Raw genomic sequence first — 56,406 nt, 5'->3', positions numbered from 1 at the left:
CGGCTTTTGGCAGTGTGGCCGCGGTGGGTGAAGTGGGTCATAAACAATGACTCCCCCGTGATAAGCCGGGTGCCGGCCGAGAAAAGCTTGCCCATCAGGCCCTGGTCGGGTTCCGAGCCGTCGCCCATCTTGGTTTCGAAGGCAATGCCTTCTTCCATGTACACCATGGCCCCGGCCTCCGCCACCACGGTTTCGTTCTGGTCGAGCTCCACTTCCAGAACCTGAATGTCGGAGCCAATGATGCGGTAGTCGATGTCGTGGGAGTGCATACAGGAGGGGCGAAGAAGTGAAAACCGGCCCCAAGTATAGCAAAACGGCGGTTGTCGGGCACGGCGGCCCGGCCAAAAAAAGAAGCCCTCCATTGCTGGAAGGCTTTCTATGCCTGGGGCCAGAGTACGGGCAAGCCAGCTTACTCTTCCGGCAGCGGCGACTTCAGTTCATCCTCCGCGGCTGAGTCGGCTTCGCCCTTGGGGCCTTTCTTGCGGGCTTCCTTGCTGGTCCGGCGCATGAAGTCCTCGTCCGTCTCTTCCGGCTCCGGCGCGCCGTCTTCGAGCGCAAATTCCTCGTCGTCTTTCTCGCCAAACTGCCCGTCCCGGTTCACGAGCTTCTTGTCGCGCACGTGGCGGTTGAGAAAGTGGTTGATGTCCTCGATTGAATAATTAGAGGTGATTTCCCCCAGGGGATTCACCTTGATTTCAAAGCCCTCCAATTCCTTGTGCACGCGGGCCTTCTTGTCGGGGTCAGTCTTTTTGGTCTTATTCACGGGTTTCTTAGCCATACAAGCGTCCGGTTAGGTGGTCGAAGCAGCGTGGCGCTCCGCGTGAAGCAGCGGCGCCGTGAATAGCTTACGGGACAACTCGGCCCACGGATGCACAAGGTTGCCTGAGCCGGTCGCCGCTCACCCACCGTCCACAGAAAAGCCGGCCGGAATATTTTTCCGACCGGCTTTCTGTAAAAGCACCTAAAAAAGCGGCTCGGCGCTAGGCGGGCAGCTTTTCGACGGCGGCCTGGATGCGCTGGGCCGTTTCTGCGGCGCCCAGGATGCTCATAATGTGCATCAGGTCGGGGCCAGCGGCGGCCCCCGTGACGGCTACGCGCAGGGCCTGCAGCACCTGACCTAGCTTCAGGCCCTGGCCTTCTACCACCTGGGTCAGCAGAGCCTTGATGCCGTCGGCCGAGGTATCGGCGGCAGTGGTCAGCTCCTGGGCGAAAGCGCCGAGGGCACTGGCTACCGGCGCGTTCCACTTCTTGCTGATTACCTGCTCGTCGTAGCTGGTGGGGCGGTGGAAGAACAGCTGGGCTTCCTTGGCCAGGTCGGCGGGGAAGGTAGCGCGCTCCTTCACCAAAGCCGCAATCTGCTCGGCCTTGTCGGCGGGCACGTCCTGCCCCTGGGTTTGGAGCTCCGCCACGAGGTACTGAGCCAGCTCGGCGTCGGGCTTGGCGCGCAGGTACTGCTCGTTGTACCAGCGCACCTTGTTCTGGTCGAAGCGGGCCGGCGACTTGCTCACCCGCTCGATGCTGAAGGCGTCAATCAGCTCCTGCATGGTAAAGAGTTCCTGCTGAGTGCCGGGGTTCCAGCCCAAGAAGGCTAGGAAGTTGATGAAGGCTTCGGGCAGGTAGCCACTTTCGCGGTAGCCGCTGCTCACCGTGGGCTGGCCGTCGGCATCGGTACCGTGGAACTCCAGCGGGAATACCGGGAAGCCAAGCTTGTCGCCATCGCGCTTGCTGAGCTTGCCGGTGCCGTCGGGCTTGAGCAGCAAGGGCAGGTGGGCAAACTGCGGCATGGTGTCTTCCCAGCCCAAATAGCGGTAGAGCAGCACGTGCAGGGGGGCCGAGGGCAGCCACTCTTCCCCGCGAATCACGTGGGTGATTTCCATCAGGTGGTCGTCCACGATGTTGGCCAAGTGATACGTCGGCATCCCATCCGACTTCATCAGCACCTTGTCGTCGACGGCCGAGGAGTGCACGACCACCCAGCCGCGAATCAGGTCGTTGAAGCGGATTTCCTCCTTGCGGGGCACTTTCAGGCGAATCACGTAGGGGGCGCCACTGTCGAGCAGCTGCTTCACCTCGTCCTCGGGCAGGGTGAGGGAGTTGCGCATCTGGGCCCGGGTGATGCTGTTGTATTGCGGATTGGGCACCTTGGCGGCCGTCAGGCGGGCGCGCATGGCATCCAACTCCTCGGGCGTGTCGAAGGCGTAGTAGGCGTGGCCGCTGTCGAGGAGCTGCTGGGCGTACTGCCGGTACATGGGCTTCCGCTCACTCTGCCGATACGGCGCGTGGGGGCCGCCCTGCTCGATTCCCTCGTCGATTTCGATACCGCACCAGCGCAGCGAGTCCATGATGTACTGCTCGGCGCCGGGCACGAAGCGGTTCTGGTCGGTGTCCTCGATGCGCAGCAGCATCTTGCCGCCCAGCTTGCGGGCCAGCAGGTAGTTATACAGCGCCGTGCGCACGCCGCCGATGTGCAGCGGCCCCGTGGGGCTGGGCGCAAAGCGCACCCGTACTTCTCTTTCCATAAAACAGTCGGTTCGCAGCATCTTTCGGGATAGAAAAACGCCGCGCAAAGGTACGGAAGGTGAAATTGTGAAACGGTGAAATTGTGAATGGCCGTTCTAAGTGGCCAATAGCGCGCCGCCAGAACATCAAACCCACCACTTCACCATTTCACAAACTCACTATTTGACGGCAATGCAGGAAATTTCCACCTGCACGTCCTTGGGCAGGCGGCTTACCTCTACCGTTTCCCGGGCCGGAGCGTAGTCGGCGGGGAAGTAGCTGCCGTACACTTCGTTGATCAGGCCGAAGTTGCCCAGGTCTTTCACGAAGATGCTGCACTTCACCACGTCGAGCAGGGTGAGGCCGGCCGCGGCCAGCACGGCCTGCAGGTTGCGCATTACCTGGTGGGTTTCGGCCGCCACGTCGCCGCCGCCTACCAGCTGCCCGGCGGCATCCAGCGGAATCTGCCCCGACACGTACACGGTGTTGCCGGCCTGCACGGCCTGGCTGTACGGCCCGATGGGAGCGGGGGCGTCGGCGGAGTAAAGGATGGTATTGGCCATAAGGAGCAGTGAAAAGGGTGGCTAAGGTCGGTTAGGAAGCAAAAGTAAGCGAAAAATACACCCCGCCGCCCCAACTCCGGCCTACCCGGGCGGGCACAAAAAAAGGCCGCACCGGGGTTCCCAGCGCGGCCTTTCTTGTTTGGCTTGGTTATTCTACCGTCACCGACTTGGCCAGGTTGCGGGGCTGGTCCACGTTGCAGCCGCGCAACACGGCAATGTGGTAGCTCAGCAGCTGCAGCGGCACCACCGATACCAGCGGCATCAGCACGTCGCTCGTAGCGGGCACTTCAATGACAAACTCCGCCATGGCCGGAATCACATCGTCGCCTTCGGTCACGACGGCAATGATGCGACCCTTGCGGGCTTTCACTTCCTGAATGTTCGACACCACCTTTTCGTACGAGCTGTCTTTGGTGGCAATCACCACCACGGGCATGTTCTCGTCGATCAGGGCAATCGGGCCGTGCTTCATTTCGGCCGCAGGGTATCCTTCGGCGTGGATGTAGCTGATTTCCTTGAGTTTGAGGGCGCCTTCCAGAGCTACGGGGAAGTTATAACCGCGGCCCAGATAGAGGAAGTTGGTCGAATCCTTGAAGATTTCGGCAATTTCTTCAATCTCGTTGTTGAGCTGGAGCGCCTTTTCCACCTTCGCAGGAATGTTGCTGAGCTCCATCATCAGCTCGCGCAGCTTGGTGTCGGAGAGCGTGCCGCGCTGGTGACCCACAATCATGGCCAGCAGGGTCAGAACGGTTACCTGAGCCGTGAAAGCCTTGGTGGAGGCTACCCCGATTTCGGGACCGGCGTGAGTGTAAGCGCCGGCGTCGGTGGCGCGGGCAATGCTGCTACCCACCACGTTGCACACCCCGAAGATGGTTGCGCCCTTGCTCTTGGCCAGCTCGATGGCGGCCAGCGTATCGGCCGTTTCGCCCGACTGGGAAATGGCAATAACGATGTCGCGCTCCGTGATAATTGGGTTGCGGTAGCGGAATTCGGAAGCGTATTCAACTTCCACCGGAATGCGCGCCAGATCTTCAATCAGGTACTCGGCCACCAAGCCCGCGTGCCACGACGTACCGCAGGCCACAATCAGGATGCGCTCCGCGTTGACGAACTTCCGCTCGTAGGCGCGCACGCCACCCATGTTCAGGTGACCGGCTTCCAGCTCCAGACGGCCGCGCATGGAGTCGAGAATCGAGCGAGGCTGCTCGAAAATCTCCTTCAGCATGAAGTGCTCGTAGCCACCCTTTTCGATGCTGTCGAGCTCCATCTCCAGCTTCTGGATGTAGGGAGTCTGGTGCACGTCTTCCTTGCTGCGAATCTCGAGCTTCCCGTCGCGGATAACGGCAATTTCGTAGTCGTTTACATAGACTACCTCATTGGTGTACTCGATGATAGGCGTAGCGTCAGAGGCCAGGAAGAACTCGTCCTTGCCGATGCCGATTACCAGCGGGGAGCCTTTGCGGGCGGCAATGAGCTGGTTTGGGTCGTCCTTGCTCAGCACCACAATGGCGTAAGCGCCCACTACCTCGTGCAGGGCCAGCCGAACGGCCTCCTCCAGCGAGCAGCTGTTCTGCTTCTGGATTTCCTCAATCAGGTTAACGAACACCTCCGTGTCGGTATCGGAGTGAAATACGTGGCCTTGCTGCTGCAGGTGCGTTTTCAGGGCCGCGTAATTCTCGATGATGCCATTGTGGATGATGGCAATGCGCTCCGACGTGGAGTAGTGGGGGTGGGCATTGGAGTCGTTGGGCTCACCGTGGGTAGCCCAGCGGGTGTGGCCCATGCCGATGTGGGCGTGGGTATCCTTTTCGGCAATGAAGTTTTCAAGCTCCTGGACTTTGCCCTTCTTTTTGTAGACGTTCAGCGCGCCGTTAAGCAGCGCGACGCCGGCCGAGTCGTAGCCCCGGTACTCCAGACGGCGCAGACCTTTAATGATAATTGGGCAGGCTTCACGATACCCGATATAAGCGACAATTCCGCACATGATGTGTCAGAGAAAGAAGGGTTGAGGGAAAATCAAAAGGACACGGCCCTCAACAAAGGCCGTGCCGCAGTGATTATGAAAAGACAAATGATGACTAGCGCAATTTCGAAAAATACACGCGAAGCTTAATGTTTTGAGCGTCCAGGGCGGCCCGGTTCAACGACAAGTCGAGCGAGGTCGTGGAGTAGCGTACAACCGGGTAGAACATCAGCGCCGCCGGCCGTTCCCCACCCAGTAGGTCGTATACGTACGACTGCAGGTAGCTGGTCATGCTGATGCTGTAGTACTTATTCGTTGGGCTGATGTCGTAGAAAGCCGCGGTGGCATTCGTGCCGGCACCCTGCTGGTTGGCGCCGTCGGCTTGGACAAGCCGCTCGACGGGCGAAATGTTGACCGTGCGCTGCAGAATCTTATTGTCGGCCCCCAGTTCGTAAACTACCGCCTGCTTGGGCGCGGGAAACACCACGTTCGTGAACGGCTTGAGCGGTACAATCAGCTCGGCGCGGTTGATGGCCAGACCTTGGGAGTTGGCAAGCAGATCAGCTAGGCCGGGAATAACGAGCTTGGTGCCCAGGCCGAGGCCTTCCTGCATGTAGGCCACCTGATCCGGGGCGCTGGGCGCCACTGACTTGGTCGGGTCCGTGAGCTGGTCGAAGGGGGCTACGAAGGCCGTCTGCAGCTGAGTAAATACCCGTGCCGCGTTGGCTCCGGTCGAGTTGCCGAAGAAAATCTGGTAGGGCTCCGGCGTGACGTCGGCCCCGTTGATGTGGTAGTAGAACAGCACCCGGCTCTCCAGCGTCCGGTTGAAGCCCACGACAGCTCCCGTGAAGTTGTCGGAAGGCACAATGGCCATGCCTTTCCACAGGTTGTTGAGCGTCGTTTGGGTAAACGAAGTGTTCTTGTCCTTGAGGGCCGTGAAGATGCTCTGCATCAGCGCCGACGGCACCTCGGACAGCGAGCCGGCGGCTTTACGGTAGAGCGTCAGGCGGGCCGTACGGTCGGGCACGGTGACGGCCGTGGTGCTGTCCACGGAAACGCCGTTGACCAGAATCTTGGTTTTGAGGCCGTTGCTCTGCTGCTCAACCTTGGTACGGGTGAGGGAGCTTTTGCGCCCGGCCCCGATCAGGCTGCCCAGCGGTACATTAGAGGCCGAGTTGTAGGTAGCCCGCTCACTGAGGGGGCTGGTCAGGGCGTACACGTCAAACGAGACGGGGCTGGCCGAGCTGCCGTACACTTGGTCGAAGCCAGCCACCACGACCACCGAATCCAGAATCGGATCCGTGAACTGGCTGGGAAGGGTCGCGGCGGTGAGAACCTGCAGATTCAGGAAGGCTTTGGCCGTGGTGGTGCCCACCTTGGTGTCCTGCACCCGGCCCACTAAGAAGCGGGTGGAGTTCAGCGTTTCCACCGGCGACTGGCGCACGGTGGAGGCAGTAACCGGAAAGTCGCGGTATTCGGTGTTGATGGGAGTGGTGCCGGGCAGCTCTACTCCTAATTCGTTGGGATCCTCGCAGCCGGCCGTGGCAAACAGCAGAGCCGTGGAAAACAGGGAAACCGAGGCTACTCGGAAGGCGCTACTAGCTAGCCAATTCATTATAGAGCGTGTAGTAAGAGGAAAGCAGGTTTTCGTCGGAGCTAACCTGCCCCAACTGCTTTTTCTGCGAGTACTCGGTGAACATGGCGTTCAGGTTGTCGCTGAAGTCCTCGTCGGATTTTACCACCGAGTCGGCGTACTCCATGCCGACCTTGATGAAGCCACCGAAGTCAGCCGACTTGAGGGCCGCCAGCATTTCGTCATCAATGTCCAGCATCTTGGCCTTCTCGATGATGTCGCCTTCGAATTTGTGGCTGAACTCGTTGTTGTAGATGGTGAACACCGACTTGGCATCCTTGAAAATCGGGTCCTTCTTGTAGGTCGTTTTCAGGTACATCGGAATCAGGCCCGTCATCCAGTCGTTGCAGTGCACGATGTCCGGGGCCCAGCCCAGCTTCTTGACGGTTTCCAGCACACCTTTGCAGAAGAAAATAGCCCGCTCGTCGTTGTCGGCGTGAAATTTATCGTTCTTGTCGACCAGCACCGACTTGCGGTGGAAATAGTCTTCGTTGTCGATGAAATAAACCTGGAGCTTGGCGTTCGGGATGGAGGCCACCTTGATAATCAGCGGCTTTTCTTCCTCACCCACGGCGATGTTGATGCCCGACAGGCGAACTACTTCGTGCAAACGGTTCTTACGCTCGTTGATAATACCGAAGCGGGGCACGAAAATGCGGATTTCCATCCCCATCTCCTGCATGCCCTGGGGCAGCATCCGCAGAAACTCCGCTACCTTGGTCGTCTGCAAAAACGGGTTAATTTCCGTGGCAGCATAGAGTATTCTCAACTTGGACATAAAAGGTCAGTTGGTATGATTGGGAAAGGGCAACACTTTGGGATGCACAAAATTAAGCATTTTTGAGCGAATTATCAACCAACCACCCCTGCGGACCCTCTCCGCAGACTACTCATTTATGGAGATACTGCAAACGGCGGCCGAGTTGCAAGCCCGCACGGAAAAATGGCGTCAGGCCGGTCAACGCATTGGCTTAGTGCCCACCATGGGCGCCCTGCACGAAGGCCATCTGCAGCTGGTACGGGCCGCCGCCCAAGAGAATGACGTGGTCGTGGTAAGCATTTTTGTCAACCCGACCCAGTTCAACAACGCCGACGATTTCCGTCTGTACCCCCGCGTGCCCGATGCCGACGCGGCCCTGCTGGCCCCGGCCGGCTGCACGGTGCTGTTCCTGCCCTCAGTCGAGCAGATGTACCCGCGGCCCACGGTGCTGACCTTCGACTTTGGCCCCTTGGAGCGGGTGATGGAAGGCGCCCACCGCCCCGGCCACTTCAACGGCGTGGCCACGGTGGTCAGCAAGCTGTTTCACCTCAGCCGGCCCCACCGGGCGTATTTCGGCCAGAAGGATTTGCAGCAGGTCGCCATCATCCGGCAGCTGACCGCCGATTTGTCATTCGACCTGGATCTGGTGGCCTTTCCCACGGTACGGGAAGCTGACGGGCTGGCCATGTCGTCGCGCAACCGCCGGCTGAGCCCCGCCGACCGGGCCATGGCCCCGCAGCTGCACCAGGCCCTAGTGCTTGGCGCCGCCGCCCTGGCCCAGGGGCAGCCGGCCGAAGTGGCGCAAGCTGCCGCCGCGCAACACCTGGCGGCCTCACCCGGCATCAGTCTCGAGTACTTTGAGGTGGTAGATGCCCAGACCCTGCAGCCGGTAAGCGGGGCCGTGCAGGCGGGGCAAACGGTGGCGCTGTGCGTGGCGGCCCAGCTCGGCGGCGTGCGCCTAATCGACAACCTGGTAGTACCGGCGTAAACAAGGCGGCGGGCGGGCCGTTCGGGTGGATTTAGCTACCTTTGCGGCCCCAATTCAGCCCTTTTTACTTATGCATATCGAGGTCCTCAAATCGAAGATTCACCGCGCCAAAGTCACCCAGGCGGAGCTGCACTACGTGGGCAGCGTCACCATCGACGAAGACCTGCTGGACGCGGCCAACATGGTCGAAAACGAGAAGGTCACCATCGTCAACGTCAACAACGGGGAGCGGTTTGAAACCTACACCATCCGCGGGGAGCGGGGCACCGGCACGCTGTGCCTGAACGGGCCCGCCGCCCGCCGCGTGGCCGTCGGCGACATTGTCATCATCATCTCCTACGCCCTGATTGACTTTGCCGAAGCCCGGGCCCACAAGCCAACGGTTATCTTCCCGGACCAGCACAACCGGCTGGTCTAAGTCCGGCCCGGCGTTGGTTGCGTACTAAGCGTTTATTTTCGAATGCCGGCCGGTGGCCGGCGGCCCTGCTCCTCGTTGCTGCTGCATGAAGACCCTGTTTAATATTCTCAAGTACGCCCTGCTGCTGTCCGTGTCGGGGCTGCTGATGTGGTACGCCGTGCAGGGCCAGGACCTGAGCAGCATCGGCCGGCACGTGCGCGAAGCCAACTACACCTGGCTCATTGTGACGATGCTGCTGTCGGTGCTGGGCTACTTCAGCCGGGCCTACCGCTGGAAGATGCAGCTGGGGGCCGCTCAGCAGAAAACTGCGTACTGGGACGTGTACCACGCCATGATGGTGGGCTACCTGGCCAATCTGGTTCTGCCGCGCATGGGCGAGGTCATCCGCTGCTCGGTGCTGCAGCGCACCAGCAAGGTGCCGGTGCAGGTGGCGTTGGGTACGGTCGTCACCGAGCGGGTCATCGACGTGCTGGTGCTGCTGAGCTTGCTGGGCACCACCCTGTTGTTGGATTACAACACATTCTGGTCGTTTGTCACTGACAAAGTGCTGGCCGGCCGCTACGATGCGCTGGCCCGCAACCGCACACCCCTGCTGGTAGCGGCCGGCATTGCCCTGCTGCTGCTGCTGGGCCTAGCCTACGCGCTGTTTCGCAACCTGGAGCGCCTGCGCCAGAATGCGCTGTTCAACAAGATGGTCGTGTTCGTGAAAGGGCTGCTGGCGGGCATTTTCAGCGTACTGAAGATGGACAACAAGGCCCTGTTTCTGTTCCACACCTTCTTCACCTGGCTGGTCTACTACCTGATGGATTACCTGGCCTTCAAGTGCTTTCCGGCCACGTACTCGCTGGATATGCGCGCCGGCCTGGCAGTACTTACCTTCGGGGCCTTTGGCATGGCCGCGCCGGTGGCTGGCGGCATCGGTCCGTTTCACATTATGGTGCAGGGCATTCTGCTCGTCTACGGCATTTCCAAGGAAGCCGGCATTGCCTACGCCTTGGTTGTGCACGGCTCCCAGACCCTGCTGGTGGTGCTCATGGGCGGCATCAGCTTTGTGGCCAGCATGATTAAGTCGGGCCGCTCGGTGCGGCAGCTGGCTACCGAACCTTTAGCCGTTGTCACGGATGCTGTGGAGTAAAGACAAGATTTTCGACCGGCAGCAACTGCTGCCCACCCTGGCGCAATGGCGGGAGCAGGGCCGCAAAGTGGTGTTCACCAACGGCTGCTTCGATCTGCTGCACCTGGGCCACGTCGACTACCTGGAAAAGGCCCGCCACCTCGGCGACGCGCTGGTGGTGGGCCTGAACACTGACTCTTCGGTGAGCCGCCTCAAGCCCGGCCGGCCGTTGCAGGACGAAGTGTCACGGGCCCGGATTCTGGCGTCGCTTTTGTTTGTGGATGCCGTAGTGCTCTTCGATGAGCCGACGCCGCTGGAACTGATTACGCTGGTCAAACCCGACATCTTGGTGAAGGGCGACGACTACCCGATCAGTGGAATTGTGGGTCACGAGTTGGTGTTAGCCAACGGTGGACAGGTGCTCACCGTACCGCTCGTGGCTGGCTACAGCACGACCGGCATCGTGGAGCGCGTCCAGCGTCTCTTCACTTCCTAAGCCTTTTCCACCATGTACTATAACGCAAGCCCCATCTACTTCGTCGTCATCCTGGCGATGCTAGCAAGCTGGCTGATTCAGTGGCGCCTCAAAAGCAAGTTCCAGCAGTACTCCCAGCTGGGGCTGCAGTCGGGGCTGTCGGGTCGGCAGATTGCTGAGCTTATGCTGGCCGACCACGGTATCACCGACGTGCGCGTTATCTCGGTCGAGGGCCGCCTGACCGACCACTACAACCCGGCCGACAAGACCGTCAACCTCAGCGAAAACGTGTACGAGGCCCGCAATGCCGCCGCCGCCGCCGTGGCCGCTCACGAGTGCGGGCACGCCGTGCAGCACGCCACGGCCTACAGCATGCTCCAGTTTCGCTCGGCCATGGTGCCCATGCTCAGCAGCGTATCCACGTTTATGCCCTGGATTCTGATGGCCGGCGTATTCATGCTGCGCACCAGCCTGATTCCGCTCGGCGTAGGTATTGCCCTGTTTTCCATCACCACGCTGTTTAGCTTCGTCACGCTGCCCGTTGAGTTCGACGCCAGCCGCCGGGCCCTGGCCTGGATCGACAAGCGCGGCATTGTGACTCCCCAGGAGCATGCCATGGCCAAAGATGCCCTGTGGTGGGCCGCCATGACCTACGTGGTAGCCGCCATCAGCTCCCTGGCTACGCTGCTCTACTACGTGAGCATCTTCCTGGGCGGCCGCGACCGGCGCTAAACCTGGTTATTTAGCCAAGTACAACCGCCATTCCGGGCTGCCGGGGTGGCGGTTATCGTTTGGTCCGGCGGCGAGGCTCATAATTAGGGCATTGCCGAAAAAATCCGGGCCACCTGCTTATTCTGCGGGCTGCACGGCTTAATTTTGCGGCCAATCCCCGGCCGCGTCCCCGCGGCTCCCGTTCATTCCCACCCAAGCCTGTTTTATCATATGAATTTCCAACTCACCGAAGAACAACTCGCCGTGCAGGCGGCCGCCCGTGATTTTGCCCAGAGCGAACTATGGGCTGGCGTTATTGAGCGCGACGAGCACCAGAAGTTTCCCACCGAGCAAGTCAAAAAGATGGGCGAGCTGGGCTTTCTGGGCATGATGGTGAGCCCCGAGTACGGCGGCGGCGGCATGGATACCGTGTCGTACGTGCTGGCCATGGAGGAAATCAGCAAGGTGGATGCTTCCTGCTCCGTTATCATGTCGGTGAACAACTCGCTGGTGTGCTGGGGGCTGGAGAAATACGGCACCGAGGACCAGAAGCAGAAGTACCTGACCAAGCTCACCACCGGTGAGATGATTGGCGCCTTCGCCCTCTCGGAGCCCGAGGCCGGTTCGGATGCCACCATGCAGCGCACCACCGCCGAGGACAAGGGCGACCATTACCTGCTCAACGGCACCAAGAACTGGATTACCAACGGCAGCTCGGCTTCCGTGTACCTCGTTATTGCCCAAACCAACCCCGAGCTCAAGCACCGCGGCATCAACGCCCTGATTGTGGAGCGCGACACCCCCGGCTTCGTGGTGGGCCCGAAAGAAAACAAGCTCGGCATCCGCGGCTCCGATACGCACTCCCTGATGTTCACGGACGTGAAGGTGCCCAAGGAAAACCGCATCGGCGAGGACGGCTTCGGCTTTAAGTTCGCCATGCAGGTGCTGGCTGGTGGCCGCATCGGTATTGCCGCTCAAGCCCTCGGCATTGCCTCGGGCGCCCTGGAACTGAGTCTGAAGTACTCGAAGGAGCGCAAGGCATTCGGCGTTGAAATTGCCAAGCACCAAGCCATTCAGTTCAAGCTGGCCGACATGGCCACCAACATCGATGCCGCCCGTCTGCTGTGCCTGCAGGCCGCCAACGACAAGGATAACCACGCCGACTACGCCAAGTCCGGGGCCATGGCCAAACTGTTCGCTTCCAAGACGGCCATGGACACGGCCGTTGAAGCAGTACAGATCCACGGTGGATATGGTTTTGTGAAGGAATTCCACGTCGAGCGCATGATGCGGGACGCCAAAATCACCCAGATTTACGAGGGAACTTCGGAGATTCAGAAAATTGTAATCTCTCGGGAATTGTTGAAATAACGAGCGAATAGCCTAAAAGTCAGAATCATTGCATTTAACCCAGCCATTTTTTGGCTGGGTTTTTCTTTTTTGTGAATTTTTATATGTTATTTTGCATTGTCTAAGTCAGCCCTCCAATTTGACTGGCCACTACCCAGCACCCAAACCACCCCCGAATATGGAAGATTATAATAAAGTAATTGAGTCGCTTGGTGTCCGTTACATCAAGGCGAAGAATCTGGTTCTGCAGCAGCCTTTTACGGTTCGTAATTATTATGACGTAGGCAACAACCTCATTCTGTTGCACAAGGGCCGCATTGCCTTCGGCGACGAAGAGCAAGTTGTGGAAGAAGGCGAAATGCTGTTTATCCCCGGCGGCCGAGCGACCAAGGTCAGCTACGGCGAGTCGGCGGGCAAGAGCATCACCAACGATGATCTGATCAGCAACAAGGACAAGTTCTTTCACTCCAACGCCGACCTCGACCTGATCGGGGACGCCGAGGAAAGCCACAGCCACGTGAGCTTCGAGGCCAAGGTGTTTGACTCGGTGAACTTCTTCGCTTCCCTCGACGTGCCCGCCTTCCTGATTACCGGCAACTCCAAGCTGGCCAATCTGGTGATTAAGGTGGTGGAGGAAAGTATGCAGGAACTGCCCGGCCGGGAGCGCCTCATCACGATTTACACCGAGAACATCGTGGTGGAAATCGTGCGCTACATCCTCAAGAACAAGATGTTTGTGGAGCAGCTGGCTACCAACAGCACCTACTTCAAGGATCCGCGCCTCATCGACCTGTTCAACTACATCAAGGAGAACATCGGCGGCGACCTGTCGAACAAAGTACTCTCGAGCGTGGCCAACGTATCGGAAGACTACGTGGGGCAGTACTTCAAGATGCTGACCGGCATCAATCCCCAGGACTACATCGAATACCAGCGCATGGAGCGCGCCGTGTTCCTGCTGCGCACGACCAAGAAGAGCATCCGTGACATCGGCAAAGAGGTGGGCTACAAAGACACGGCCTATTTCTGCCGCCGCTTCAAGATGATGTTTGGCATTCCGGCCGGCAAAATGCGCCGCCGCGAATCGGCCATGAACATCTAGGCTGCGCCAGCGCATTCCTCAACAAACAAAAGCGGTTCCTCATCTGAGGAGCCGCTTTTGTTTGTTCATGGCCGTCTACTGCCGGAAAAGCTTAGGCAATGTCGAGCACAGCGTTGAATGTGCGAACCACTTTAGAGGCTTCGCCGAGAAACTCGGGGGCTTTTTCAATCTGGTTACCCACCACAATCACGTCGGCGCCGGCGGCCAGGGTGGCGTGGGCTTTTTCGGCCGTGTTGATGCCGCCGCCCACAATTAATGGCGTATCTACAGCTTGGCGGACGGCCCGAATCATGGCCGGCGACACGGGGTACATGGCGCCGCTGCCGCCGTCGAGATACATCAGGCGCAGACCTAGTTGCTCCCCGGCCATGGCCGTGCAGGCCGCAATACCGGGTTTGTCGTAGGGCAGCGGAGTGGTGCCGCTCATGTAGCTGGCCGTGGTTTGGCGTCCGGTATCAACGAGCATGTAGCCGGTGGGCAGAATCTGCAGGTTGCTGGCGCGCAGCAGAGGGGCCGAAATAACGTGCTGTCCGATCAGAAAATCGGGGTTGCGGCCCGAAATCAGAGACAGCAACAGAATGCCGTCGGCCTGGGTGTCGAGGTGGAGGCTGTGGCTGGGAAAGAGCAGTACCGGAATGGCACTCAGACTCTTAATCAAACGAATGAGCGACGCCTGGCGAGAGTTCATCACCAGGCTGCCGCCCATAAAAAAGTAATCTACAGCGTGCGACTCGCTCAGGGCCAACAGGTGCCGGCAGCCCGCCTCGTCCAGATTGTCAGGGTCGAGCAGCACGGCCAGAGACTTCTGGCCGCGTGCGCGACGCTTACTTAGGGTTTCATAGAGGCTGGTGAGGCGCATCCGCTTCTTCGTGGTACGTAAAGTCGATATCCTTGGTCTCCGGCTCCGTGGTAGCGTAAGCGGGAGAAGTCGCAAGGTCGGGATTTTTGATCATAGGTAAATATTCCCCGACTTTTTTGGCCACGTAAGCCATCAGAACTGCCGAAACCTGGGCAATGAGCATTTTACCAGTGTCGGACTGCAGAAACGACTGCAAGGCCGAAGCCGCCAGGTTAGCCGCTTCCGACGACGGCTTCTCGTAGGCCGCCGCGGTGTAGGGTACCGGGGCGTGCCGGGTTGGCCGCGGGGCTGCATCGTAAGAGGCAAACTCCTCGGGCGCATCGGTATGGTACACGTCGGGTGCCAAGTGAGCCCGCTCGTGGGCAGCGTGCGTGGCGTGCGTGGAGGCGGTGCGGCCCCGGTCGTACTGGTGCTGGCCGGCCCCGAAGCCCAAGTCATCGGCCACGGCTGTATCAACTTCGGTGTGGACAGGGGCGAAGTGCGCGCCCTTATGCGTTTTTTTGCGCGGCCGACCCCGGTGACGGGCGTACTCCGCCTCGAAATCATCTTCGTCGTCGGCGTGTTTTTTCTTGCCGAAGGCTTTTGCAATCAGCCAGATGCTGCCGGCCAGGCCGGCGCCGATCAGGGCGTATTTACCCACCTGCTGGCCATTTTCTTTGATGTTATCAACGTCTCCCAGCAGGGCCCGCTCGTACTCGAGCTTCTGGCGCTCCAGGAACTCCTTTTCGTCTTCGAACAGCGGATTGTGCAGCTCAGCCATAGGTTAGGTTATGCTTGACGTTTGTCGGATTTGTAGATGGTGTTGTTCAGCAGCTTGTCGGCCACGCCCTGGAAGAGCTTCTTGTCGACACCCACCAAAAAGATGATGAGCAGCACCAAGTAGAAGCCGGCCACGATGCCGAAGCCCCAGTACGGGCTGTCGAGGGCGCTGTTGAGGGCCAGGCCGGCAAAAATGCTCACAAAAATCAGGAACATGAGCCCGATAAAGCCCATGGCCGCCCCGTGCACGGTGCCCACGAAGGCGTTCTTCACTTTTTCCTGAGCCTCGAGGCGCACCAGGTCGATGCGCGTGTCGAGGTAGCCCATCAGGTTGCCGACAATACTGTCGTTGCGGGGAGTTTTGGTAGCGTCGTCGTCGTAAGCCATACGGCGGGGGAGAAGAAAGGCGGAGAACAATGTTTAGAACGGACGGGCCGAAAATCGGCGGAGGCCGTAGTTTTTCGAACCGACCTTTCCATACGGGAAAGAAGGGTTCGTGTCTGAAAAAGGCGTTACTTTTACTATATACTGCCGCGCTTTGAGTCAAAATCATTATCAGGTACTGGGCGTTTCAGCCACGGCTCCGGCGGCGGAAATTAAGCTGGCGTACAAGCGTTTAGCCGTGCGTTTCCATCCCGACAAGCACGGCGGTAGCACCCAGTTTGAAGAGCAGTTCAAAGCCGTGACGGCCGCCTACCACGTGCTCGGGGATGCGGGCCGCCGGGCCACCTACGACTTTCAGCTCCAGCAGGAGCGGCGGCGGGCCGAGGAAGCCCGCCGCCAGCAGCAGTACCGGCCCCAGGGCCAGCACGTGTACGGGGTGCCGATGCCCCCGCCGGCCCCTTTGCGCACCCGGCGGCCAGCCGGCTCAGCCGAGCGGCACTACCAGCGCATGCCCAAAAAGCGCGCGAGCTTCACCCGCCGCGACTACCTGCTCACGGGCGGTCTGCTGCTGCTGCTGCTCTTTATTCTGTCGGTGAAGGTGACCATGGACCACGTGACAGCAGTCAGCAACTACGAAGATGGGGTGCAGGCCTACGCCCGCCGGGAGTGGAGCCGGGCCCACAGCTTCCTGACCGAAGCCATCCACTTCAAGCCCCGCTACAGCGAAGCCCGGCGGCGGCGGGGCGAGATTGAACAGCTGGTGTACCAGGATTTCCGCGCCGCCCGCTCCGACTACTACGCCGCCCTCAACGACAGCAAGTCGGTGGGCGAAACGGCGGGGCTGCTCTACCGGCTGGCCCAGTGCCAGACCAGCCTGCAGCAGCGCGACTCGGCCGAGCTCAACCTAACCCGGGCCCTGGCCCTGGATTCCACGCTCAGCGCGGCTTGGCTGGCCCGGGGGGAGCTGCGGCTGTTTGGCCTGCACGTCTTTCCGGACGCGGTGCAGGATTTTACCACTGGCCTGCGCCAACGCTTAACGGCCCAGCAACCCCTGTCGTTGAAGTACCTCACCTACCGGGGCTTGGCCTATTACAAGCAGCGCGACTACGGGGCCGCCCGCGCCGACTACCGGCGGGTGCTGGAAAACAATCCGCAGAATGGGCAGGTACACTTTCTGCTGGGCTGTCTGGCCGAGCAGGAGGGCAACCCCACCGCGGCCTGCGAGTTTTTTCGGCGGGCCCGGAGCCTGGGTTACTTGTTCAAGGTGGAAGATAAGCTGCGCAACTGCCGGTAGCGCCCGGGCTTAGGCTTCGGCGGGCTCGGTTTCGGGAGCGGCTACCAGCGGCAGGGTAAACAGAAACACGCTGCCCTTGCCCGCGGTGCTTTCCACCCAGAGCCGCCCGCCCTGGGCGGTAATGAACTCCCGGGAAATGCTCAGCCCCAGCCCCGAGCTGCCCTGGCGCTGGCCCGCGGCAGCCGGCAACTCGGCGAAGCGCTGGAAGATACGTTTATGGTATTCGGGGGCAATGCCGGGGCCGTGGTCGTGGATGCTCACGCGCACCATGTCGCCCCAGGGCACGGCGCGCAGCAGCAGCTTTTCGCCGTGGGGGGAGTAGCGGATGGCATTGGCCAGCAGGTTGATGAGCACCCAAGTGGTTTTTTCCACGTCGGCCTGGGCCGTGGGCAGCGTGTCGGGCAGCTGAGTTTCAAGCTCCAGCTGCTTGTCGCCGAGCTGGGGGCGTACGGTTTCGATGGCGTAGCGCACCACGTCGGTTAGCGTCACGGGCTGGACATTGAGCTTGATGTCGGCCCCGGCGTCGAGGCGGGATACGTCGATGAGCTGGCCCACCATCTGGAGCAGGCGCTGGGTTTCTTCCCGGATGCCGCCGGCAATACGCTGACGCTCCTCGGGCTCGGTCCGGTCGTCCTGGAGCAGCATCAGGCTGAGGTTGATGCTGGCCAGGGGCGTTTTGAGCTCGTGGGAAATAGTGGCCAGAAAGTTTGACTTCACCTGGTCCAGCTTTTTGAAGTCGGACACGTTGCGCAGGCACAGAATATGGCCGCCCGCGGCTGGCTTGCCCGGCGTGGGCACCACGGCTTCGATAGGGCTAATGCTGAGCTGGTAGTGCGGAGCCCGGCCCTGGTGGGGAAAGGTAAAGACCGGGTCGGGCACGTTGTCGCCGGCCAGGTTGTGGGCCGCCAGCGGCTCGAGCAGGGCCCGGATGGTTTCGTTGGTACGGGCCACTTCAGTCGCCGACCGGCCCAGCAGTTCCGCGGCCGGCACGCCCACCAGCACGCAGGCCACCGGGTTGGCCAGCACCACAACGCCTTTCTCGTCGAGCAGGAGCAGACCTTCGTCGAGGCTGCGCACGAGGGCTTCCATACGGTTGCGCTCCACGAACAGCTCGGCCAGCGTGAGGCGGCGTTCATCCTCGGCCTGGCTCAGCACCCGGTTGACGGCCGCCGCCACCGTGCCCACCTCGTCGCGCTTGCCCACGGCTACCCGAGTGGTGGTGCCCGGCCCGGCTACCCGCTCCATGTCCACGGTGAGGCGGCGCAGGGGACGCACCACGATGCGGGGCAGGCGCACCATCATGGTAACGCCCACAGCCGTGCCGGCCAGTAAAAAGGCCAGTACCGTACCCCGGGCCACGTTGAAATCAGCCTGCTCCAGGCCAGCAGCCCCGTGCTCGAGGTAGCTGATGGTAACGAAAGCGTAGCCGCCCAGTCCCAGCAGGAGCAGAAGCAGCAGAAACACACTGAGGCGGATTTTATTCTTTAAGCTCATGGCTTAGCAGGCGAGAAGGGTAATGCGTGAGGGACACCTAGCTCTCCAGCCCGTATTCCTGCAGCTTGCGGTAGAGCGTGGTCAGGCCGATGCCGAGCTTGCGGGCGGCTTCGGGCTTGTTGCCGGCCAGGGCCAGCATGATGCGCTGGATGTGGCGGGCTTCCACGGCGCGCAGGCTTTCGTCGTCGGGGTTGGCAGTGAGGCCCGCGGCCCGGGGGCGGGCGTGAAACTCGTCGGGCAGAAAGTCGGCGGACAGGGGCGCATCGGCGGGGGCCAGGATGGCGGCGCGCTCCAGCACGTTCTTGAGCTCCCGCACGTTGCCGGGCCAGTCGTAGCCCTGGAGCAGGCGCAGGCACTCGGCGTCGAGGCCGGGCAGGCGCTTTTGCAGCTTGGCGGCGAAATATTGCAAAAAGTACTCGGCCAGCGGAGCCACATCGGCGGGGCGGGCCTTGAGCGGGGGCACCGTGATGGTAAACACCGAGAGGCGGTAGTAGAGGTCGGGGCGGAAGCGGCCCTCGGCGGCCTCGGCCTTCAGGTTGCGGTTGGTGGCGGCCACGAGGCGCACGTGCACGGAGGTGGGCTTGGTGTCGCCGAGCTTGGTGAAGCTCTGGGTTTCGAGCACCCGCAGGAATTTGGCCTGCACGTTGAGTTCCAGCTCCCCGATTTCGTCGAGGAAGAGCGTGCCGCCGTTGGCTTCTTCGAGCAGGCCTTTTTTGTCAGTAAGGGCCCCGGTGAAGGCGCCCTTTTTGTAGCCAAACAGCTCCGACTCGAGCAAGTCCTTGGGGAAAGCCGAGCAGTTGACGGCCACGAAGGGCTTCAAGGCCCGGTCACTGGCCTGGTGGATGGCCTGGGCAAAGAGCTCCTTGCCCGAGCCCGTGGGTCCTTCCAGCAGCACGGTGCTGCCGGTAGGTGCCACCTGCCGGGCCAGCTGCTGGGTACGCTTCAGCTCCGCCGACTCGCCAACCATCGACTCGAACCGGTACTGCTGGCCCACGCGCCGCTCCAGCTCCAGCACCCGCCGGCGCAGGCGGGCCTTTTCCGCGGCCCGGTCCACCACCACAATGAGCTGCTGCTCGAAGTCACCCTTGGTCAGGTAGTCGAAGGCGCCGGCCTTCATGGCCTGCACCCCGTCGGGAATGGTGCCAAAGGCAGTGAGCAACACGATTTCGGCCTCGGGGGCTTTGGCTTTGAAGCGGGGAATCAGGTCTACGCCGTGGCCGTCGGGCAGCTTCACGTCGGAGACGAGCACCAGGATATCGTCGGCGTGCTGACCCAGCAGCTCCAGGCCGCGGGTGGCGTCGGGGGCCTGGAGCACCACGTAGCCCTCCAGCTCCAGCACTCGGGCCAGCAGCTGCCGCAGGCGGGCTTCGTCGTCGATGATGAGCAGGGTTCCGGTGGGCATGGATGGGGAATGTTGGGTTCAGAGCAAAAGTAGAGCTAAGAACTTTAGAGCGAAGGTGGCAGAACCACTCAGTTTAACTCCGCCGGATTTCCTCCTTGATGTGCTCCACAAACTGGCCGAATTCCGGCTCGGCTTCCACGTTTTCGTGCCAGGCTAAGCCCATTTCGGCCAGGTTGTACTGGTGCTCCTTGGCAATGGTGGCGCCGGGACTGAGCTGGCCGGCGGCGTCCCGCTCGTAGCCGAGTAGCCAGAGCCGGTCGGCCAGGGCGGTGGTAGTCTGGATGTCGTGGGAGATGATGATAACGGTGTTCAGCTCGTCCATCGTGGTGACTTCCACGATGATTTTCTTGAGCTCGTCAATCATGGCCACGTCAAGGCCGGAGAAGGGCTCGTCGAGCAGGATGAGGTGGTCGGAGCAGAGCAGCTGCTGGGCAATGGCGGCGCGCTGGCGCTGGCCGCCGGAGAGGTGAGCCGGGTACTTTTTGCGGTGCTGGGTCAGGCAGAAGCGCTCCAGGTAGGTTTCCACCTGCTCCCGGGCGGCTGCGGGGGCGTGCTTGCGCTGGGCGGCGACCAGCAGGTTGTCGTGCAGGGTGCGGTGGTCGAAGAGGGGGTAGCGCTGCTGCACGAAGCCCACGGTGCCGGGCACCACCGGCTGCTGCTCCACGCCCACGCGCACCGTGCCCTGGCTGGGCGTAATTAGCCCGGCCATGATGCGGCAGAGCACCGACTTACCGATGCCGGAGCGGCCGTAGAACCCCACGACCTGCCCCTGACTCATACCCGGCCGTACCACGTCGAGGACCTGGGCGTCGATGTCGCGCAGAATTACTTCGCCGTGGTAGCTCATCGAAACGCCTTCCAGGGTCAGAACGGGTTCTTTATAGGAGTAGGGAGACATGGCGGGGAAGTGATGAACTTGGAAAATGGTGAGTTGACGTTCGGCTGGAAGCCTTACTTGGCGGCCGTCAGCACGGAGTAGGGGAAGAACACCCGGCGCAGGAGCACGAACACGTAGTCCTGCAGGGCGCCGGTAGCCAGAATGACGAGCTGGATGGCCAGCACGCCGTCGAGGTGGAGGTAGCGGTTCTGCTTGTAGAGCAGCAGCCCGATGCCGCCCTCGGATTGGTACAAGGTCTCGACTAGGGTAATCATGGTCCAGATGATGGCAAAGTTCTGGCGGACCACTTCGAGCATCTCGTCGAGCTTGCCTAGCACTACCACTTCCAGAAAGCTGCGCCACTCGCTCATGCCCAGGGTGCGGGCGTGGTCCATTTCCTCCTGGGTGGTAGTCAGAATCACGCTGGTCATGCCCGTAACCAGATACACTGTGGCCCCGAAAATCAGCACCGAGAGTTTCACCTGGTGGCCCGAGCTGAGCATCAAGGCCATGAAAAAGGTGAGGCCCGTCAGCGTCAGGTAGCGCATCTTGGAGGCCGCGTAAGCAATGGGCCGGAAGAAGGGCAGGGCCGTGAGGTACGATATCAGCAGGGCCAGCATCGTCGCCACGCTCAGGGCCTGCAGGGCCGTAGTCATACTGGCCCACAACTCCTGAATCAGCCCCTGGGTCGTGACTAAGTCGCCGAGGGAGCGGAAGACTTCGCCCAGGGACGGAAACAGGCGGAGCGGGTAAAACAGCCATAGCAGCAGCAGCACCAGCCCCTGCCCGGCCACCATCAGTAGAAACGTGGCGCGGGGCGGCTGGGCGTTGGGGGTAAACAGGGTTTTCATATGGTGAGATGGTGAGATGGTGAACTGGTGAGTTTGATGTTCTGGCGGGACTATCGGCGCGGCTTGCGCCAGCGGAAGGACAACTCACTAGTTCACCAGTTCACCAGTTCACCATATCACTGTTAGTTGCCGAGCACGATTTCCACCCGGCGGTTCTGGGCTTTGCCGGCGGGGGTGCTGTTGCTGGCTACCGGCTCGGTGGCGCCGTGGGCGTACACCTGCACCCGGCCGGCGGGGAAGGCGCTGGCGCTCTTGGCTTCGAGCCAGTGCTCCACGGCCAGGGCCCGGTCTTCGGAGAGCTGCTGGTTGCGCTGCGGGTCGCCGGCGTTGTCGGTGTGGCCGTGCACGGCTACTTTCAGACGGCCGGCCACCACCAGGTCGTCGAAGAGCTGGCTGAGCTGCCGCTCGGCGGCGGGGGTGAAGGAGCTCTGGCCGGTGTTGAACTCGATGTTCCAGGCCCGCTTACTCACGCTGCGGCGGATTTCGTCGTCGTCGGCAAACTGCTGGGTTTCGGCCGGGGCAATGGTTTTGCCCTTATACTGACTTTGCAGCTTTTTCAGGATGGTCAGGTCCAGCATCTGCTCCAGGGGCACGTAGGTGGGCAGCTCCTTGGGGTAGAGCTTGCTCTGCACGTCGCCGAAGGTTTTGTAGACGGCCGCGTAGATGTTGGTGCCGCCATTGTCCAGGCCGAACAAGGTCAGGTTATCCGCGAAGTTGAAGGCCTTGCTGCCGCCCAGCTCCACCACGTTGCCGTTGCGGTCGGCCTCGCTCACGCCCTTGTAGTACTTCAGCCAGTAGGCCCCGGGCTTGTCCTGGTCGCCGTAGACGGCGGCGGAGATGTCGGCAGCGCGCTCCAGCGCCTCGGGGTGGCTTTTCACCTGGTCGCCGGCTACGGCCAGGGCCGTCATAATGCCCTGCACCTCGGTGGGATGGGCGTCGTACCAGCGCTTGGTGGTCACCATGATGTTGGGCATCTGGTTGGAGTAGTCCTTGGTGCTCACAATGTTGACGAGCCCACCTTTCTGCTTGGCGATGTTCACGTCGCCGGGCGTCCAGGTGGCCACGCCGTCGGCTACCACGTCTACTTTCACGCCGGTGTTTTTGCCTTTCACAATCTTGGTGCGGCTTTCGGGCTTGCCCAAAATGTATTTCTCGGCGGCCACCAGGAAGTCGGAGGCGGCCATGAAGTTCACGGCCTCGGGGTCGTAGGTGGTTTCGTCGGGGTTCACTTTCAGGCCGTTATCGGCGCACCATTTTAAAGCAATGTTGTGGTCGCCGTCGCGCAGGTAGCAGGCAATGGTTTTGCCCAGAGCCGCCTTGGGGTTGTCGAGCCACTCCTGGGGACCCATCAGCTTGTCCTCGCCGAAGCTCTTGCCGCAGCTGTAGGGCAGAATCTGCAACCCCGTGCCGGTCTTGGCCAGCTGACTCTGCACCGCCGAGAAGGCCGGCAGGCCGTCGCCCATGATGCTGACGATAAGGCCGGGCGTTTCGGGGTTGGTTTGCAGATCCAGGGCGTTTTTCACCAGGTCGGCCTGCATCTTGGCCACGTCGTCCTGGCGCACAATCTGCAGGTCCACGCCGTTGGCGGCCATGCTGGAGCTCTGGGTGGTGCGGGGGCCGCCGTTGGCCAGCATCCCGGCCATCTGCGAGTTCCAGGCCATTATCTCCCAGGTCACGGGCGTGCCTTTCTCGGCGGGCGTGGTGCCGGGCAGCGGGGCCAGGGGCACCACCACGTTGGTCCGGGAGCCGGCCGCCACCGTAGGCAGCTCAATGGAGTTCAGCAGCACCGACTGGGTGTCGGCCTTTTTAAAGACGGCCCCGCTGGAAACCAGCTTGTTGATGCCGAAGTACAGGAGCGCCACAATCAGGGCTCCGATTACAATTTTACCGCGCGGAGTCATGTTAGTTGTTGGTTTTTCGTTGTTGGTTGTTGGTTCGGCAGACCGGACTTGGTTCGCCGTTCGGGAGCAGAATGCCTAGTCCAGCAAAGAGGAATAGGCGTCGTTGGAGGCTTGGAGGGTGGCGGCGAGGCCTGAGGTAGCCGCGGGCTTGTCGTTGAGCACGGCGTTGAATTCGCCCTTCTGGTATTTCTCCAGCAGGCGCTGGCCTTTCTCGCTCATCACCCCGTTCTGGATGTCCATTTCCTTCACGAACTCCTGGCTGTAGCGCATGGCCTGCTTGATCTGGCCGAGCTGCTGGGCCATGTCCTGGGCTACCCGGTCGGTGGCCAAGTCGAAGAAGTACTTCTTGTCGGGGTCGCCGCGCAGGATGTTCATGGCGGCCCGCATGCCCGAGGAGGTGCGCTTCACCAGGGCATATTCGTCCTTGAGCAGGTTCACCTTGAACTTGGAGCCGTCAATCTGGCGCAGGGCCGCTTTCAGGATCTGGCGCATCACCACCGTCACGTTGGCCGTGGTGGTGGCCATCGGGGTCAGGCGCTGGTTGTAGTCCTGGAGCTGGGCGGCGCGGGAGGCGTAGCTTTCGGCCATGTCCTTCTCGTTTTGGCGAGTGGCGGCGTCGGCCAGGGCCAGGTACTCCTTCATCTGGGCGTCGTTGGCGGCCATCTTCTTTTTCACCAGCTCGTGGGCGCCTTCGATGTGGCCGACTTCGGCGTCCATCTTCCGGGCTTCCTGCTCGGTGTTCTTGATGTAGTCCTCCATGATGCCGATGGGGTCGGTGTTGACGAAGATGCCGGCGGCCGTGCGCAGAATCCGCTGCCCGGCGTACCACAGTCCCGTCTGAATCCGCTTGTTGGTGACCAGCAGAAACAGCGTGAACAACACGCCCAGCCCAATGCCGAGCTTGACGGTATCGAAGACGATATCCACGAGGAAGGGCACGATTTGGCCCCAGAAGTACACGGCCGCGCCGGCGGCCCCGGCCAGAAAAACCCAGCCGGCTACTTTTTCCGGCTGCTGCCACTTGGGCAGCGCGTCGGTGTTGTCAGAAGGAAGAAGCGTGTTCATCGGTGAAATAGTGAGAAGGTGAGATGGAGAGTTGTCGTGCGGGAGAATTTGGGAGAGAGTAGCTGGGGTGAGGGAAGCGGGCTGTTGGCGCCGTTGGGGTCACTGGACGGTCAGACTCACCATCTCACCAGTTCACCATCTCACCGGGCGAGGAAGGAGCTGGTGGCCTGGCGGTGGGCGTGCAGCTCGGCGGCGGCCGTGGCGTTGGCCAGCTCGTAGGAAGCCAGCGACGACTGGGCCTTGTGGCGCTCCTGCTGGAGCTGTTGCTGGGTGGTAAGCAGGAGCTGACGCTTATCCTCCAGCTGCCGGCTCAGCTCGGCCAGGTCCTGCTGGAGCTGTTGCTCCTGGCTTAGTAGCTGCACGATGGAGCCGGGCGCGGCATTCGGGATGCGGATGTCGCCCAGCTTTTCCTGGTGGCGCTCCAGCACCTTGTTGCGGTCGGCCACGAGCTTGTGCTCAAACTGCTCCGCCGAAGCCAGCAGCGTGGGCAGGTCCTGGCCGGTCACGGCGGTAAAGGCGTTGAAGGCCGTCTGGTAGAGAATCGGGCCAGTCAGGCCGCTGGCCCCCATGCTCTTGACCATCTTCACGAAGGCCACGAAGTCTTTGCCGTCGCCGGCCAGCAGCCCGCTGATGTGGTCGAGGTGGCGCTGTTCGGGCTGGGTCACGACCGGCGCCGCTGCGTAAGCCGCCGGCGTGGGGCCGGGCGTGGCGGTAGCAGTCGGGTGGGGGAGGGGCCGGGCCGCTTGGCCCGGAGCGGGTTGGCCTTCGCCTTCCTCGATGAAGAAGTCTTTGGCCGCTTTGCCGAGGTTATCGAAGATGGACATGGGAGCAGAGGTTGTGTTGGTGACCCCGACCTAATGCCAATACCGATGCCGCTTCCGCTGAAAAATTCGAGAAATATATATAAAATGTTGATTGACAGGATTTTAATAAAAAAGCCCGCCCTTCCGGACTACCGGAAAGGCGGGCTTTTTTTCAGAATGGAAAGACGGTTTTTCTATAACAGCAAGAAAACGGGCGGTTTGGGCGGCGAGTAGCAGGAGTTTCCGCGCCACGGGAGGGCGCCCGCCACCGCGTTAATCTTCCCGAACGAGGCGGCCGCCTGCGGTGAGTCAAACCCGGGTCGGCCGGACGCTATTTTGAGAATGCCGAAAATTACCGGATTATTAGAGCTCGTTCTGCCGAAAGTCTCCCACCCGTAGGCCCTGAAGTACTGCTTGCCCACGTTCTGGCCGCTACCCGGCCGGTTGCCGGCGGCGGGTGAAACCCTGCTTGGCTACTCCGCCGTGTGCTACTGCGCGCCGGGCGGATCCGGGCAGTGGAAGGAAAGCCGGAGCGCCCGAACATCCTGTCGGGCTTCACTTAAAAAGAACCTCAAGATGGCAAACCGGCGGGCATCCATAACTGATCTGGCCAAAGCGCTGGGGCTTTCCCCATCCACCGTTTCCCGCGCCCTCTCCGACCATGGGGAAATCAGCGCGGCCACCAAGCTGCGCGTGCGCCAGCTGGCCCAGGAGCTCAACTACCTGCCCAACAACCTGGCCGCCGCCCTGCGCAAGGGCCGCAGCAATACGCTCGGCATCATCATGCCCCACATCAACGGCTACTACTTCCCGGCCGTGATGAACGGCATCGAAAAGGTCGCCAGCCGGGCCGGCTTCAAGGTGATGATGTGCCAGTCAAACGAAGACCTGAACCGGGAAAAGCAAAACATTGAAACCCTGCTGGCCGCTCAGGTAGAAGGCATTCTGATTTCGATTTCGGCCTCCACCTACGGCGAAACGGCCCACTTCGAGCAGGTCCGCCAGCAGGGCACCCCGCTCGTGTTCTTCGACCGGGTGCCCGACCTTCCCAACAGCACCGCCGTTATCCTCGACGACAAGCAGGGCGCCTACCAGGCCGTGAAGCACCTCGTGGAGCAGGGCTGCCGACGCATTGCCCACTTCGCCGGCCCCCAGCACCTCAACACCAGCCGCAACCGCTACCAGGGTTACCGCGAAGCCCTGCTGGCCCACGACCTGCCCTACGACGAAGCGCTGGTATTTACGCTGCCGAGCCTGACCCGCGACGCCGGCCGGACCGGCATGGCGCAGCTGCTGGAACTCGATACTCTCCCCGACGGCGTATTCACCGCCTACGCCTTCCCGGTAGTGGGTGCCCTGGAAGTGCTGCACGAGCGGGGTATCCGCGTGCCCCAGGATATTGCCTTGGCCTGTTTCAGCAATGAGCCCTTCACCACCATGACCCAGCCCCGCCTCACCGCCGTCGACCAAAGGGCCGAGCAGATGGGTGAAACCGCCGTGCGCCTGCTGCTGCAACTGCTTAAACGTACCCCACAGTATACCCCGCCCCACATCTTGCTCAAGCCCGAACTGATCATCCGGGAGTCCTCGCAGCACCGGGCGCAGCTGGTTACGAGCCCGTAGTCTGCCGCCAGCTGCCGGGTCGTTGGAGCGGAAAAGGTATAAAACAAAAAAGCCCTTCTGCGCGGTGCAGAAGGGCTTTTTGTGGTAATGGTTGGAATCGAACCAACGACACCAGCATTTTCAGTGCTGTGCTCTACCAACTGAGCTACATTACCAGCTCTTGGTTCCCCGAAGGCCGTTGTAACCGTTGGGGAGCACAAAAGTAGTAATCCGAATCGGTCCTGCAAGACTTCGGCTGAAAAAAAAATCTTTCCGGCCGAAAATCCGTAATTTGTTATGCATACCGAGTATATTTCGGACTGATCCCCAAACCTACCCCATCCCGTGCATTTCTCAATCCAAAACCTCCTGTTTCTGTTGGTGGCCCTGGCCGGCTTCGGCCTGTTTGTGTGGCAGGCCCGGAAAGTTCGGGCCAATATCCTCGTCGGGCGCGACCGGGATATGTCCGGCAACGTGAGCGAACGGCTCAACAAGACCCTGCTCGTGGCCTTCGGCCAGCAGAAGATGTTTAAGCGCATCACGCCCGCTTTGCTGCACCTAGTCGTGTACGTGGGCTTTCTGGTCATCAACATCGAGGTGATTGAAATCATGATTGATGGCCTGTTTGGCACCCACCGGGCGCTGAGCTTCCTCGGCCCTCTCTACAACGTGCTGATGGCGACCAACGAAATCCTGGGGGCGCTGGTCATTCTTGCCGTAGCCGCGTTCTGGTGGCGCCGCAATTCCAAGCCGCCCGTGCGCCGGTTCACCGGCCCCGAGCTGCGGGCCTGGCCCAAGCTCGATGCCAACGTGATTCTCTATATCGAGGTGATTCTGATGGTGGCGTTGTTCACCATGAATGCCTCCGATTTGAAGCTGCATCAGCTGGAAGGCGTCGACCTGCCGGGCACGTTCCCCATCAGCAGCCTGCTGACGGGCCTGCTGCCGAGCAGCGTAGCGGCGCTGGAAGTGCTGGAACGGGTGGGCTGGTGGGCTCATATTGTCGGCATCCTGTGCTTTCTGAACTACCTGCCTTCCTCGAAACACTTCCACATCATCCTGGCGTTTCCGAACGTGTTTTACTCGCGGCTGGTGCCCCAGGGCCAGTTTTCGAACGTCGACAGCATCACCCACGAGGTGAAGGCCATGATGGATCCTTCGTACGTGGTGCCGGCCCCGGCTACCAATCCCGACGGCTCGGCCGTGGCGCCTACGCCGTTTGGAGCCAAGGACGTGAATGACTTGGCCTGGACCAACCTGCTCAACGCCTACTCCTGCACCGAGTGCGGACGTTGCACCTCGGTGTGCCCCGCCAACCTGACCGGCAAGCTGCTCTCGCCGCGTAAGATTATCATGGACACCCGCGACCGGGTGGAGGAGAAGTATAACTCCCCGCTGATTTTTCATCCCAACATGTACGGGGCCGAGGCCAAGCACGCCGAGCAGGAAACCCTGGACAAGGAAAACCACACGCTGTTGCGCGGCTACGTGACCCCGGAGGAGCTCTGGGCCTGCACCACCTGCAACGCCTGCGTGGAAGCCTGCCCCGTGAACATCAACCCCCTGGAAAGCATCATCGAAATGCGCCGCTTCCTGGTGCTGGAAGAGTCGGCGGCCCCGAACTCGCTCAACGTGATGTTCTCCAACATCGAAAATAACGGCGCGCCCTGGGCTTTTTCGCCCTCCGACCGCTTCAACTGGGCCGACGACCTGTTCGTGACCGAAAAAGCATAAAGGAGTTGTCGGTTGCTGGTTGTTAGTTGTCAGGAAACAGACAATAACAAGCAGAACTGACGGCACCACCTGACAACTAACAACTGACAACTGTCAACTAGATAATATGGCTGAGCAACTTGCCAAGCGCCCCATCAACGTTCCCCTCATGTCCAACCTGGCTGCGGCTGGGGAGGAGCCCGAAATCCTGTTCTGGGTGGGCTGCGCCGGGGCCTTCGACGACCGGTACAAGCGCGTAACTCGGGCTTTCGTGCAGATTCTGGAGCACGTGGGCGTGAAGTACGCCGTGCTGGGCATGGAAGAAACCTGCACCGGCGACCCGGCCAAGCGGGCCGGCAACGAGTTCCTGTTTCAGATGCAGGCCGTGCAGAACATTACCACCTTTGAGGGCTACGGCATCAAGAAGATCGTGACGGCCTGCCCCCACTGCTTCAACACGATTAAGAACGAATACCCCGCCCTGGGCGGCAACTACGACGTTATTCACCACAGTACCTTCCTGCAGCAGCTCATCAACGAGGGCCGCGTGGGCGTGTCGGGCGGCGGCGAGTTCAAGGGCCAGCGCATCACCTTCCACGACTCTTGCTACCTGGGTCGGGCCAACAACATCTACGAAGCGCCCCGCGACGTGCTGGCCACCCTCGACGCCGACCTGGTCGAAATGAAGCGCAGCAAAGCCAACGGCCTGTGCTGCGGCGCCGGTGGCGCCCAGATGTGGAAAGAGCCCGAGCCCGGCAAAAAAGACATCAACGTGGAGCGCACCGAGGAAGCCCTGGCCACGCTCGACGGCAACGCGGCCGCCCTAGCCAACCTCTACGGCGTGGAAAGCGGCAACGCCGGCGCCACGCCCTCTGCCCGCAACGACCAGCGCGGCATCATCGCCGTATCGTGCCCGTTCTGCATGACCATGATGAGCGACGGGGTAAAGAACAAGGAGCGGGAGTCCACGGTGCAGGTTTTCGACATTGCCGAGCTCATTGCCACGGCCGAGGGCCTGAACGCCTAAGCCCGCTTAATTACTTTGTAGTGCAGCCCCGCCGGAACTTCCCGGCGGGGCTGTTTCTTTGCAGAAGGTGGGAGTTCGTATTGGCTGCCGACCGTGAGCCAAGCTCCCAAGACCCTAAGCCCCCAAGACCCCATGTTCGTTCCCTTCGACCAACTACCCGCCTCGGCCCGCATCTGGATTTACCAGGCCAGCCGCCCACTCACCGAAACCGAAGTTGCCGGTCTACAGCCCGCCCTGGCGCGTTTTGCCGAAGCCTGGACCAGCCATGGGCGGGCCCTGCAGGCTTCGGCAGCCATCTTGCACCAGCAGTTTCTCGTCATTGGGCTCAACGAGGCCGTGGCCGACGCCAGCGGCTGCTCCATCGATGCGTCGGTGCGGTTTGTGCGCGAAGTCGAGCAGGAGCTGGGCGTGGACTTGCTGGAAAAATCCCAGTTGGCCTTTCTCATCAACGGGCAGGTGCAGCTCATCGGCCGGACCGGGTTGCGGCAGGCCGTAGCTGACGGCGTTTTGACCGCAGAAACGCTATATTTTGATAATACAGTGGCTGAGCGTGCGCAGCTCCAGCGCGCCTGGCCGGCGCCGGCCGCAACGACCTGGCTGGCAAAATATTTCTAGCGCCCGCAAAAATTTCCCCTGCTAGCAGGAATCATGGGTAAACTTAGTATTATTGCTAGGCTTAAGTTGGCCAGATTCAGGGCCTTCTTGGCATTCCACTCCACCCCCCTATTTAACTCATGAGGAAACTACTGTTTGTATACGCCGCGGCGGGCTCGGCGGCCCTGCTGAGCGGCTGTGCAGCTTCCGGCGGCCTGAGCAAAGCCGATAAACGCTTTGCTCGGGGCGAATATGAAACTGCCATCGAACTCTATAAGGCCGATGTGGCCCACGGCAAAAACGTGGCAACGTCCAATTATCGGGTGGCGGAGGCGTATCGGCTGTCCAACCGGATTGAGCAGGCGGAGCCTTTCTACAAGGCTGCCATTGATGGGGGAGTGAAAGCAGGGGAGGCGCCATTTTATTACGGTCTGGCCCTGAAGGCCAACGGTAAGTTCGACGAGGCCGCCGCCCAGCTGGACAGCTACGCCCAAAACGGAGCCAACCGCACCTTGGCTGCCCGGGCCGAAGTGGAAGCCAAGAATGCCCGCGCCGGCAACGACATCGTGGCCATGCGTACCAACAACGAAGTAATGGCGCTGGATCAGGTGAACTCACCCTCCTCCGACTTCAGCGCGACCATGATGCCCGAAACCAAGGAGCTGGTTTTTGCTTCCGGTCGGGAAGGCAAGAGGTACCCCGGCAACGGCGAAGGCTTCAACGACCTGTACGCCATCAAGTTTGATGATGCCACCAAGATGACCGGCGGTACCGTGCGCAAGCTCGAGCCCATCTTCAACAGCGAAGACAAGCACGAAGCCAGCGCCACCTACACCCCGGACGGCAAGATGGTGGTGTTTGCCCGCTCCAACAACGGCTCCAAGAAAGGCTACCTGAGCGTGGACCTGTGGGCGTCGTTCTTCAAGAACGGCGTGTGGGAGGAGCCCAAGCTGATCAACATCAACGACCGGACCGCCGACGACTTCTCGCCGGTATTTGCCCCCGACGGGCAGACGCTGTATTTCGCCTCCGGCCGCAAAGGCGGGCAGGGCGGTATCGACCTCTACAAGGCTACGCTGGGCCCGAATGGCCGCTTCACGCCCGCTGAAAACCTGGGCGACCAGATCAACACGGCCGGCAACGACAACTTCCCTGCCGTGGCCCCCGACGGCACGCTGTACTTCTCCTCCGACGGGCACCCCGGCTTGGGCAAGCTCGACATATTCATGGTGGACAAGGGCAAGGTGAAAAACCTGGGCGCGCCCATCAACAGCAACGGCGACGACTTCGCGCCCTACTTCACGGGTAAGGACATGGGCGTCTTCTCCTCAAACCGCGCCGGCGGCAAGGGCAGCGACGACCTGTACATGTTCCACAAGAAGCTGCTTAAGCTCGTCACGTTCTACGCCGACGGCACGCTGGTGGAGCGCAACGACAAGACCGGCGAAACCCTGCCCGTGGCCAACGAAACCGTGTCGCTGCTCAGCAGCACCGGCCAGAAAATCCAGGACGTGACGACCGGCGCCGACGGCAAGTTCACCATCAAGCTCGATACGGCGGCCGCCAGCTACGGCCTGCTGGCTGACCGCGACGGGTATTTTGCGGCCCGCAACACGCTCAGCACCGTGGGCCGCAAGCCGACCCAGGATCAGCTGCCCAACGAGATGAACGACGTGAAGGTCCCCGTGACGTTGACGCTCACCAAAATCGTGAAGAACAAGGCCATCGTCGTCGAGAATATCTTCTACGACTACGACAAAGCCGAAATCCGGCCAGATGCCGCCGTGGAGCTCGATAAGCTGGTGCAAACGCTGGTGGACAACCCCAAAATCACGATTGAGCTAAGCTCCCACACTGACTCCCGCGGTAAGGATGCCTACAACATGACCCTGTCGCAGAAACGCGCGCAGTCGGCCGTGGACTACATCATTTCCAAAGGCATCGACAAGAGCCGGATTACGGCCAAAGGCTACGGCGAAACCCGCCCGGTGCTGAAGGCTGCTAAAACGGAGGACGAATTCCAGCGCAACCGCCGCACGGAGTTCAAAGTGACCAAAATCGACGAATAGGCTGCTTCGCTTATTCACGTACAAAAAGCCCCGGTATCCCAGATGCCGGGGCTTTTTGTTGGGGCTGTTGTGCAAAACAGACTGAATTCCACTGGCTAGACGCGGCTTCTTCGGTTGGGCAGCTCACCGGGGTGATTATGGCACAATCCTTGGCTTTAAGGAGACTCTAGGAGCGGACAATCTGCTTCCACGAATTACCCTTCTGCACTGCCATGAAAAAGGCGCTACTACTTTGCTTGGGTCTGCTGCTGCTGGCCTCCGGGCTCCGGGCCGCTCCGGCCAACGTAAACTTTGCCTCTGAGCGGGGCATGTCCTTCCAGCTTATCTTCGACGGCCGCCCCCTCACGCGCGGCGCCGCCCGGCAGGTTCACATCGACCGGCTGACGCCCGGCTACCACTGGGCCGAGTTTGTAATTCCGACCGGCTACGGCCGGCCCTATAACTTCCGCACCCGCGTATTTCTGGACCCCGGCCTGGAAACCAGCTTCGTGCTGATTACCCGCTCGGGCTACGCGCCCGTGCTGCGTAAAGTGGCGGAGGTGGCCCTGTATCCCGGCTACGGCCCCGGGCGCGGCGGTAATGGTTACGGCCACGGCAACCACGGCGGCTATCAGAATGCGCCCGGCGGCTACGACTCTGACTACGGCTACCCGAATGACGGCGGCAACTACGGCAATCCGAATGATGGCTACGGGGGGCAGTACGACGGCGGCAACAACCTGCGCGTGATGTCGCCGCAGGATGCGGATATGCTGGTGCAGACGGTGAAGCGCAACTCATTCGACAGCAACCGCCTCAGCATTGCCAAACAGGCCCTGGACCAGACCTACATCCAGTCCGACGATCTGCGGCGCCTGCTCGATACCTTCGACTTCGAAGCCTCCAAGGTGGAGCTGGCCAAATACGCCTACGCCCGCGTGGCCGACCGGCAGAACTTCTACCGGATCTACGACACGTTTGACTTCCAGACGAGCGTACAGGAGGTACAACGCGCCGTGGGTGGGGGCCGCAATTAGTAGCCGCTGGTTTAACATTAAAAAAGGCTTCCGTGCAGTACGGAAGCCTTTTTTTGTGGCTTGTGACTTACGCAGTAGCTTACCGAAGGCGGTCCATGGAGCGCACCAGCTGCTCGTCGCGGCGGATGAAGCGGTTGGCCAGCAGGTTCAGCACCAGCGCCAGCGTGGGCAGGTAGAAGCCCGCCTCGAACGTGCCGGGGACTTTGACGTTGAGCATTTTCTCGCCCACGCCCGAGAAGTAGAAGCTAGCCCCGATGGTGGCCACGATGAGCAGGAAGTTGAGGATGCCCAGCTTGAGCTGCATAAAGCGGTTGCGGAACTGGAAAATCTCGAACAGGGCCACGGCGGCGGAAGCTACGGCCAGCACGGCAATGATGTAGGTCGGGGTCGGGACAGACATGCCCGCGTCGGCGTGGGCGTAGGTGAGCTTGGTGGCGGTGAGCACCAATTCCTGGTTGCTGAGCGGGTCGAGCTTGCTCCAGATGGGCAGGAAAACCACGCTGAGCATGGCCAGCGCCAGCAGCAGCAGAAACACGCTTTGAATTCTTTGTATCATCTTTGTAGTTAATTCAGTTCGGTCTGACCCCACCGGGGCCGGCCGGCAAAAGTAGCCAACAACGACCGGAATAACCGCATTTCAACCTAATGCAAACTGCTTATATCGTGGACGCCGTCCGCACCCCAATCGGCAAATTTGGGGGTGCCCTCAGCAGCGTGCGTCCCGACGATCTGGCCGCGCACGTGCTGCGCGAGCTGCTTCGTCGCAATCCTTCCCTGGATAAAACTGCCGTTGAAGACGTGATTATGGGGGCCGCCAACCAGGCCGGCGAAGACAACCGCAACGTGGCCCGCATGGCGGCCCTGCTGGCGGGGCTGCCCATTACCGTGCCCGGCATCACCGTCAACCGCCTGTGTGCCTCGGGCCTGCAGAGTATCATCGACGCTTCCCGCGCCATCCGCTGCGGCGAGGGCGACGTGTACCTGGCCGGCGGCTCGGAAAACATGACTCGGGCGCCCTTCGTGATGGCCAAGTCGGAAACGGCCTTCGGGCGGGAGCTGACGGCCCACGACACCACCCTGGGCTGGCGCTTCACCAACCCCAAACTCTCGAAGCTGCACCACCCGTACACGATGGGGGAAACGGCCGAGAACGTGGCCCGCAAGTACGGCATTACCCGCCTCGAGCAGGACGAATACGCCTTCAACTCCCAGCGCAAGTACCAGCGGGCCCTCGAAAAAGGCCGGTTCCGTCGCGAAATCGTGCCCGTGTTTGTGCCGTATCCCAAGGGTGATACCGCTCTGTTTGACGCCGACGAGCCCCCGCGTTTGTCGTCGATGGAAAAGCTGGCCAGCATCAAGCCCGCCTTCCAGCCCGTGGACGGCACCGTGACGGCCGGCAACTCGTCGGGTATCAACGACGGGGCTGCGGCCGTGCTGGTCGTGAGCGAAGAGGCCCTGACCCGCTACAACCTCAAGCCCCTGGCCCGCATTGTGTCGACGGCCGTGGCGGGTGTGGATCCGGCCCTGATGGGCATCGGACCAGTGCCCGCCACGCAGAAAGCCCTGCAGCGAGCCGGGCTGACCATCAACGACCTGGACCTGATTGAGCTCAACGAAGCCTTTGCCTCCCAGACCATTGCCTGCATCCGCGACCTGGACCTGAACCCGGATAAGGTGAACGTGAACGGGGGCTCCATTGCCATTGGCCACCCGCTCGGGGCCAGCGGGGCACGCATCACGGCCACGCTGGTGCACGAACTGCAGCGCCGCGAAGGCGTGCGCTACGGTCTGGCCACGCTCTGCGTGGGCGTGGGGCAGGGGGCGGCCATGATTTTCGAAAAGCTCTAGCGCTTGGCTCAGTCCGCCGCCACCGGAGACCTGCTGCGCCCGACACTGCCCCTGGCCGTGTCGGGCGCCCGGCTGCGGCCCTGGACGGCAGCGGATGCCCCGAGCCTAGCCGCGCAGGCCAACGACCGGGGCGTGTGGCAGAATCTGCGGGACGTGTTTCCCCACCCGTACTCCGAAACCGACGCTCAGGGCTACATCAGCTTCGTGTCGGCGCCGGACTCGGCGGACATTCACCTGGCTTTTGAGGTCGACGGGGCCGCGGTGGGTAGTATCAGCGTGGTTTTTCAGGCCGACATCTACCACCGCAGCGCCGAAATCGGGTACTGGCTGGGCCGGGCGTACTGGGGCCGGGGCCTGGCTACGGCGGCCGTGCAGGCACTGTCGGCGTACACGTTTGCTCATTTCGACGTCTGCCGCCTCTACGCCACCATCTTCGACCGCAACACCGGCTCGGCCCGGGTGCTGACCAAGGCTGGCTACGCGCTGGAAGGCCGGCTGCGCCAAAGCATTACCAAGGACGGCGAAACCCTGGACGGGCTCTTATTCGCTTCGCTCAAACGCTGAACGTTGAATTCTGAATTCTCCGGCCCGCCCACTTCCGGTCTTTTCGTAATTCCCAATTCAGAATCCAACCTTCAACATTCAGAATTCCCAAAGTGCGCTACTTCCTTCATCTGGCCTACGACGGCACGCTTTACCACGGTTGGCAGGTGCAGCCCAACACGCTGACCGTGCAGCGGGAGGTGGAGCGCTGCCTGAGCCAGGTGCTGCGCCAGCCCATCAGCACCCTGGGCAGCGGCCGCACCGATACCGGCGTGCACGCCAGCCATCAGGTGATTCACTTCGACGCCGAGCTGCCCGCGGGCCTCGAAGAAGCCACGGTGGTCTACCGCCTCAACCGCGCTCTGCCGCCCGGCATTGCCACTCGGTTGCTGCATGAGGTGCCGCCCCGCGCCCACGCCCGCTTCGACGCCGAGGCCCGCACCTACGAGTACCATGTGCGCACCGTGCCCGACCCGTTCAGCGTGGCCCACAGCCTGTATCTGGACCGGCACCCCGACGTGGAAGCCATGAACGAAGCCGCGGCTTCCATGATTGGCTCCTTCGACTTTACCAGCTTCTCCAAGGTCAAGGGCGGTGAAAACCACTACGTGTGCACCTGCTACGAGGCCGGCTGGCACGAGGAGCCGGGAGGATTAGTGTTCCGCATCCGGGCCAACCGCTTCGTGCGGGGCATGGTGCGGCTGGTAGTGGGTACGCTACTGGCCGTGGGCCGGGGCAAAATCACGGCCGCGGAGTTTAAAGCCATCCTGCTGGCCCAGAGCCGGGTAGACGCGGGCAGCGCGGCCCCGGCCCAGGGCCTGTTTCTGAGCCGGGTGGAATACCCCGAGGGCCTAGTGCCCGAAGCCGCCGCGCCGACGGGAATGCCGTATTTTGCGGGCCGCCCGCGCTAAGGCTGGGTGCAACCTCCGGCGGCTTTCGGTAGTTACTCCGGCAGCGTCTTCCTTCTTCTGATTAACCTGACCCTTTCGTGGAGCAAGCAACCAAGGCCACCAAAACCGGCAATATCTTCGACTGGCAGGTGCTGCGCCGGCTGATGCAGTACGTGCGGCCCTACCAGCGGGTGTTCTACTTCCTGATTTTCCTCACCGTGGCCACCGCCGCGCTGGGCACCCTGCGCCCTTTCCTGATTCAGCGCATGGTCGACGTGAGCATTGAGCAGGGCGACCTGCTGGGGCTCAACAAGATGTTCGGGCTGCTGGTGATTTTGCTCGTGGCCCACGCCCTGGTCAGCTACCTGCAAACCTACTTCGGCGGCTGGCTGGGCCAGTACATTGTGCGCGACATCCGCGTGGACCTCTACAAGCACATTCTGGATTTGCGCCTGAAGTTCTTCGACCGCACGCCTATCGGGGTGCTCGTCACGCGCAACATCTCCGACGTGGAAACCCTGTCCGACGTGTTCAGCGAGGGACTGGCGGCTATGATTGGCGACATTCTGCAGCTGGTGTTCATCATGGCCTTCATGTTCTACATCGACTGGCGGCTGACGCTGGTGAGCCTCTCGGTGATTCCGCCCCTGCTGTTCAGCACTTACGTGTTCAAGGAGAAGGTCAAGAAGTCGTTTCAGGAGGTGCGCACCGCGGTGGCCAACCTGAACTCTTTCGTGCAGGAGCACCTGACGGGCATGAACGTGGTCCAGATTTTCAACAACGAGGAGCGCGAATTCACCAAGTTTAAGGCCATCAACCAGGAGCACACCCGGGCCAACATCCGCTCGGTGCTCTACTACAGCATCTACTTCCCCGTGGCTGAGGTGCTGGCGGCAATAGGAGTGGGGCTGCTGGTGTGGTACGCCGCCCAGGGCCAGATTGAGGGCACGATTTCGAAAGGCGCCCTGATTGCCTTCATCATGTACAATGCCCTGTTTTTCCGGCCCATCCGCCAGATTGCCGACCGGTTCAACACCCTGCAGCTGGGCCTGGTCAGCACGGAGCGCCTGCTCAAGCTGCTCGACAGCAAGGAACTCATTGCCGATAACGGCAGCTACGCCCCGGCCACCATCCGCGGCGACGTCAAATTCGACCACGTTTGGTTTGCCTACAACGACGAGGAGTGGGTGCTGCGCGACGTGAACTTTGAGGTGCAGGCCGGCCAGACCATTGCCTTCGTGGGCGCCACCGGGGCGGGCAAAACCAGCATCATCAACCTGCTCAGCCGCTTTTACGAAATCAACAAGGGCACGATTTCCGTCGATGGCCACGACCTGCGCGAGTATGACCTCAAGGAGCTGCGCCGCCATATCGGGGTGGTACTCCAGGACGTGTTCCTCTTCGCCGGCACCATCAAGGACAATATCACCCTGGGCAACCAGGACATTACCGACGAGCAGATCTGGGCCGCCGCCGACTTGGTAGGCGCCCGCCGCTTTATCGAGCGGCTGCCCGGCGCGCTACTCTACCCGGTGATGGAGCGCGGCGCCACGCTGTCGGTGGGCCAGCGCCAGCTTATCAGCTTTGTGCGGGCCATGGTTTACCAGCCCCGCATCATCATCCTGGACGAGGCTACCTCGTCGGTCGACTCCGAAACCGAGGAGCTGATTCAGCAAGCCATTGAAAAGCTGATGCAGGGCCGGACTTCGCTCGTCATTGCCCACCGCCTGAGTACCATCCAGAAAGCCGACCGCATCATCGTGCTGGACCGCGGCGAAATCAAGGAATCCGGCACCCACGAGGAGCTGCTGCGCCAGGGCGGCTTCTACCAGCAGCTCTACCAGATGCAATACAAGGATGCTTTGAGCGCACAGGGGTAAAAGGGGAAGTTGCGGAACTGATGGAGTTGTGGCCAGGCCACCCAACTTCCAGAGGCCACTAGTTGGCTCCGCAACTTTGCCTCTCACTCGGCAGGTACCCGCCCCCGGCTCACCGTCCAACTTCACCACCTCACCATTTCCTCTTTCCACCGATGACCCGCTGGCTTTTTCTTGCTGCCTTACTGATTGCCTTTGGCTTTGCCGGGGTCTACACCTACCTGGGGGGCTTCCGCGCGGCCGACGTGCAGCAGCAAACCACGGCGCAACCGATTTTTTTGGCCGGCCGCTACTTCTCGGGCCGCGTCAGCAATGAGCAGTTTGGCCCTATGTTTCGCCAGGCCCAGCAGCTGCACGCCACGGGCCAGCTGCGCGGCGACTTGGCCAACATCTATTACAACGACCCCGCCGCCGCCGAAGACACCGTGCGCGCCTTTGTCGGCCTAATCGTGGCCGACACCGTGTCGCAGCAGCTGCCCACGGAGTACCGCTACCGCACCTTTGCCGCCGGCCAGCGCGTGGTGCAGGCCCGAATTCAGGCCAGTTACCTCGTGGCGCCCGACAAGCTCTACAGCGGGGTGAAAACATACGCCGAGCAGCATCAGCTCAAGCTCGCGCAGGTCTACTTGGAGCGCTTCGGCGCCGACGACCAGGCCGAGGTGCTGGCCGTGGTGAAGTAAGGTTAGCCTGGAAAAGCCTCCGGCCTGCTTGCGTTGCTAGCAGCGGGCCGGAGGGGATTTTACGGAGTTTAATTGCCTCCCAGGTGAAAGGAGGCGCCGAGAGAGAGGTTGCGCAGGCCGAAATTGGCCGCAAAGCTGCTGCTGGTGCTCTTCAGCTCCGAGCGGGTCGGGTCCTCTGCCTTGGTGGTAGTGGTGGCTTTGGTGTAGGCCAGGCTACCCAGAGTTAGTTCCAGCCCTAGCTTGGCCGTGGCAAAATACACGAAGCCGGGCATCACGTTCACGTAGCCGCCAGTGCTTTTCGTGACGCGGGAGGCCGTAAACGGCGCACTGCTGGAGAAGTCCCCGGAGGCCCGCTGGTAGCCGCCGGCCAACTGCCCAAAGAACCCGGCTTTTTCGCCCACCAAGTGGTAGTAGCGGGCAAAGGGGCCGAAGCTGAACTGCTTGGAAATCTCCTTGTTGGTAAACGTCTCCACGGCGCCCGTCCCGGTGTAAACCTGCTGAAAGGAGGTGTTTTTACCCGACCCGATAGCGGCATTCAGGCCCATTGCGAGGTTGTCGGCAATGAAGAAACCAACCTGGGGGGAAAGCTGCAGGCTCCGGCCGCTGGAGCTGTTTGGCAAGGATGGCACGGTGGGCACAGACTGGGTTGAGCCATCGATTTTGCCGCTGCTGTAGCCGACGCTGCCGCTGAGCAACACCGTGCGCTCCTTGAGCTGGGCGTGAGCTCCGTGCATGGTGGCGCCCCCTAGCAGGATGCCCAGGGCTAATGGTTGCATTTTCATATAAGGATGCGTTAGGTAAGTGTGCTCCTAACGGGCCGCCCAAACGCTTTATTGGCTTTGGCCGGGGAATATCTTACAGCGAGCTGGCAGCCAGCAGCAAAACCTTTAAACGCCAAAAAGCCCGCGAAACCGAAGTTTCGCGGGCTTTTTGTTGACCTAGTAGGCTAGCGTCGGGGTGGCAGGATTCGAACCTGCGGCCTCCTGCTCCCAAAGCAGGCGCGATACCGGGCTACGCTACACCCCGAAAACTGTGCTGCGTAGTGCACAGGTACTCTTTCATTGCTTACGGCCAAAAAAAGCCTCCGAACCGAAATTCGGAGGCTTTTCTGACAGTAAACTGTTCCGTCGGAGTGGCAGGATTCGAACCTACGACCTCCAGCACCCCATGCTGGCGCGATACCAGGCTACGCTACACCCCGAGAGAATTGAGTTGCAAATGTAAGGCAGAATCAACGTCTCCCGCAACTTCTGCCCGGATATTTTTGCAAACTGACCCGGAAAATACCGTTGTCAAACGCAGAAAAACCGGGTTTTGCCAGGGGTGTCAATCGGGAAGTTGTTCAATAAGTGGGCGTTGGCTGCCGCCCGCCGACTAGGGTTGAGCCGCGAAATTTTTTGTAGCTTCCGCATGGTTGGCAGGCCTTTTGTTCGCCGGCGCCCGTCGTTGAGGCCTTTTGCTTGCGGCGGCCCAGTCAGGATTTAATTACTTTTGCTCCACACGGGAATTCCTTTCCCAACGTTTCCTCCGCGTATGAAAACAGCTACTCTCGCGCTTACTTTTCTGCTGAGCACTTTCGCCCTGGCCGGTACCGCCTCGGCCCAGAGCAAGTCCCCAAAGCCAATGTCCGCCAAGGCTGCTCCGGCCAAAACGGTAGCCAAGCCGGCGGCCGTGGCCAAGCCTGCGACTGTGGTAGTGGCCGCCGCTCCCGCGGCGCCGGAAGCCAAAGCTGCCCCGGTAGAACTCATTACCAGCAAAATGGAGCAGGCCCCGCCTTCCACCGATGCCATTCGGGTACGGGCCGAGGCTAACCCGCTTACCAAGCGCCTCACCGTGCGCACCGACGTGACGGGGCCCACCCGCGTGGAAATCAACGACGCCGAAGGCCGCCCCGTCATCACCCGCGACGTTATTGCCGGCACCGAATCCACGGTGCTGGACGTGAGCAGCCTGCCGCCGGGCTACTACATCGTGCACTGCACGGCCGGTACCCGGAGCGGCATGCGCCGCGTGTCGGTGGGGCAGTAGTCTATTAGTCTATTCCGAACCTGCAGGCCCGAAAATGCTCCGGCGTTTTCGGGCCTTTTCGTGGGCGGCAGTTCCGTGGGGCTCCCGTCGGCTTACTACCTTTAGGCATGAGTCAGCCAGCCTTTTCTTATTGGGAGCACCAGCAGTTTCTGCGGGGCTTCGACGTGGTCGTCGTGGGGGCTGGCATCGTGGGGCTGACGGCGGCCATCTTCGCCAAGCGCCGCCGGCCCGGGGCCCGCATCTGCGTGCTGGAGCGCGACATGCTGCCCAACGGCGCTAGCACCAAAAATGCCGGTTTCGCCTGCTTCGGGAGTATTTCCGAGCTGCTGGAACAGGAAAAAAGGGGCGGCCCGGCGGCTTTGCTGGACGTGGTACGGGCGCGCTGGGAAGGGCTGGGGTTGCTGCGCAGCCTGCTCGGCGACGCGGCCCTGCGCTACGAGGCCGTGGGCGGCTACGAGCTGTTTCGAACTCAGGAAGCGGAGCTGGCCCAGACCTGCCGGGCCCATATCGGTTACTTCAATGAGCTGCTGGCCCCGGTTATCGGGCGGCCCGACACGTTCCGCGACGCCAGCGCCGGGCTGCCGCGCCTGCGCCTGGGCGGGGTCACGACGATGCTGGAAAATCAGGCTGAGGGCGCGCTCAACACCGGCCGCATGATGCACGCCCTGCTGAAACTGGCCTGGCAGGAAGACATTGTGGTGCTGCACGGCTGCCCGGTCACGGCTCTGGAGCCAACCGGCACCGGTGTCAGCGTGCAGACTCCCCAGGCCACTATCGAAGCCGGGCAGGTGCTGCTGGCTACCAATGCCTTCAGCCGGCAGTTTTTCCCCGACCTCGACGTGCAGCCCGGCCGCGGGCAGGTGCTCGTCACCGAGCCCATTGCCGGCCTGAATCTGCCCGGCACCTTTCACTACGACAAAGGCTATTACTATTTCCGCCAGGTCGATAACCGCCTGTTGCTCGGCGGGGGGCGTAACCTCGACTTCGCTGCCGAAGCCACCACCAAGCCCGGCCTGACTGACTTGGTCCAGCACGAACTCGAAAAGCTGATTACTGAGGTTATCCTGCCCGGCCAGCGCCCCCGCATCGACTACCGCTGGAGTGGGGTTATGGCTTTCGGCGCCGAGCTGGCGCCCATCGTGCAGCCCTTAGCGCCCAGCATCTTCGGGGCCCTGCGCTGCAACGGCATGGGCGTGGCTATGGGCGCCGGGGTGGGAAAGCGGGCGGCGGAAATGCTTAGCGCTTAGCTATTCGTTGTCAGTTATCAGGTCGTTCAACGATACTAATAACGGACAGCTACACAGATTACGCTTCTTCGCTCTGCAGCTGCCGCTCGTAGAGGGCGCGGTAGAGTCCGTCTTCCTGCTGCATGAGCGCCTCGTGGGTGCCGTGCTGAATAATCTGGCCGTCGTCGAGCACCAGGATTTCGTCGGCCAGCTTCACCGACGACACCCGGTGGCTGATGATGAGGCTGGTGCGGTTGTGCATGATGCGCTGCAGGCTGTTGAGAATGGCGTTTTCGGTGTTCGTATCCACTGCCGACAGCGAGTCGTCGAGAATCAGGATTTTAGGTTCTTTCACCAGGGCCCGGGCAATGCTGACGCGCTGCTTCTGTCCGCCCGAAAGCGTGATACCCCGCTCGCCGAGCTTGGTGTCGAAGCCCTCGGGGAAGCGGATGATGTTGTCGTACACGCTGGCGTCCATGGCGGCCTGCTGCATGCGCTCCTCGGTGGGGTTATCGAGGCCGAAGTTGATGTTGTTGCGGATGCTGTCCGAAAACAGAAACACGTCCTGGGGCACGTAGCCGATCTGCTCCCGGAGCGAGTTCAGGGAAAAGTCGCGCACGTCCACGCTGTCGACCTGGATGGCGCCGTCCATCACGTCGTAAAGGCGACAGAGCAGGGCGGCCACCGTGCTCTTGCCCGAGCCGGTATTGCCGATAACGGCCAGCGTCTGCCCCGGCCGGATGCGGAACGACACGTCCTTGAGCGCCTGAATGCCGGTGTCGGGGTAGGTGAACGAGACGTGGTCGAAGACGATGTCGCCCTGGATTTCCTGGCTGATGTTCTGCCGGCTCACGATGTCCGTTTTCTGGTTCATGAACTCGTTGATGCGGGCCTGGGAGGCTTCGGCGCGCTGCACCAGGGAACTGGTCCAGCCCAGGGCCGTAACGGGCCAGGTGAGCAGGTTCACGTAAATCAAGAACTCGGCGATGCTGCCCGTGGTGATGGTGCCACGAATCACTTCCTGCCCGCCCACCCACACCGTGACGATGGTGCTGATGCCAATCAGGAACAGAATCAGGGGAAAAAACAGGGAGTTGACGAAGTTCAGACTCAGCGACTTTTCCTTGTAGTCGTTGCTGGCCAGGCTGAACTGCTGGTGCGAATCCTCTTCCCGCACAAACGACTTGAGCACCCGAATGCCCGAAAACGCCTCCTGCACGAACGTCGTCATGGCCGCCAGGCTGCGCTGGATTTCGTCGGACTTGCGCTCAATCAGGTTGTTGACGTAGAAAATGCTCACGCTCAGCACCGGCAAGGGCAGCAGGGTGTAGAGGGTCAGCTTCACGTTCACCATCAGCATCAGCGGAATGATGAGCACGAACAGCAGCACCAGCTGCAGGAAATACATGATGGCCGGCCCCATGTACATGCGCACCCGGCCTACGTCCTCGCTGATGCGCGACATCAAATCCCCGGTGTTGTGGCGGCGGTAGAAGCTCAGCGGCAGGGACTGGTAATGCTGGAAAATCTCGTTTTTCTGGTCATTCTCGATGTGCCGGCTCATCACGATGAGCGTCTGGCGCATGAAAAACAGAAAGATGCCCCGCAGCAACGCCATAGTCACGATGAGCAGGCCGTAGAGCAGCACGTTGCGCCCAAACAGGGAGTAGACGCCGTCCTGGGCCGCGGTGCCCGCAAAAAGGTGGTAGAGGTCAATGCCTTCCCCGACCAGGTCGAAGGAATAGCGCACAATCTGGGCCGGGAAGATGGCCAGCAGCGTGCTCAGGGCCACGAACAGCACCCCGCCCAGGAAGTGCCACTTATAGCGGAAAATATACTTATCGGTGGAGGCTAAAGCGCGCACGGGTAAGGAGTTGAAGCGTGGGGAGCTGCCCTGGGCCCGCGCCACAATAGTAGGGCATTCACTGGCCGGCTGGGAAAAATTGGGTACTTTTGCACCCGGATTGAACAGGCTACGCAGCCCGCTCGCCAAAGATACAACAACCTGCTCCCCTCCAACTTCCCACCCATTTCCCTTTTACCAGCCCCCATGGTTGAAATCAAAACCCTGACCGACACGTCGGTCTTCGGCCAGATTGCCGAGCATCAACACGAGCAAGTAGTCTTCTGCCACGACCACGAAACCGGGTTGCGGGCCATCATCGGCATCCACAACACGGTGCTGGGTCCTGCCCTGGGCGGCACCCGCATGTGGCACTACGCCTCCGACGCCGAAGCTCTGAATGACGTGCTCCGCCTTTCGCGCGGCATGACCTACAAGGCCGCTATTTCGGGCCTCAACCTGGGCGGGGGCAAGGCCGTCATCATCGGCGACGCCAAAACGCTTAAGACCGAAGCCCTGCTGCGCAAGTTTGGCCGCTTCGTGAAAAACCTGAACGGCAAGTATATCACGGCCGAAGATGTGAACATGACCACCAAGGACATGGAGTACATCCGGATGGAAACCAAGCACGTGGCTGGCCTGCCCGAAAGCATGGGCGGCTCGGGCGACCCGTCGCCGGTAACGGCCTACGGCACGTACATGGGCATGAAAGCCGCCGCTAAGAAGGCGTTTGGTTCGGATAGCCTCTCGGGCAAGCGCATTGCCGTGCAGGGCGTGGGCCACGTGGGCACTTACCTGCTCGAGTACCTGCAGAAGGAAGGCGCCAACCTCGTGCTGACCGACTACTACGAAGACCGCGCCCTGGAGGCCGCCACCCGCTTCGGCGCCAAAATGGTGGGCCTCGATGAAATCTACGACCAGGACGTGGACATCTACTCGCCCTGCGCTCTGGGCGCCACCATCAACGACGACACCATCGGCCGCCTGAAGTGCCAGGTTATTGCTGGCTGCGCCAACAACCAGCTTAAGAACGAGGATGTGCACGGCCCGGCCCTCGTGGAGCGCGGCATCGTGTACGCCCCCGACTTTCTGATCAACGCGGGCGGTCTGATCAACGTGTACTCGGAAGTGGTGGGCAGCAGCCGGCAGGGTGCGCTCAACCAGACCGAGAAGATTTTCGACATTACCACCCAGGTACTGGCCAAAGCCGAGCAGGAGGGAAGCCACCCGCAGGCCGCCGCCACCAAACAAGCCGAGGAGCGCATTGCGTCCCTGGGCAAAGTCAAGTCCACTTACTAATGAGTTGTTAGTTGTTCGTTGTCAGTTGTTAGTATCGTTGAACGACCTAACAACTGACAACGAACAACTAACAACCGACAACTCAACAGAATGCTCAACCGTCGCACGCTCCGCATCAAGGTTATGCAGGCCCTGTACGCCTATCATCAGGCTGTCGGGTCCGATTTCATGCTCGCCAATGACCTCATCGCGGATGCCTTTGCTCCCGACCTCAACGCCCCCGAAGCCCAGGACCGTAAACTGCTGAAAGGTCAGCAGAAGATGGCCGAGGCCGTCTTCAAGGAGTGGCACAAAGCCGGCAGCGGCGCCGAGGTCGAGAAGCTCGACGACAAAGAGGTGAACGAGGCCGTGGCCGACGCCATCAAGTACTACCAGAAGCAGAAAGCCAAGGACGCCTCGTTCTACGGCGGGCAGATGGTGCACGGGGCCGAGAGCATCCACGACCAGTACATCCACCTGCTCAATCTGCCCGAGGCCATTCTGCGGGTGATTGAGGAAGAAAAGGAGCGTGAGGCCCGCCGCTTCACGCCCTCCAAGGAAGCCCTGCTCGATACCACCCGCTTTGAGCAGAACGCCGCCCTGGCCAAGCTCATCAGCAACAAGCAGCTCCAGGACCTGACCATCCGCCGCTCGTTGAAGTGGACCGGCACTGAGGAGCTCGAAGCCCTGCGCAAGGCCTGGCGCACCGAAATCAAGAACGACGCCGAGTTTCAGAGCTACCTGGCCGCCCCGGCCGGCAACTACGCCGAGGATCAGGAAATCCTGAAGCACCTCTACAAGACCTACGTTTTCAAGGGCGAAACCATGCCCGCCCAGATTGAGGAAGCCGACCTGAACTGGGAGGAAAACCGCTCGGTGGTGAAAAACCTGGTGCTCAAGACCGTCAAGATGCTCGACGAGGCGGCTACCGACGAGCTGGAGCTGATGTCGCTGTCGGCCAACTGGGTGGACGACAAGGAGTTTGCCGAAACCCTGTACAAAGAAACGCTGCAGGCCGACGAGCAGTACGAGAAGCTTATTGCCGAATCGACCCAGAACTGGGACGTGGAGCGGGTGGCCCTCATCGACAAGATTATTCTGAAGATGGCCCTCTGCGAAATGCATCTGTTTCGCAATATTCCCGTCAAAGTCACTATCAACGAATACATTGAAGTCAGCAAGCTCTACAGCACGCCCAAGAGCAAGCAGTTTGTGAACGGTATTCTCGATAAATTGGCCCAGGACCTGACGGCCAGCGGCGCCATCCGCAAGTCGGGCCGCGGGTTGCTCGACAACCAGTAAGTGACAACGTGGGCCTGGCGGAGGCAACCTGCGCCGCCGGCTCGCCGTTGAGTATGTTTGCTCCGTTCCTTTCCAAAATTCCTCCACGCCACGATTTTCGCATTATGGGTAGCAAAACCACTACCGGCATTCTGTGCTTCGCAGGCGGCGCCCTCACCGGGGCGGCCGTAGGCCTCCTGTTCGCTCCGGAAAAGGGGCGCGAAACCCGTAGCTGGCTCAGCTACCAGCTCGAAAAGTACCGCGAGGTGCTGGCCGACCTGACCGAAAACCTCGTCACCAGCCGCGCCGACGGCCCGGCCTCCACTGCCAAAAGCGAAGGCCAGCGCGTGATTCAGGACGCCAAGAGCAAAGCCGAGCAGCTGCTCGGCGACGTGGATCAGCTGATCAACCAGATCAACTCCCGCAAAACCCTTTAGAAATGCGTTGACCCGGGAATGTGCTGATGGGCTGATGGACAGGAAACTGCCGGCAGCGCATCAGCACATTTTCTTTAGGCCCCGGCTCCGCGCCGGGGCGTCTTCAGGGCTTATTCAGAATTGCGGCCTTATACTGCCGGCTGAACCAACGCCCACCCGCCCGCCCCGCGCGGGGGTTATCTTTTCGCCCCGGGCAAATGATAGCCGTAGCGGGTTGAGTACCTTTGCAGCGTCCCCATTTTCAGTACAATCCCCATAGCATGCACACTATCACCCTCATCCCCGGCGACGGTATCGGGCCCGAAATCACGAAGGCAGTTCAGGACATTTTCACCGCCGCGCAGGTGCCCGTGCAGTGGGAAGAGCAGAACGCCGGCCAAACCACGTTTGACCAGTCGGGCGAGCTGATTCCGCAGGCCCTGCTCGATTCGCTGGAGAAAAACCGGGTGGCCCTCAAAGGCCCCATCACCACGCCCGTAGGCAAGGGTTTCCGCAGCATCAACATCACCCTGCGTCAGAAATACGACCTCTACCAGAATGTGCGCCCCGCCAAAACCACCGAGGGCATCGACTCCCGCTACTCGGGCGTGAACTTGGTGCTGTTCCGCGAAAACACCGAGGGCCTGTACTCGGGCCTCGAAGTGTACGATGAGCGCCTGGGCATTTCTGACTCCTTCAACCGCATCACCGTGGCCGGCTCGCGCAAAATCTGCCGGGCGGCCTTCGCCTACGCTGCCCGTCATGGCCGCAAAAAAGTCACCCTGGCCCACAAAGCCAACATCCTCAAGATGGCCGGCAAGCTCATGCTCGACGCCTGCAAAGAGGCCGCCACCGAGTTTCCGCAGATTGTGTTCGAGGATAAGATCATCGACAACATGTGCATGCAGCTCGTCAACAAGCCCGAGCAGTTCGACGTGGTGGTGACCACCAACCTCTTTGGCGACATCCTCTCCGACCTCTGCGCTGGCCTCGTGGGCGGCCTGGGCGTGGTAGCCGGCGCCAACATCGGCGACGACATGGCCATTTTCGAAGCCGTGCACGGTTCGGCCCCCGACATTGCCGGCCAGGGCAAAGCCAACCCGACGGCCCTGTTGCGCTCGGGCCTGATGATGCTCCACCACCTCGGCGAGCATACCTACGCCGACCGGATTGAGGCCGCCTTGGATGCCACGCTCAAGCAGCGCGAGAAGTGCACCGGCGACCTGGGCGGCAAGGCTACCACCTCGGAGTTTGCCCAGTCCATCATCGATAACCTGGCTTAGGCCGCTTCAACTCAGCACGTCATGCCGGGCCTAGCCGGGCATGACGTGCTTTTTTTCGTCGCTTCGTCTTACCTTTAACGCTCTGATGGCTTCTAATCCGCCATCCTCTTTCTTATGAAACGTACTCTGTTTTCTGCGTTGCTGCTCTCCGGGATGGTTTTCTTGGGGGCCTGCAACAGCGACAAGACTTCCGAAGTGGGCACCGAAGGCATGAACGCCGCCGCCACCGCCGCTAGTGATGCCGCCAACCCCACGGTCGACAACCCGAACGTGGCCGGCGAAACCACCGCCCCCAACCCCAACGCCCCGGTGATGACCTTCACCGAAAGCGAGTTCAACTTCGGCGACATTCAGCCTGGCGCCGTGGTGAAGCACACCTTCAGCTTCACCAACACCGGCAAAACGCCCCTGCTGATTGAAAACGCCACCGCTTCCTGCGGCTGCACTACGCCCAACTGGACCAAGGAGCCCATTGCTCCCGGCGCTTCGGGCACTATCGACGTGCAGTTCGACAGCCACGGCAAAACCGGCCTCCAAAACAAGGAAATTGCCGTACGGGCCAACACTCAGCCCAACATCACCCAGGTGGTTATCAAAGCCAACGTGCTAGCTGACGGGGCCGCCGGTCCGGTGAAGTAACCTGACGTTTTTTTAGGCGTCCTCATGTTTGCGAAGGACCTTATTGCGTGAGCCCGCGCAGCACTGAGCTGCCGGGCCGCGCGGTGAGGTCCTTCCTAGGCTTCGGCCGCCCGTAATTTTTTTACCCGACTTTCCATGTTGCTGACTCTTTTATTGCAAGCCCCGGCCGGTGAAGGCTTCACGTCGTTGCTGTTTCCGGTGGCCATTGCCGCCGTTGTTTACTTTTTCATGATCCGGCCCCAGCAGCGCAAAGCTTCCGAAGCCAAGAAATTCCGCGAGGCCATTACCAAGGGTACCAACGTGGTAACCATCGGTGGCCTGCACGGCAAAGTGGTGGAGGTAAGCGAGGAATCCGTTATTATTGAGGTAGACCGGGGTACGCGCCTCAAGTTCGACCGTACGGCCATTGCCCGCGAGGTAGCGCCGAAAACGCCGGCGGCTCCCGTGGTGACTACTCCCTAATTCCGCTGTATCGTGCTGGCCCGTTCGTCCCGTTTGCTGCGCTGGTTTGTCAGCCCGTTTTACGGGCAGGAGCGCAGCTACTGGCGGGCCATTACGGCGTGCTTTCTGGCCGCTTCCACGTTTTGGCTACTCAACGCGCTGAACAAGACCTACACCACGCGCATCACCTACCCGCTGGTGTGGCGCTACGACACCCAGCGCTACATTCCGGTGCGGCCCCTGCCCACCGAGGTGGCCGTCAACGTGACTGGGCGGGGCTGGAAGCTGCTGCGCAAAAACCTGCTCCTGGACGTGAAGCCCGCTGAAGTGCGGCTCAGCCGGCTGCCCGCCACGCGCTTCGTGACCGGCCAGTCGTTGCGGCCGGCTTTGCAGGCGGCCATGGAGTCCTTGCAGTTCAACTACATCCTCAACGATACGCTCTGGGTGGAGTTTGACCGGCTCATCACCCGCCGGGTCGCCCTCACGCTCAGCCCCAACACTGACGGCTCGGCTTTGCCCTACGCGGCCGTGTTTACGCCCGAAAGCATTGCCTTCCGGGGCCCCGCCGCCACCGTGAGCCGCTTGGCCAGTCCGTATCCGGTGCATTTGCCCCAGGCTCCGGCCGGCAGCAGCGAAGGCGCAATGAGCGTACCCATCGGCGGGCCGGCCCTGGTGCAGACCGACGTGCAGGACGTGCGTGTGCGCCTGCAGCCCCGCCCCCTGGTCACAATTCCGGTGCGGGTGGTGCCCGAGCTCCACGACTTTCCCGCCGACCAGCAGTTTCGGCTGCGGCCGGCCACGGTGCAGGTGCAGGTGCAGTGCTTCGCCGAGGACACGGCCCGCCTCGACCTGAGCCAGGTGCGGGTGCTGCTGCACTACGGCCAGTTTCATACGCCCGACTCCAGCCTGCAGCCCGTGCTGGCCCAAACGCCCCGCCTGGCCCGCGGCGTCCGGATCTTGACGCCTGCCGTGCGAGTGGTAAAATTGTGAACTTGTAAAATGGTGAGCTGCCGTGCTGGCGGCGCCGACGTGCGCAATGCGGGCGGTGACCCTCAGCCAGCTGCCACTTTCCGTTTCATCGTTCCAACCGTGCCATCAGATTAACACGTCACCACTTCACCATCTCACCACTTCACCATATGCTGCGGATTGGAATAACGGGCGGAATTGGATCGGGGAAGAGCGTGGCGTGCCGCCTGTTTCAGGTGCTCGGGGTGCCGGTTTACGATGCTGACTTTCGGGCCAAGTGGGTCATGGCCCACGACTCGGCCCTGCGCGCCGAGCTGGAGCAAGCCTTCGGCCCCGAAGCCTTCGATGCCGCCGGCGTCCTAAACCGCGGCTACCTCGCCAAAGTCGCCTTCAACGACCCAGCCCAATTGGCCCGTCTCAATGCGCTGGTGCATCCGCACGTGGGCCGCGACTTCGAGCAGTGGGCCGAGGCGCAGCAACAGCAGGGGCATCCTTACCTTATAAAGGAGGCCGCCTTGCTGTTCGAATCCGGCTCTTACCGCCAACTCGACCGGATTATCACGGTGTTTGCCCCGCTGCCCGTGCGGCAGGCCCGGGTGCTGCTCCGCGACCCCCACCGCACCGCCGACGATATCCTGGCCATCGTGGGCAAGCAGATGAGCGAGGAGGAAAAGCTCAGCCGCGCCGACTACGTGCTCCACAACGACGACCAACACCTGCTCATTCCGCAGGTGCTGAAGCTGGATGCAGCATTTCGGCAGGCCCACTAACGAGCTAATCACTTCGTTGGTACCTTATTATTTTTTCCTGAATAATAAGGCCCTATTCAGGGTATACACCCGGACCTTATTATAGAGCTGAAAAGAAATAGGGTACTGAAAAATCTACTTAATGATGGGACTGCGCTCGAAGGGGCGGGTTTCGTCGAAAAGCTTGCGGTAGGTGACGTGGGTTTTGTAGATGCGTGCCCCGATGGAGCGGATAACGGCCAGCATCCGGGGGTTGAAGTCCCCAATCCAGTTCATTTCAATGTCGGTGTAGCCGGCCGCCAGCAGGGTCTGCTGGGCGTGCACGAGCATGGCCGCATCCACACCCTGCCCCTGGAAAGCGGGTACGACCCCGTAAATCAGGCCGAACATGCGCTTGGGCTGGCGGCGGTTGAACTTGTACCGCTCCCAGAGGAAGCGCAGCTTGCCCACCAGCCCAAACTTGCGGCCCACGTGCTTGAAAATCTGGTTTAGCTCGGGCAAGCTCACAAAAAAGGCAATCGGCTCGTCCTCGTGGTAGGCAAACCACACCAGCCGGTCGTCAATTACCGGCTTCATCTGCTTGACCAGGTCCCGGGCTTTGTCGAGCGTCATCGGGTTGATGCCCGAGTGGTTGGCCCAGGCCAGGTTGTAGACGTGGTGGAAATCCTGAGCCAGCTTTTCGGGGTTGCCCTTATCGGCGTGGGCGAAGCGGAAGGCGGGCAGCTCCCGGGCGTACCGCTCGGCCGTGCGGGCAAAGCTTGGGTGCAGGGGCGCCGAAACCGACCGGTAGCAGGTGTACTGCTTGAAATAGGTCTGAAAGCCGTAGTTCTCGAACAGCTGCTGGTAGTAAGGCTGGTGGTAGAACATACCGTAGTTGGGCTCGGTAAAGCCCGCCACCAGCAAGCCCCAGAACCGGTCCCGCTCCCCGAAGTTGATGGGGCCATCCATAGCCTGCATGCCGCGTTCCAGCAGCCAGCGCCGGGCGGCCTCAAATAGCTCGTTGGCCGCTGCCTGGTCGTTGATGCACTCAAAAAAGCCCATGCCGCCGGTGGGTAGCGTGGGGTCGGTGTAGGCCGTGGAGTTGTTGACAAACGCTGCCACCCGCCCGATGACCTCATTCTGGGCGTTGGTCAGAATCCAGCGGATAGCTTCCCCGTTCTTGAAGTTGGGGTTCTTGCCGACGTCAAAAACGCTTTCAATTTCGTGGTCGAGGGGAGAAATCCAATTGGGCTGGTCGTGGTACAGGCGGGCCGGCAAATCCAGGAACTGGCGAACCTGGGCGGCATCAGCAACAACAAGTAGCGGCATGAAGGCGGCGAAAAAGCAGAACGAAACGAAAGCATAGCAACGAGGCCAGCCAGATTGTTTTGCGGGCAAAGATGGCACGGCGGGCTGATTTATGCCCGGAGCCCGCCGTACACGAGTTGTCCAAGCAGCCTCTTAACGTCGGAACACCGACAGGATTTTGATGCCTTCCACCCGGATCTGGTGCACTTCCCGGCCCCGAGTTGCCGGGTAGGGCTGCGGGTGCCAGCGGTACACGGTCAGCAGGTAAGTGGCTTGGTCGGCGCTGGTGAGCACCACCCGGGCCCGCTCGGCGGGGAGCAGCATCAGGCTGGCATTGTGCAGCATCAGGCCCGTGCGGGCATCGGTACCAACCTTCACCCGGGGGCTGGCGTCGTGGGCCAGAATCCATTCGAGTCCCTCGCGCCCGGAAAGTCCCCAGTAGTCGCGCTCAAACAGCCGCTCGGCCGCCGTCCCCGACAGGCCGCTGAAGTACATATTTTGGTAAGGATGCTCCCGCACCATGCGGAAAGTGGTGTAGGCCCCGTTGCCGGCCAAGGCAAGCAACGCGCCCAGGGCTGCTAAGCGCCCTATGCCCGATTCGCCGCGCCGGGCCCAATAGCCCGTCCGACTGATGCCGCGCAAAGCCAGCAGCACAAACGCGGGGTAGATGAAGTACAGGTGCCGCCAGCCGTCGTAAATAACCGAGTGGAGCCCGATAACGGCCAGCAGCGGCCCGAAAAACCAGGCCGCAAACAGCAGATCCTGCCGGCCGGTGCGGGTCCGCAGCCAGGCCCGGGGACGCTGCAGCGCGTGGTGAGCCAGCGTGGCCGCACCTGTTACGAAGAAAAGAGAATAGGCCAGCGGCGTCGTAATCAGCAGCCATACCGGCACGTAGTGCCAGGGCAGTTCCCGCACCGACACCTGCTCGCCCAGATACTGCACCAGCATATCGGAGCGGTACTGCCGGAAGCTCTGAAACGCCTCCAGAAAGTGCCCCACGGGGTTTTCCCACAAATACGGCCAGCCCAGCACTACCACTGCCGCTGTTGCGGGCAGACACAGGGCCGCGGCCGTGGCAAAGCGGCTTCGCAGCGTCGGCCGGTATAGTAGCTCCAGCCCCACAAACCCAAGGGTCAGGCCCACTAGCAGCACGCCCATCGTCCGTACGTCGATGGCGGCGCCGGTTGCGGCGGCGTGCAGCAGGGCCGTGCGCCACGTCGGGCGCCGCAACAGCCGGGTGAGGGTATAGATGCCGGTGCTGAAGAAAGCCAGAAACACTAGGTCCTTGTAGTTATAGAAGGCCTCGGCGAAAAAGCGCGGCGACCCAATCAGCAGCGCGGCCCCCAGCAGCCCGAGCGTCCAGCTCCGAAACCGGGCCGTGGCCAGCCGGTAGAAGAAGTACAGTCCGGCCAGAAACGTGAAAAACGTGACCAGATGGCGCAGAAAGTACACGTCCCGGGAATCGTGGGCGCCCACGGCCCGTTCCAGCAGCAGCAGCGGCAACTGGAAGATAACCCCGTGGTCGGTGTCCTGATTGTCGCGCATGTCGGGAATAGCGCTGAAGCTGGGTTCCTGTCGGGCCCGCTCGGGCGCCAGCTTCAGGGCCACGTACTTCAAGCTGATAATGCCGTTGAGCCGGTCGAGCTGCTCGTCCCAGGGCAGGCCGTAGTCGCGGTGCAGCAACACGCCCAGCAGGCCCAGCACCCCAAAAAACAGGCTTACCAACGGGCGGCGCAGGCGGTGGGGGAGGAGTGAGGCAGGCTGACGCACAACGAACGGGACAATATAACCACTACATGAAGCCGCCAAGGTACTACTGCCGCGTACGAGTTGGACTTGACCTAACTAAAAGCTGCGGGGGTATTCCGGTTTTATCCGCCAACTTTAGCCCCTCACTCTGCCTGATTTCCTCTGCCGCCGTGCTGAAGTCCCTGCCCCGTTTCGTTTGGCCCCTGGCGCTGGTGCTGGCCGCGCTTAAGCTGGGCTTGCTGCTGCACCTCAATCCGGGGCTGGAGTGGAACTACGACGAGCGTCGCAACGGCCGCATTGCCGATAATTACCTCGCCGGCCGCGGCTACGTCAGCCTCGACCCGGAGCGCCACGTCTTACGGTCCGACGCCTTTCACGCCAGCTTTCCCGTCTTCCTCTATATAGAGTGGCAGCGCGCCGGCCTGCCCAAGCATTATTTCACGCTGCTGGTATTTGCCCTCACCGCCGGGGGCTACCTGTTGGGCGGGCTGTACGTGCAGCGTACCCTGGCTTATTTCGGCGTGGCGCCCCCGCTGGCGTGGGCCGGCACTTTGCTTTGGCTGCTCTATCCTTCGGTCTTCTATTATATAGGAGCCTATATGTGGTACGAGAATCTGGTGCTGCCCCTGCTGATTCTGGTCGTCTACAAACTGCTACGCTTGCTGGACGGCCGGCTGCTCACTGGGTTCGATGCGCTGCTTATCACGGCCAGCGTCACGGTTTCCTGCCTGCTGCGCGGCTACCTGCTGGCCGTCTACGGGCTGGTTTTCCTGGTATGGCTGCTTCTGCTCCGGCAATCCGCAGCTCAGCCGCGAGGACGAGCTCTGGGCCTGGCAGCCGTAACGGCGGCAATGCTCCTGCTGGCTCACGTACCTATTCTGCTGAAAAACCACCGCCTGTTCTTCCTTCGTACTCAGCAACCAGGCTGGCTTCGAACTGCTACAGGGCCATAATCCCGTAACCCAGGGCCGTTTCATGTTCGACTGGGACGACCGAACCCAACCCTTCGACCAGTTCGTGCGCGTCCACATTCCCAACCTGGATGCGCTGGACCAGTATCAGGAAGGCCGGGCCCGGGCCCGCCTGGCCCGCCAGTGGGTACTGGCTCATCCCCAGCAGGAGCTTCAGCTTTGGCTGCGCAAAACGGTGCTGTTCTTCTCACCCGAAAACTTCATTGCCGACGCGCCCCGCACTGCCTATCATCCCGTCACGGCTGTCGTCCACGCTGCCTTTTTGCTCAGTTTACTGCTCGGCGTCACCGGTTTTCAGGGTATCCGCCTGCACCGGCCCGACGTTTTACTGCTCACGCCGGTGGTTGCCGTGTGGCTGTTAAGCCTGATTTTCTTCGTGGGCTACCGGTGGCGCTACTTTGCCGAGCCGGCTATGCTCATGTATCCCTTTATAATAGGGCAGCGCTGGCTCTCCACCGCAAAAGCAACCCCTCGCTTGAGCTAATCCTTTTGCCTGCCAGCGAGTTGGATCCTGTCGACAGCCAATCTGGCCAGCCGCAAGAACAGCAAATGGCCATTCCAAGCTGCCAGAGCACTTTCGGCTTCCATTTGTCCGCTAAAGTCTAGGCGAAGGGAGCCGCCAAGAAAATTTGTAGAAAAAAGTTAGCGCCAGCTGAACTTATCGGTGGCGGTAAGTAGCTGTACCACAGCCTGCCCACCAGTCACTGCTTTTGCCGAAGCCGCCCTAATACGGGAAGCCGAGCAGAAAAGTTGGGGAGTGGGTTTGGAAAGGCGGGGAAAAGGCCGCACTTTTGCACTCCCAAACCGAAACGCGGTTGGATCCCACTACTCGACCAGCTTTATTTTCCTTTCGGAGCCCTGCGCTCTAGGGCTGAAAAAAAGATTGGCTCAGGGAGTTGGAAAAAGCAGAAAAGTCCACTTACCTTTGCAGCCCGCTTCAACCGGAAGAGGGCACCGCACGGTGAAAAGGCCGAAAGGCGAAAAACTTTTTTCGCTTGGGTTCTTGGAAAAAGCGAACTGCTGGTTACCTTTGCACCCCGCTTGAACGAGGCGGCCGCACCAGGAGCCAGAGCAAGAAAAAAAGAAACGATTTTTCTTGCAGATAGCGAAACGCTGCTTACC

Annotated in this window: 54 protein-coding genes and 3 tRNA genes (1 of these 57 only partly in view); 31 read left to right on the top strand and 26 right to left on the bottom strand. The window is 61.2% G+C overall.

Annotated elements, in window-relative coordinates:
• The 7 genes from EWM57_RS13070 to EWM57_RS13040 form a co-directional block, all read right to left on the bottom strand.
• Positions 1 to 269, bottom strand: partial view of a TIGR00266 family protein gene (locus EWM57_RS13070; RefSeq protein WP_129921596.1) — the start only. It extends 514 nt beyond the left edge of the window; the window shows 269 of its 783 coding nt (coding positions 1–269); the start codon lies at positions 267 to 269; its stop codon lies beyond the left edge, outside the window.
• Positions 270 to 409: 140 nt separating this feature from the next.
• The gene (locus tag EWM57_RS13065) at positions 410 to 778 is read right to left on the bottom strand and encodes a hypothetical protein (protein ID WP_129921595.1); all 369 of its coding nucleotides are present in this window, start codon (positions 776 to 778) and stop codon (positions 410 to 412) included.
• Positions 779 to 980: 202 nt separating this feature from the next.
• Positions 981 to 2,519: a glutamate--tRNA ligase gene (gene gltX, locus EWM57_RS13060; RefSeq protein WP_129921594.1), complete on the bottom strand. Its 1,539-nt coding sequence runs from the start codon at positions 2,517 to 2,519 to the stop codon at positions 981 to 983.
• Between the two features lie 159 nt (positions 2,520 to 2,678).
• Complete coding sequence (locus EWM57_RS13055) at positions 2,679 to 3,062, bottom strand: RidA family protein (protein ID WP_129921593.1); 384 nt, start codon at positions 3,060 to 3,062, stop codon at positions 2,679 to 2,681.
• Positions 3,063 to 3,210: 148 nt separating this feature from the next.
• Positions 3,211 to 5,046, bottom strand: a complete 1,836-nt coding sequence (glmS, locus tag EWM57_RS13050) for a glutamine--fructose-6-phosphate transaminase (isomerizing) (RefSeq protein WP_129921592.1) — start codon at positions 5,044 to 5,046, stop codon at positions 3,211 to 3,213.
• A gap of 94 nt (positions 5,047 to 5,140) precedes the next feature.
• Positions 5,141 to 6,640, bottom strand: coding sequence for a DUF4270 family protein (locus tag EWM57_RS13045; protein ID WP_129921591.1), 1,500 nt, complete (start codon positions 6,638 to 6,640; stop codon positions 5,141 to 5,143).
• A complete protein-coding gene (locus tag EWM57_RS13040; RefSeq protein WP_129921590.1) occupies positions 6,624 to 7,436 on the bottom strand; it encodes a glycogen/starch synthase in 813 nt (270 codons plus the stop codon). Before EWM57_RS13040 ends, EWM57_RS13045 begins: the two co-directional genes overlap by 17 nt.
• 118 nt (positions 7,437 to 7,554) lie before the next feature.
• Here EWM57_RS13040 and panC point away from each other — a divergent pair, with 118 nt between their 5' ends.
• The 7 genes from panC to EWM57_RS13005 all read left to right on the top strand — a co-directional run bounded on the left by panC (position 7,555) and on the right by EWM57_RS13005 (position 13,576).
• Positions 7,555 to 8,406, top strand: a complete 852-nt coding sequence (gene panC / locus EWM57_RS13035) for a pantoate--beta-alanine ligase (RefSeq protein WP_129921589.1) — start codon at positions 7,555 to 7,557, stop codon at positions 8,404 to 8,406.
• 70 nt (positions 8,407 to 8,476) lie between these two features.
• Positions 8,477 to 8,824 carry an aspartate 1-decarboxylase gene (panD, locus tag EWM57_RS13030; protein ID WP_129921588.1) on the top strand — a complete coding sequence of 116 codons (348 nt, stop codon included), beginning with the start codon at positions 8,477 to 8,479 and terminating at the stop codon, positions 8,822 to 8,824.
• 85 nt (positions 8,825 to 8,909) lie between these two features.
• Complete coding sequence (locus EWM57_RS13025) at positions 8,910 to 9,959, top strand: lysylphosphatidylglycerol synthase transmembrane domain-containing protein (protein WP_129921587.1); 1,050 nt, start codon at positions 8,910 to 8,912, stop codon at positions 9,957 to 9,959.
• Positions 9,946 to 10,434, top strand: a complete 489-nt coding sequence (gene rfaE2, locus EWM57_RS13020; protein WP_129921586.1) for a D-glycero-beta-D-manno-heptose 1-phosphate adenylyltransferase — start codon at positions 9,946 to 9,948, stop codon at positions 10,432 to 10,434. Before EWM57_RS13025 ends, rfaE2 begins: the two co-directional genes overlap by 14 nt.
• Positions 10,435 to 10,446: 12 nt before the next feature.
• Positions 10,447 to 11,145: a zinc metallopeptidase gene (locus tag EWM57_RS13015; protein ID WP_129921585.1), complete on the top strand. Its 699-nt coding sequence runs from the start codon at positions 10,447 to 10,449 to the stop codon at positions 11,143 to 11,145.
• A 210-nt stretch (positions 11,146 to 11,355) separates the two neighbouring features.
• Positions 11,356 to 12,495, top strand: coding sequence for an acyl-CoA dehydrogenase (locus EWM57_RS13010; protein ID WP_129921584.1), 1,140 nt, complete (start codon positions 11,356 to 11,358; stop codon positions 12,493 to 12,495).
• A gap of 157 nt (positions 12,496 to 12,652) precedes the next feature.
• A complete protein-coding gene (locus EWM57_RS13005) occupies positions 12,653 to 13,576 on the top strand; it encodes a helix-turn-helix domain-containing protein (RefSeq protein ID WP_129921583.1) in 924 nt (307 codons plus the stop codon).
• 91 nt (positions 13,577 to 13,667) lie between these two features.
• Here the strand turns inward: EWM57_RS13005 and EWM57_RS13000 are convergent, their stop codons facing one another.
• The 3 genes from EWM57_RS13000 to EWM57_RS12990 are packed head-to-tail and all read right to left on the bottom strand — an operon-like array spanning position 13,668 to position 15,581.
• Positions 13,668 to 14,435 (bottom strand): geranylgeranylglyceryl/heptaprenylglyceryl phosphate synthase, encoded by a 768-nt coding sequence (locus EWM57_RS13000; protein ID WP_129921582.1) that lies wholly within the window; start codon positions 14,433 to 14,435, stop codon positions 13,668 to 13,670.
• Positions 14,413 to 15,195 (bottom strand): hypothetical protein, encoded by a 783-nt coding sequence (locus EWM57_RS12995; RefSeq protein WP_129921581.1) that lies wholly within the window; start codon positions 15,193 to 15,195, stop codon positions 14,413 to 14,415. Before EWM57_RS12995 ends, EWM57_RS13000 begins: the two co-directional genes overlap by 23 nt.
• An 8-nt stretch (positions 15,196 to 15,203) precedes the next feature.
• A complete protein-coding gene (locus EWM57_RS12990) occupies positions 15,204 to 15,581 on the bottom strand; it encodes a phage holin family protein (protein WP_129921580.1) in 378 nt (125 codons plus the stop codon).
• A 109-nt stretch (positions 15,582 to 15,690) separates the two neighbouring features.
• Between EWM57_RS12990 and EWM57_RS12985 the strand changes: the two genes are divergently transcribed.
• Positions 15,691 to 16,872 carry a DnaJ domain-containing protein gene (locus EWM57_RS12985; RefSeq protein WP_129921579.1) on the top strand — a complete coding sequence of 394 codons (1,182 nt, stop codon included), beginning with the start codon at positions 15,691 to 15,693 and terminating at the stop codon, positions 16,870 to 16,872.
• A 9-nt stretch (positions 16,873 to 16,881) separates the two neighbouring features.
• Here EWM57_RS12985 and EWM57_RS12980 read toward each other — a convergent pair whose 3' ends face one another.
• The 7 genes from EWM57_RS12980 to EWM57_RS12950 form a co-directional block, all read right to left on the bottom strand.
• Positions 16,882 to 18,366, bottom strand: coding sequence for an ATP-binding protein (locus EWM57_RS12980; protein WP_129921578.1), 1,485 nt, complete (start codon positions 18,364 to 18,366; stop codon positions 16,882 to 16,884).
• A gap of 37 nt (positions 18,367 to 18,403) precedes the next feature.
• On the bottom strand, positions 18,404 to 19,768 hold the full coding sequence (locus EWM57_RS12975; protein WP_129921577.1) for a sigma-54-dependent transcriptional regulator: 1,365 nt from the start codon (positions 19,766 to 19,768) through the stop codon (positions 18,404 to 18,406).
• A gap of 73 nt (positions 19,769 to 19,841) precedes the next feature.
• A complete protein-coding gene (locus EWM57_RS12970) occupies positions 19,842 to 20,666 on the bottom strand; it encodes an ATP-binding cassette domain-containing protein (protein WP_129921576.1) in 825 nt (274 codons plus the stop codon).
• A gap of 53 nt (positions 20,667 to 20,719) precedes the next feature.
• Positions 20,720 to 21,496: an ABC transporter permease gene (locus tag EWM57_RS21175; protein ID WP_165370508.1), complete on the bottom strand. Its 777-nt coding sequence runs from the start codon at positions 21,494 to 21,496 to the stop codon at positions 20,720 to 20,722.
• Between the two features lie 122 nt (positions 21,497 to 21,618).
• Positions 21,619 to 23,397: an OmpA family protein gene (locus EWM57_RS12960; RefSeq protein WP_129921575.1), complete on the bottom strand. Its 1,779-nt coding sequence runs from the start codon at positions 23,395 to 23,397 to the stop codon at positions 21,619 to 21,621.
• 75 nt (positions 23,398 to 23,472) lie between these two features.
• Positions 23,473 to 24,462, bottom strand: coding sequence for a hypothetical protein (locus tag EWM57_RS12955; protein ID WP_129921574.1), 990 nt, complete (start codon positions 24,460 to 24,462; stop codon positions 23,473 to 23,475).
• A gap of 140 nt (positions 24,463 to 24,602) precedes the next feature.
• On the bottom strand, positions 24,603 to 25,286 hold the full coding sequence (locus tag EWM57_RS12950) for a hypothetical protein (protein WP_129921573.1): 684 nt from the start codon (positions 25,284 to 25,286) through the stop codon (positions 24,603 to 24,605).
• Between the two features lie 555 nt (positions 25,287 to 25,841).
• Between EWM57_RS12950 and EWM57_RS12945 the strand changes: the two genes are divergently transcribed.
• A complete protein-coding gene (locus EWM57_RS12945; RefSeq protein WP_129921572.1) occupies positions 25,842 to 26,888 on the top strand; it encodes a LacI family DNA-binding transcriptional regulator in 1,047 nt (348 codons plus the stop codon).
• An 82-nt stretch (positions 26,889 to 26,970) separates the two neighbouring features.
• Here the strand turns inward: EWM57_RS12945 and EWM57_RS12940 are convergent.
• Positions 26,971 to 27,043 (bottom strand) — tRNA-Phe (locus EWM57_RS12940).
• A gap of 169 nt (positions 27,044 to 27,212) precedes the next feature.
• On the opposite strand from EWM57_RS12940, the gene EWM57_RS12935 reads away from it, so the two are divergent.
• The 5 genes from EWM57_RS12935 (at position 27,213) to EWM57_RS12915 (ending at position 33,286) form a co-directional block, all read left to right on the top strand.
• Positions 27,213 to 28,601 (top strand): (Fe-S)-binding protein, encoded by a 1,389-nt coding sequence (locus tag EWM57_RS12935; RefSeq protein WP_129921571.1) that lies wholly within the window; start codon positions 27,213 to 27,215, stop codon positions 28,599 to 28,601.
• A gap of 148 nt (positions 28,602 to 28,749) precedes the next feature.
• Positions 28,750 to 29,607 (top strand): (Fe-S)-binding protein, encoded by an 858-nt coding sequence (locus tag EWM57_RS12930; RefSeq protein WP_129921614.1) that lies wholly within the window; start codon positions 28,750 to 28,752, stop codon positions 29,605 to 29,607.
• 132 nt (positions 29,608 to 29,739) lie between these two features.
• Entirely contained in the window at positions 29,740 to 30,222 is a 483-nt protein-coding gene (locus EWM57_RS12925; RefSeq protein ID WP_129921570.1) for a hypothetical protein, read from the top strand.
• Positions 30,223 to 30,341: 119 nt separating this feature from the next.
• The gene (locus tag EWM57_RS12920) at positions 30,342 to 32,270 is read left to right on the top strand and encodes an OmpA family protein (RefSeq protein WP_129921569.1); all 1,929 of its coding nucleotides are present in this window, start codon (positions 30,342 to 30,344) and stop codon (positions 32,268 to 32,270) included.
• Positions 32,271 to 32,482: 212 nt separating this feature from the next.
• A complete protein-coding gene (locus EWM57_RS12915; RefSeq protein WP_129921568.1) occupies positions 32,483 to 33,286 on the top strand; it encodes a DUF4476 domain-containing protein in 804 nt (267 codons plus the stop codon).
• Positions 33,287 to 33,365: 79 nt separating this feature from the next.
• Here the strand turns inward: EWM57_RS12915 and EWM57_RS12910 are convergent, their stop codons facing one another.
• Positions 33,366 to 33,842: a DUF4293 domain-containing protein gene (locus EWM57_RS12910; RefSeq protein ID WP_129921567.1), complete on the bottom strand. Its 477-nt coding sequence runs from the start codon at positions 33,840 to 33,842 to the stop codon at positions 33,366 to 33,368.
• Between the two features lie 89 nt (positions 33,843 to 33,931).
• On the opposite strand from EWM57_RS12910, the gene EWM57_RS12905 reads away from it, so the two are divergent.
• The 5 genes from EWM57_RS12905 (at position 33,932) to EWM57_RS12885 (ending at position 39,124) form a co-directional block, all read left to right on the top strand.
• Positions 33,932 to 35,134, top strand: coding sequence for a thiolase family protein (locus tag EWM57_RS12905; RefSeq protein ID WP_129921566.1), 1,203 nt, complete (start codon positions 33,932 to 33,934; stop codon positions 35,132 to 35,134).
• Positions 35,135 to 35,137: 3 nt separating this feature from the next.
• Positions 35,138 to 35,698 (top strand): GNAT family N-acetyltransferase, encoded by a 561-nt coding sequence (locus EWM57_RS12900; RefSeq protein ID WP_207218314.1) that lies wholly within the window; start codon positions 35,138 to 35,140, stop codon positions 35,696 to 35,698.
• Between the two features lie 92 nt (positions 35,699 to 35,790).
• Positions 35,791 to 36,588, top strand: a complete 798-nt coding sequence (truA, locus tag EWM57_RS12895; protein WP_129921565.1) for a tRNA pseudouridine(38-40) synthase TruA — start codon at positions 35,791 to 35,793, stop codon at positions 36,586 to 36,588.
• A gap of 143 nt (positions 36,589 to 36,731) precedes the next feature.
• On the top strand, positions 36,732 to 38,447 hold the full coding sequence (locus EWM57_RS12890) for an ABC transporter ATP-binding protein (protein WP_129921612.1): 1,716 nt from the start codon (positions 36,732 to 36,734) through the stop codon (positions 38,445 to 38,447).
• A 152-nt stretch (positions 38,448 to 38,599) separates the two neighbouring features.
• A complete protein-coding gene (locus EWM57_RS12885) occupies positions 38,600 to 39,124 on the top strand; it encodes a hypothetical protein (protein ID WP_129921564.1) in 525 nt (174 codons plus the stop codon).
• A 68-nt stretch (positions 39,125 to 39,192) separates the two neighbouring features.
• Here EWM57_RS12885 and EWM57_RS12880 read toward each other — a convergent pair whose 3' ends face one another.
• From EWM57_RS12880 to EWM57_RS12870, 3 genes are all read right to left on the bottom strand, one after another.
• Positions 39,193 to 39,900: a hypothetical protein gene (locus EWM57_RS12880; protein ID WP_129921563.1), complete on the bottom strand. Its 708-nt coding sequence runs from the start codon at positions 39,898 to 39,900 to the stop codon at positions 39,193 to 39,195.
• A gap of 176 nt (positions 39,901 to 40,076) precedes the next feature.
• Positions 40,077 to 40,150, bottom strand: a tRNA-Pro gene (locus tag EWM57_RS12875).
• Positions 40,151 to 40,251: 101 nt separating this feature from the next.
• Positions 40,252 to 40,325, bottom strand: a tRNA-Pro gene (locus tag EWM57_RS12870).
• A 332-nt stretch (positions 40,326 to 40,657) separates the two neighbouring features.
• On the opposite strand from EWM57_RS12870, the gene EWM57_RS12865 reads away from it, so the two are divergent.
• Together EWM57_RS12865 and EWM57_RS12860 are read left to right on the top strand one after the other, a co-directional pair.
• Positions 40,658 to 41,152 (top strand): T9SS type A sorting domain-containing protein, encoded by a 495-nt coding sequence (locus EWM57_RS12865; RefSeq protein ID WP_129921562.1) that lies wholly within the window; start codon positions 40,658 to 40,660, stop codon positions 41,150 to 41,152.
• 107 nt (positions 41,153 to 41,259) lie between these two features.
• The gene (locus EWM57_RS12860) at positions 41,260 to 42,399 is read left to right on the top strand and encodes an NAD(P)/FAD-dependent oxidoreductase (RefSeq protein ID WP_129921561.1); all 1,140 of its coding nucleotides are present in this window, start codon (positions 41,260 to 41,262) and stop codon (positions 42,397 to 42,399) included.
• A 58-nt stretch (positions 42,400 to 42,457) separates the two neighbouring features.
• Here EWM57_RS12860 and EWM57_RS12855 read toward each other — a convergent pair whose 3' ends face one another.
• Positions 42,458 to 44,242: an ABC transporter ATP-binding protein gene (locus EWM57_RS12855; RefSeq protein ID WP_129921560.1), complete on the bottom strand. Its 1,785-nt coding sequence runs from the start codon at positions 44,240 to 44,242 to the stop codon at positions 42,458 to 42,460.
• A 186-nt stretch (positions 44,243 to 44,428) separates the two neighbouring features.
• Here EWM57_RS12855 and EWM57_RS12850 point away from each other — a divergent pair, with 186 nt between their 5' ends.
• From EWM57_RS12850 to coaE, 8 genes are all read left to right on the top strand, one after another.
• Entirely contained in the window at positions 44,429 to 45,520 is a 1,092-nt protein-coding gene (locus tag EWM57_RS12850; protein ID WP_129921559.1) for a Glu/Leu/Phe/Val dehydrogenase dimerization domain-containing protein, read from the top strand.
• A 90-nt stretch (positions 45,521 to 45,610) separates the two neighbouring features.
• The gene (nusB, locus tag EWM57_RS12845) at positions 45,611 to 46,801 is read left to right on the top strand and encodes a transcription antitermination factor NusB (protein WP_129921558.1); all 1,191 of its coding nucleotides are present in this window, start codon (positions 45,611 to 45,613) and stop codon (positions 46,799 to 46,801) included.
• A gap of 104 nt (positions 46,802 to 46,905) precedes the next feature.
• Entirely contained in the window at positions 46,906 to 47,217 is a 312-nt protein-coding gene (locus tag EWM57_RS12840; protein WP_129921557.1) for a YtxH domain-containing protein, read from the top strand.
• A gap of 260 nt (positions 47,218 to 47,477) precedes the next feature.
• Positions 47,478 to 48,479, top strand: a complete 1,002-nt coding sequence (locus tag EWM57_RS12835; protein WP_129921556.1) for an isocitrate/isopropylmalate dehydrogenase family protein — start codon at positions 47,478 to 47,480, stop codon at positions 48,477 to 48,479.
• A 114-nt stretch (positions 48,480 to 48,593) separates the two neighbouring features.
• Complete coding sequence (locus EWM57_RS12830; RefSeq protein ID WP_129921555.1) at positions 48,594 to 49,118, top strand: DUF1573 domain-containing protein; 525 nt, start codon at positions 48,594 to 48,596, stop codon at positions 49,116 to 49,118.
• Positions 49,119 to 49,253: 135 nt separating this feature from the next.
• Complete coding sequence (gene yajC, locus EWM57_RS12825; RefSeq protein ID WP_129921554.1) at positions 49,254 to 49,580, top strand: preprotein translocase subunit YajC; 327 nt, start codon at positions 49,254 to 49,256, stop codon at positions 49,578 to 49,580.
• Positions 49,581 to 49,592: 12 nt separating this feature from the next.
• Positions 49,593 to 50,549: a YbbR-like domain-containing protein gene (locus EWM57_RS12820; RefSeq protein ID WP_129921553.1), complete on the top strand. Its 957-nt coding sequence runs from the start codon at positions 49,593 to 49,595 to the stop codon at positions 50,547 to 50,549.
• Between the two features lie 149 nt (positions 50,550 to 50,698).
• Complete coding sequence (coaE, locus tag EWM57_RS12815; RefSeq protein WP_129921552.1) at positions 50,699 to 51,298, top strand: dephospho-CoA kinase; 600 nt, start codon at positions 50,699 to 50,701, stop codon at positions 51,296 to 51,298.
• Between the two features lie 114 nt (positions 51,299 to 51,412).
• On the opposite strand, the gene EWM57_RS12810 is transcribed toward coaE, so the two are convergent.
• Both EWM57_RS12810 and EWM57_RS12805 read right to left on the bottom strand, forming a co-directional pair.
• Positions 51,413 to 52,585, bottom strand: a complete 1,173-nt coding sequence (locus EWM57_RS12810) for a hypothetical protein (RefSeq protein WP_129921551.1) — start codon at positions 52,583 to 52,585, stop codon at positions 51,413 to 51,415.
• Positions 52,586 to 52,717: 132 nt separating this feature from the next.
• Positions 52,718 to 54,334, bottom strand: a complete 1,617-nt coding sequence (locus EWM57_RS12805) for a hypothetical protein (RefSeq protein WP_129921550.1) — start codon at positions 54,332 to 54,334, stop codon at positions 52,718 to 52,720.
• Positions 54,335 to 54,483: 149 nt separating this feature from the next.
• On the opposite strand from EWM57_RS12805, the gene EWM57_RS12800 reads away from it, so the two are divergent.
• Complete coding sequence (locus EWM57_RS12800) at positions 54,484 to 55,266, top strand: hypothetical protein (RefSeq protein ID WP_129921549.1); 783 nt, start codon at positions 54,484 to 54,486, stop codon at positions 55,264 to 55,266.
• 22 nt (positions 55,267 to 55,288) lie between these two features.
• A complete protein-coding gene (locus EWM57_RS12795; protein ID WP_129921548.1) occupies positions 55,289 to 55,768 on the top strand; it encodes a hypothetical protein in 480 nt (159 codons plus the stop codon).
• A 355-nt stretch (positions 55,769 to 56,123) separates the two neighbouring features.
• Here EWM57_RS12795 and EWM57_RS21420 read toward each other — a convergent pair.
• Positions 56,124 to 56,406: hypothetical protein (locus EWM57_RS21420; protein ID WP_207218313.1), on the bottom strand; the 283-nt coding region annotated here is incomplete at its 5' end.

It is taken from the genome of Hymenobacter persicinus (genome assembly GCF_004167665.1).
Lineage (GTDB): Bacteria > Bacteroidota > Bacteroidia > Cytophagales > Hymenobacteraceae > Hymenobacter > Hymenobacter persicinus.
The sequence above is the reverse complement of the archived record's forward strand: the minus strand, read 5'-3'. Positions and strand labels throughout refer to the sequence as shown.

Coding starts and splice junctions, on each gene's coding strand:
- EWM57_RS12950 (WP_129921573.1), bottom strand. CDS start 25,286: ATGTCCATCTTCGATAACCTCGGCAAAGCGGCCAAAGACTTCTTCATC.
- EWM57_RS12920 (WP_129921569.1), top strand. CDS start 30,342: ATGAGGAAACTACTGTTTGTATACGCCGCGGCGGGCTCGGCGGCCCTG.
- EWM57_RS12925 (WP_129921570.1), top strand. CDS start 29,740: ATGTTCGTTCCCTTCGACCAACTACCCGCCTCGGCCCGCATCTGGATT.
- EWM57_RS12960 (WP_129921575.1), bottom strand. CDS start 23,397: ATGACTCCGCGCGGTAAAATTGTAATCGGAGCCCTGATTGTGGCGCTC.
- EWM57_RS12945 (WP_129921572.1), top strand. CDS start 25,842: ATGGCAAACCGGCGGGCATCCATAACTGATCTGGCCAAAGCGCTGGGG.
- EWM57_RS13015 (WP_129921585.1), top strand. CDS start 10,447: ATGTACTATAACGCAAGCCCCATCTACTTCGTCGTCATCCTGGCGATG.
- panC (WP_129921589.1), top strand. CDS start 7,555: ATGGAGATACTGCAAACGGCGGCCGAGTTGCAAGCCCGCACGGAAAAA.
- EWM57_RS13000 (WP_129921582.1), bottom strand. CDS start 14,435: ATGCGCCTCACCAGCCTCTATGAAACCCTAAGTAAGCGTCGCGCACGC.
- EWM57_RS12840 (WP_129921557.1), top strand. CDS start 46,906: ATGGGTAGCAAAACCACTACCGGCATTCTGTGCTTCGCAGGCGGCGCC.
- EWM57_RS12915 (WP_129921568.1), top strand. CDS start 32,483: ATGAAAAAGGCGCTACTACTTTGCTTGGGTCTGCTGCTGCTGGCCTCC.
- yajC (WP_129921554.1), top strand. CDS start 49,254: ATGTTGCTGACTCTTTTATTGCAAGCCCCGGCCGGTGAAGGCTTCACG.
- panD (WP_129921588.1), top strand. CDS start 8,477: ATGCATATCGAGGTCCTCAAATCGAAGATTCACCGCGCCAAAGTCACC.
- EWM57_RS13055 (WP_129921593.1), bottom strand. CDS start 3,062: ATGGCCAATACCATCCTTTACTCCGCCGACGCCCCCGCTCCCATCGGG.
- EWM57_RS12930 (WP_129921614.1), top strand. CDS start 28,750: ATGTCCAACCTGGCTGCGGCTGGGGAGGAGCCCGAAATCCTGTTCTGG.
- EWM57_RS21175 (WP_165370508.1), bottom strand. CDS start 21,496: ATGAAAACCCTGTTTACCCCCAACGCCCAGCCGCCCCGCGCCACGTTT.
- nusB (WP_129921558.1), top strand. CDS start 45,611: ATGCTCAACCGTCGCACGCTCCGCATCAAGGTTATGCAGGCCCTGTAC.
- EWM57_RS13005 (WP_129921583.1), top strand. CDS start 12,653: ATGGAAGATTATAATAAAGTAATTGAGTCGCTTGGTGTCCGTTACATC.
- EWM57_RS12905 (WP_129921566.1), top strand. CDS start 33,932: ATGCAAACTGCTTATATCGTGGACGCCGTCCGCACCCCAATCGGCAAA.
- EWM57_RS12970 (WP_129921576.1), bottom strand. CDS start 20,666: ATGTCTCCCTACTCCTATAAAGAACCCGTTCTGACCCTGGAAGGCGTT.
- EWM57_RS13040 (WP_129921590.1), bottom strand. CDS start 7,436: ATGTCCAAGTTGAGAATACTCTATGCTGCCACGGAAATTAACCCGTTT.
- coaE (WP_129921552.1), top strand. CDS start 50,699: ATGCTGCGGATTGGAATAACGGGCGGAATTGGATCGGGGAAGAGCGTG.
- EWM57_RS12995 (WP_129921581.1), bottom strand. CDS start 15,195: ATGGCTGAGCTGCACAATCCGCTGTTCGAAGACGAAAAGGAGTTCCTG.
- EWM57_RS12890 (WP_129921612.1), top strand. CDS start 36,732: ATGCAGTACGTGCGGCCCTACCAGCGGGTGTTCTACTTCCTGATTTTC.
- EWM57_RS12810 (WP_129921551.1), bottom strand. CDS start 52,585: ATGCCGCTACTTGTTGTTGCTGATGCCGCCCAGGTTCGCCAGTTCCTG.
- EWM57_RS13065 (WP_129921595.1), bottom strand. CDS start 778: ATGGCTAAGAAACCCGTGAATAAGACCAAAAAGACTGACCCCGACAAG.
- rfaE2 (WP_129921586.1), top strand. CDS start 9,946: ATGCTGTGGAGTAAAGACAAGATTTTCGACCGGCAGCAACTGCTGCCC.
- EWM57_RS12990 (WP_129921580.1), bottom strand. CDS start 15,581: ATGGCTTACGACGACGACGCTACCAAAACTCCCCGCAACGACAGTATT.
- EWM57_RS12795 (WP_129921548.1), top strand. CDS start 55,289: ATGTTCGACTGGGACGACCGAACCCAACCCTTCGACCAGTTCGTGCGC.
- EWM57_RS12860 (WP_129921561.1), top strand. CDS start 41,260: ATGAGTCAGCCAGCCTTTTCTTATTGGGAGCACCAGCAGTTTCTGCGG.
- EWM57_RS12850 (WP_129921559.1), top strand. CDS start 44,429: ATGGTTGAAATCAAAACCCTGACCGACACGTCGGTCTTCGGCCAGATT.
- EWM57_RS12880 (WP_129921563.1), bottom strand. CDS start 39,900: ATGCAACCATTAGCCCTGGGCATCCTGCTAGGGGGCGCCACCATGCAC.
- EWM57_RS12885 (WP_129921564.1), top strand. CDS start 38,600: ATGACCCGCTGGCTTTTTCTTGCTGCCTTACTGATTGCCTTTGGCTTT.
- EWM57_RS13025 (WP_129921587.1), top strand. CDS start 8,910: ATGAAGACCCTGTTTAATATTCTCAAGTACGCCCTGCTGCTGTCCGTG.
- glmS (WP_129921592.1), bottom strand. CDS start 5,046: ATGTGCGGAATTGTCGCTTATATCGGGTATCGTGAAGCCTGCCCAATT.
- gltX (WP_129921594.1), bottom strand. CDS start 2,519: ATGGAAAGAGAAGTACGGGTGCGCTTTGCGCCCAGCCCCACGGGGCCG.
- EWM57_RS12835 (WP_129921556.1), top strand. CDS start 47,478: ATGCACACTATCACCCTCATCCCCGGCGACGGTATCGGGCCCGAAATC.
- EWM57_RS12980 (WP_129921578.1), bottom strand. CDS start 18,366: ATGAGCTTAAAGAATAAAATCCGCCTCAGTGTGTTTCTGCTGCTTCTG.
- EWM57_RS12975 (WP_129921577.1), bottom strand. CDS start 19,768: ATGCCCACCGGAACCCTGCTCATCATCGACGACGAAGCCCGCCTGCGG.
- EWM57_RS13045 (WP_129921591.1), bottom strand. CDS start 6,640: ATGAATTGGCTAGCTAGTAGCGCCTTCCGAGTAGCCTCGGTTTCCCTG.
- EWM57_RS12830 (WP_129921555.1), top strand. CDS start 48,594: ATGAAACGTACTCTGTTTTCTGCGTTGCTGCTCTCCGGGATGGTTTTC.
- EWM57_RS13010 (WP_129921584.1), top strand. CDS start 11,356: ATGAATTTCCAACTCACCGAAGAACAACTCGCCGTGCAGGCGGCCGCC.
- EWM57_RS12865 (WP_129921562.1), top strand. CDS start 40,658: ATGAAAACAGCTACTCTCGCGCTTACTTTTCTGCTGAGCACTTTCGCC.
- EWM57_RS12910 (WP_129921567.1), bottom strand. CDS start 33,842: ATGATACAAAGAATTCAAAGCGTGTTTCTGCTGCTGCTGGCGCTGGCC.
- EWM57_RS12955 (WP_129921574.1), bottom strand. CDS start 24,462: ATGAACACGCTTCTTCCTTCTGACAACACCGACGCGCTGCCCAAGTGG.